This window comes from Streptomyces sp. NPDC004435 (assembly GCF_042873895.1).
Classification (GTDB): domain Bacteria; phylum Actinomycetota; class Actinomycetes; order Streptomycetales; family Streptomycetaceae; genus Streptomyces.
In genome coordinates this window covers 1-54935 of record NZ_JBIAMB010000032.1, presented here as the reverse complement: position 1 = coordinate 54935, position 54935 = coordinate 1, and the positions used below count along the sequence as shown (strand labels likewise).

Genomic DNA, 54935 nt, shown 5'->3' with positions numbered 1-54935 from the left:
GGCGACGTCCGGGGCGATGACCCGGGGCGCGGACGAGGCGGCGTCGATCAGTCCGAGGCCGGTCAACTCGGTGCGGGCGCGGTCCCGTTCGGCGTCGGTGAGCTGGAGCTCGCGGGCCGCGTCGGCGAGCGGGGTGCCCGGGGCGGCCCGGAGCGCCTGGTAGAGGGCGAGTGCCTGCTCGCCTCCTGTACGTACTCCGGCGGCGTTCTTCGACACGGCGGCAGCAGACTCCCCTCGGATCGCGCGGATCCCGTTGAAAACGCCCCGGCAGACCCTGCCACACATTCGAACGTTCCGCACGAGGTTCAGGGGCGGAGCGACGCGGGCGTGATCAGGCGGATTCTTCCGCTTCCCGCGCGCAGTCGGGGCACAGCCCCTTGAAGACCAGTTCGGTCTCCGTGGTCCGCCACCCGGGCAGGCTGCCGCGCGGCGGGGCGGGTGCGGGCGCCGTCACGTTCTCCACCCGGCCGCAGCGCACGCACAGGGCGTGCTGGTGGCGGGGGCCGGAGATCTCGAAGACGGCCGGCAGGCCGGGCCGGTCGAACTTGCCGACCAGGCCGGTCTCCTGGAAGTGCCGCAGCATCTCGTAGACGGCCTGGCTGGTGAGGGTGCCGAGCCGCTCGCGGGCGGTCGAGGTGATCGCCTCGACGTCGAGGTGGCCGCCGGCGGCGAGCACCGAGAGGACCTCCAGGCGCGGTCCGGTGACCCGCAGGCCCACGTCCCGCAGGCGCTGGATCACCGCCTCGCGGCCCGTCAGCTCTTCCACGACTGCCCTCTCGCCCATCTGGTCGGCCCAAACGTTTGCGGGCATCGTACCTCTTGCCCGTCCGCCCCGACAGGCGGCGGGCCGGTCGCCGGGGCCGGTGGCCGGGTACGGCCGCCGGGCCGACCGCCTCAGGTCAGTCGTCCGGGCGGCACACCAGCAGCACCGATTCCGTGCGGTCGTCGATCCGCTGCCGCCGCCGGCCCTCGATGTGCAGTCCCGCCGCGTGCAGTTCGGCCGCCAGCCGGTCCTGGTCCACGATCCACTTGTCGGTGGTCAGCACCGTCCGCTGCGCGGAGAGCTTGCCGGTCCTGGCCGTGTAGTACGTGACCCGCTCGCTCATCGAGGCCAGGTCGAAGTCCTGCCGCGCCACCACCCACTCGTCGATCCCGTCGAAGCGCGGCACCTGGAACGCCCAGGTCCTGCGCGGCTCCGCCACCAGACCCGGCCACAGGTGCGCGGTGTAGTCCAGGGCGAGCGCCCCGCCCGTCTCCAGATGGTCCGCGACCTCCCGCAGCAGGCCGGGGCGCCGGGCCGGCGGGAGCGCCGACACCATCGCGCCCGCGAGCAGCGCGAGCCGGTAACTCCCGCGCAGCCGCAGCTCGGTGAGGTCCGCGCGGTGCGTCACCACGAGGCCGGCCACCTGCGGGCCGATCCGGCGGGCCCAGGCGTCGAGGCGCTCCAGTGCGGAGGCGTCCCGGTCCACGGCCTCCACGGCGAAGCCGTGCCGGGCGAAGGGGACGGCGAGCCGCCCCGCGCCGGAGCCGAGGTCCAGGACGGGTCCGCCGGTGGAGCGGGCGAGGCCGAGGTACCGGACGATGTCCGCGCTGTGCGGGCCGAGCAGGGCGTCGTGCAGCCAGACCGACCCCTCGTCCATCGCGGCGACGGACTCCAGGCCGGGCAGGGCGTCGGAGGCGATCCGCACCCCCGCCCCGGCGGCGGGCGTCCGCTCCCGCTCGTATCGGGACGGCAGGACCGGCGCGAGCACCGCGGGCACGGCGGGCAGGGAAGTGCCGCTCGGGGTGTGCATCGCTCCTCCAGGGGCTCGCTCGGTCCATGCCGTCCTGGGCGAGGCGCCCGTGCCGCCGGGACCGCGCCGCGACCATCGTGACCTGCGGGGGAGCCCCGATCCACCGGATCGGGCTGCGTGAACACGCGATGGCGTGGATCTGCCACGGCCGGTCGGGGAGGAAGGTGCCGTAACGCCGTGGGTCCGGTCTTTACGGCCGGTCGGGGCGGAGGCCTCTCGCGGAGCCGGGGGTCTCGGTCGGGGCGGAGGCCCTCATGGAGCCGGGGGTCTCGGTCGAGGCGGAGGCCCCCCTCGCGGAGCCGGGCTCAGAGCGGGCGGCCCCAGCGCGTCGGCCCGAGCGACGCGAAGCCCCGCTCCCGGTAGAACGGCAGCGCCGGGTCCGCCTCCACCGGCAGCTGCACCCGCTGCTCCCGCGCCTCGTAGCCGCGGGTCCGGTCGGTGGCCGCCGCCAGCAGGGCCGTACCGATCCCGCGGCGGCGCGCGCCCTCCTCGACCGCCAGCGCGTACAGCTCGCCCTCGCCCGGCACCGGGACCCCGCACGCGGCGGCGCCGACGAGCCGGCCCTCGCCGTTCTCCGCGACCAGCCAGCCCAGCCAGCCCGGCGCGCCCCCCGGAATTTCTATTTCCGCGCGTATCCGCGGCAGTGCGCATTGTGTCGAGATCAGCCGGCGCAGCGGGATTTCCTCCAGCATTCCGGCGTAGCTGCTCCGGATCACGTCGGCGAGCAGCCGGGATATCGTCGTCGCGTCGCCGGCCGCTGCCGTACGGACGCCAGCGAGCTGCATCGGATCTGTACCCTTCGCCGTGCCGAGCACCGTGGTGAGCCGGAGCTCCAACGTACCCACAATAGCGAGCGATTCCGGGGTGCGTGACCGATGCGAAATCTACGAATTCGCTTAGTAAATAGCGGAGTTGGTCCGGACATTAGGTCGGGAAGGAACAGCAGGCGACGACGAGCGGAGCCATCGCGAGAGTGGCCGCGCCGATCGTCAGGAGCCCGCGCAGCACGGGGTGTCCCGCGCTGTACGGGGTGAGGATCCGGCGCATCCGGAGGGCGGCCGAGGGCCCGCCCGCGGCGAAGGCGGCCCGCGGTGCGCGGCCCGCCGCGAGGGCGTAGAGCGCGGTGGCGAGCGCGTCGCGGGTGCAGCGGCGCAGCGCCCGGTCGTCGGCGGTCATCTCCAGGAGCAGCGGGACCGCCGTGGAGCCGTGCCGGGCGAGCGGCAGCCTCCGGAAGACCGTGCCGAACGCCTCGGCGGCGGCGACCAGCAGGTGGTGCCGGCCCGCGATGTGCGCCCGTTCGTGGGCGAGGGCGGCGGCGAGCTGCGCGGGGGTGAGCGTGGCGACGGCCCCGGTGGAGACGACGACCCGCCGGCTGCGGCCGGGCAGGCAGTAGACGGCGGGTCGTTCGTGGTCGAGGACGGTGGCGCGCAGCTCGGGGTCGTACCGGCCGATCAGCCGCAGGACGTCCCCGTGCGCCCGGCGGGCCCTGCGGGCCCTCAGCAGTCCGCGGGCGAACGCGGCGGCGGGTACGGCGAGGACGGCGGCGGCCACGAGGAGTGCGGCGGCTTCCCGGCCGCGCAGGGCGAGCAGGGTGCCGGGGGCCGGGAGGCGGAGGGTCAGGACCATGTCGGTGAGGCGGTGGCTGGACGCGTTCGGCAGCAGTAACTGTGCCGGGAGCAGGGCGCTCGCCACCGCGAAGACGGCGCCGCAGGCGGCCCACACGGTGACCGCGAGCCGGGGCACCTGCTGGGCCCAGCGGGCCCGGACGAGCAGCCAGGGCACACCGGCGCCGGAGAGCAGCGCGAGCCCGAGGGGCACGAGGGCGTGGTGGTTCACGAGCGGCCTCCCGGTGCGGCGCCGGTCCCTGCGTCGAGGTCGCCGCGGGCGGCGCGGAGGGCCGCGTCGAGGGCTTCGACGTCCTCGTCGGAGATGGCCTCGACGAAGCGGAGGAGGGCGGCGGGGCGGTCCTGGCTGTCGCCGAGGGCGTCGCTCATGAGCCCGGCGGTGTACTCCTCGCGGCTGCGGACCGGCTCGTAGAGCCAGGCCCGGCCGGCCTTCTCGCGGCGGAGCCAGCCCTTGCGGTGCAGGATGTCGGCCACCGTCATGACGGTGGTGTAGGCGACCCGGCGGCCGCGGTTGATGTCGTCGACGATCTCGCGGACGGTGGCGGGCCGCTGCCAGGCCCACAGCCGGTCCATGATCTCGGCCTCCAGCTCTCCCAGCCGGCGCACGTGCATCCCCTCCCCTCGCGGGCGGCTGTCATGCTACGGGTCGCACACCCGCCCGAGGTATACCCCCCAGGGGTAAGATGGCGGGTTCGTGACGGCCCCGGACACGCCCACCGCCCCCGTGCGGCGGCCCGCGGTCGCGGGCCCCTCGCGCGGGGGCGGTGGTGGACTCCGTCAGGTCCGGATCAGCCGGGCGATCGCCTTGGACGCCTCGCCGACCTTGACCTTCGCCTGGTCCCCGCCGGCCGCGATGGCCTCGGTGACGCAGCAGCTCAGGTGCTCGTCGAGGAGGGCGACCGCGCAGGACTGGAGGGCCGCGTTGATCGCGGAGACCTGGGTCAGGACGTCGATGCAGTAGACGTCCTCGTCGACCATCCGCTGCACCCCCCGGACCTGCCCCTCGATCCGCCGGAGCCTTCTGATGATGTCTTCCTTGTGCTGCACGTAACCGGCCACGGCGGGCTCCCGTCAGGTCAGGGTTTCCGGGTCACTTGTCGGCGGCCTGGAAGCCGCGCAGCCGCAGGCTGTTGCCGACCACGAAGACCGAGGAGAAGGCCATCGCGGCGCCGGCGATCATCGGGTTGAGCAGTCCGGCGGCGGCGAGCGGCAGGGCGGCCACGTTGTAGGCGAAGGCCCAGAAGAGGTTGGACCGGATGGTGCCGAGCGTCTTGCGGGAGAGCCGGATGGCGTCCGCCGCGGCCCGCAGGTCCCCCCGTACGAGGGTCAGGTCGCCGGCCTCGATGGCGGCGTCCGTGCCGGTGCCCATCGCCAGACCGAGGTCGGCCTGGGCGAGCGCGGCGGCGTCGTTGACGCCGTCGCCGACCATGGCGACCGAACGGCCCTCGGCCTGGAGCTTCTTGACGACGTCGACCTTGTCCTGCGGCATGACCTCGGCGATGACCTCGCCGATGCCGACCTCGGCGGCGACGGCCTCCGCGACCGCCTTGTTGTCGCCGGTCAGCAGGATCGGGGTGAGGCCGAGGCCCCGGAGCCGGCGGATCGCCTCCGCGCTGGTCTCCTTGATCGCGTCGGCGACCTCCAGGACCGCGCGGGCCTCCCCGTCCCAGGCGACCGCGATGGCCGTCTTCCCGGCCTTCTCCGCCGCGTCCTTCGCGGCCTTGAGGCTCGCGGGGAGGGACATCGCCCACTCCTCCAGGAGCTTCTCGCGGCCGACCAGGACGGCGTGCCCGTCGACGACGCCCTGGACGCCGAGACCGGGGATGTTGGCGAAGTCCTCGGGGGTGGGCAGGGTGCCGACCTTCGCGGCGGCGCCGGTGGCGACGGCCTGGGCGATCGGGTGCTCGGAGGAGTGCTCCAGGGCGCCGGCCAGCCGCAGCACGTCGGTCTCGTCCGTACCGGCGGCGGTGTGCACCTTCAGGAGGGTCATCCGGCCGGTGGTGACGGTGCCGGTCTTGTCCAGGACGATGGTGTCGACCTTGCGGGTGGTCTCCAGCACCTCGGGGCCCTTGATCAGGATGCCGAGCTGCGCGCCGCGGCCGGTGCCGACCATGAGGGCGGTCGGGGTGGCCAGGCCCAGGGCGCACGGGCAGGCGATGATCAGGACGGCGACGGCCGCGGTGAAGGCGGCGGTCAGGCCCTGCCCGGTGCCGAGCCAGAAGCCGAGGGTGCCGAGCGCGAGCGCGATGACGATCGGCACGAAGACGGCCGAGATCCGGTCGGCGAGCCGCTGGGCGGCGGCCTTGCCGTTCTGCGCGTCCTCGACGAGCTTCGCCATCCGGGCGAGCTGGGTGTCGGCGCCGACGCGGGTGGCCTCGACGACGAGCCGGCCGCCGGCGTTCAGGGTGGCGCCGGTGACCGAGTCGCCGGCGGAGACCTCGACCGGCACGGACTCGCCGGTGAGCATGGAGGCGTCGACGGCGGAGGAGCCCTCGACGACGGTGCCGTCGGTGGCGATCTTCTCGCCGGGGCGGACCAGGAAGCGGTCCCCGACCTGGAGTTCGGCGGTGGGCACGGTGATCTCGCGCCCGTTCCTGATGACGGTGACTTCCTTGGCGCCCAGCTGCATCAGCGCCTTGAGCGCGGCTCCGGCCTTCCGCTTCGAGCGGGCCTCGAAGTAGCGGCCGGCCAGGATGAAGGCGGTGACGCCGGCGGCGGCCTCGAGGTAGATGTTCCCGGCGCCGTCGGTGCGGGCGATGGTGAACTCGAAGGGGTGCGTCATCCCCGGCGTACCGGCGGTGCCGAAGAACAGCGCCCACAGGGACCAGGCGAAGGCGGCGATCGTGCCGACCGAGATCAGCGTGTCCATGGTGGCCGCGCCGTGCCTGGCGTTGGTCCAGGCGGCCTTGTGGAAGGGCCAGGCGGCGTAGACGACGACCGGCGCGGCGAGCGTGAGGCTCAGCCACTGCCAGTACTCGATCTGGAGCGCGGGGATCATCGCCATCGCGATGACGGGGACGGCGAGCGAGACCGCGGTGATCAGCCGCTGCTTCAGCGGGCGCAGCTCCTCGTCGGCCTTCTCCTCGTCGGAGGGGCCGCCGTCGCCGGCACCGGCGTCGGACCGCGGCGGCGCGGGCTCCTCGGCGGTGTAGCCGGTCGCCTCGACGGTGGCGATCAGCTCGGCGACCGGGATGTCGGCGGCGAAGGTGACCTTCGCCTTCTCGGTCGCGTAGTTGACGGTGGCCTCGACCCCGTCCATGCGGTTGAGCTTCTTCTCGATCCGGGCCGCGCACGAGGCGCAGGTCATGCCGCCGATGGCGAGCTCGACCTGGGCGGTGCCGGGGGTCGTCGTGGTCATGAAACTGCTCCCTCTTTCTTCCTGTGCGCGGGGGCCGGGGCCCGGGCGGGGGTACGGGGCGGGCCCCGGCGGCCGGATCGGTCAGGTGCCGCCGGTCAGGCGCGGCCGGTCAGCTCGTAGCCCGCGTCGTCCACCGCCGCGGCGATGGCGGCGTCGTCGGGCGCGCCGTCCGTGGTGACGGTCACCCGGCCGCCGTCGACGTCGACGTCCACGGAGAGGACGCCCTCCAGCGCGCTCACGGAGGTGGTGATCGCGGTCCTGCAGTGGCCGCAGGTCATGCCGGAGACGGCGTAGACGGTGCTGGTGGCGTCGGCGACGGCGACCGCGGTGGTGGTGCCGGTCGAGCAGCTGTTGTCGGGGGTGCAGCAGGAACCCATGTCGTCCTCCATCGTGTGTCCGGTGGACCGGATACCCTCGGGGGGTATCGGTGGTGTGGGTCCATGTATACCCCCCGGTGGTATCCGGCGCAAGTGTCGGACCGGCTTGACTTGATACCCCCCAGGGGTATGGTGAAGTGCAGAGCAAGAGGAACGCCGAGCATGGGAGACAGCCATGAACACCGGAGTGAAGATCACCGCCTTCGCCGCCGCGCTCGCCGCGACCTTCGGCACCGCCTACGGCGTCGGCAAGGGCGTCGGACCGGTGGACGAGCCGAAGAAGGCCGGCCACGGAGAGCACGCCGCCGCGACCCCCGCGCCCAGCGCCTCCGCCTCGGCCGGCGGGCACGAGGGTCACGACGAGGCCCCCGCCCCGGCCGGCGCCGAACTCCCCGGCGGCCTCCAGGTCTCCGACGGCGGCTACACCCTCGCCCTGGAGACCCCCACCCCGCCCGCCGGCCGCAGCACCCTGAAGTTCTCCGTCAAGGACGCCGCCGGGAAGAAGGTCACCGCCTTCACCACCGAGCACGGCAAGGAGCTCCACTTCATCGTCGCCTCGCGCGACCTGACGGTCTTCCGTCACCTCCACCCCGAGAAGGCCGCCGACGGCACCTGGACCGTCGAGGCCGACCTCCCCGCCGCCGGCGGCTACAAGGCGTTCGCCGACTTCAGGCCCGCGGCGAAGGGGGCGAAGGCCCTCACCCTCGGCGTCGACCTCGGCGTCCCCGGCGCCTACGCCCCGAAGCCGCTCCCCGCCGTCGCGCCCACCGTCACCGTCGACGGCTACCAGGTCCGCCTCGGCGGCACGCTCGACCCCGGAAAGGCCGGTGAGCTGCGCCTCACCGTCACCAAGGGCGGCAAGCCGGTCATCGACCTGGAGCCCTACCTCGGCGCGTACGGCCACCTGGTCGCCCTCCGCCAGGGCGACCTCGCCTACCTCCACGTCCACCCCAACGAGGGCGGCCCCGGCCCCGACGTCTCCTTCACCGCGACCGCCCCGAGCACCGGCACGTACCGCCTCTTCCTCGACTTCCAGCACGAGGGCAAGGTCCGCACGGCCGCCTTCACGGTGAAGGCGGGGGCGCCGGGCAAGGTTCCCGCCCCCGCCTCGACGGCGTCGGAGAGCGCCGAGCACGATGCGGGAGGCCACTCGCACGGCTAGTCTGGTCATTGGACTAGACCTGTAGTCGTCATTCATGGAGGAATGGGCGCAATGAGCAACCGTGCTGTCCTGGAGGTGATCGCCCTCGACGAGCAGGACGCGGTCGCCGCCCAGACCGGGGGCGCCGACCGCCTCGAACTCGTCACCGACATGGCGGCGGACGGCCTCACCCCGTCGACGGCCACCTTCACCGCCATCCGCCGCGCCGTCGACATCCCGCTCCGCGTGATGCTCCGCCTCGCCGACGGCTTCGCGGCCGGAGACCCCGCGGAGATCGACGCCCTGGCGGGCCGGGCGGAGGAGCTGCGGGCGGCCGGCGCGGACGAGTTCGTCCTCGGCTTCCTCACCCCCGACGGCGAGCCCGACCTCGTCGCCGTCGAACGGCTCGTCGCGGTCCTCGACGGCGCCCGCTGGACCTTCCACCGCGCCATCGACCGCGCCGCCGACCGCGACGGCCTCCGCAAGCGCCTCGCCGACCTCCCCGGCCTCGACACCTACCTCACCGCGGGCTCCGCCGAGGGCGTGGACGCCGGCCTCCCGGTCCTGGAAGCCGAGGCCGCCCGCACCGGCGAGCCCGGCTACGAACCCCAGATCCTGGTCGGCGGCGGCCTCCGCCTCGACCACCTCCCGCGCCTGCGCGCCGCCGGCCTCACCGCCTTCCACATCGGCGGTGCGGCCCGCCCCCAGGGCTGGGCCGCCCCCGTCTCCCCGGACGCGGTCCGCACCTGGCGGGAGGCGGTCGACGCGTAGCGGGTAGCAGGCGGAGCCGGTACGGAGCCGCGGCAAACCCGGTGCGGAGCCGGTACGGAGCCGCGGTAAACCCGGTGCGGAGCCGCGCGGCCGCTCGTTAGCCTCCCCTCATGGCGGACGAGATCGACGCGGCACTCGTACGGCGGCTCATCGCCGCCCAGTTCCCCCGGTGGGCCGGGCTCGACGTGCGGGCGGTGGCGTCCGCCGGGACCGACAACGCGATGTTCCGGCTCGGGGACGACCTCGTCGTCCGGCTGCCGAAGGCGGAGTGGGCCGGCGGGCAGGCCGAGAAGGAGCGGCGCTGGCTGCCCCGGCTCGCGCCCGCGCTTCCGCTGCCCGTGCCGGTCCCCCTCGGCGCCGGAGTCCCCGGCGAGGGGTTCGGGCAGGCGTGGGGCGTGTACGCCTGGCTGGACGGCGCCGACGCCTGGACCGCGCCCGTCACCGATCTCGCCCACGCGGCAAGGGAGTTGGGGCGCTTCGGCGCCGCCCTGCGCGCGGCCGACGCGACCGGCGGACCCCGCTCCTTCCGCGGCGGCGCCGTCACGGAGTGGGAGGAGGGCGCCCTCCCGCCGGCCGTCGCCGCGCTGGCCGCCGCCGGACTGCTCGACGCGCGGACCGCGCTCGACGCCTGGGAACGGGTCCTGGCGCTCCCCGCCTGGGACCGCCCGCCGGTCTGGCTCCACGGGGACCTGCTGCCGGGGAACCTCCTCACCCGCGCCGGCCGCCTCAGCGCCGTCATCGACTTCGGCGGCCTGGGCACCGGAGACCCCGCCGCCGACCTCCTGCCGGCCTGGACCCTCCTCACCCCGGCCACCCGCCCCCTCTTCCGCGCCGCCTCCCGCCTCGACGACGCAACCTGGGACCGCGGCCGCGGCTGGGCCCTCTGCTGGGGCCTGGTCACCGACCACTACTACGGCGACACCGGCGGCCCCGGCACCGCCCCGACCCCCAACCCCACCCTCGCCGCCGTCGCCCGCAGGGCCTGGACGGAGGCGCTGCCCGAGTACGCCTGACGCGGACCCTCGGGCCGACACCCCGCGAGACCTGTCGTACCGCCGTGATACCCCTGTCCCCATGACCAGGTTCCACGACTTCAACCTCAAGCTCCTCGTCATCGAGGAGCTCATGTACACGGCGGGAACGCTGCTCCCGGTGTACGACGTGCACGCGCGGCTGGCCGAGAAGGGGATCGGCGACGCCGCCTCCCACGTCCTGGAGAACGGCCTCGACGAGCAGGTGCTGCCGGAGTCCCGGGAGTACTTCGAGGCGCTGGAGATCCCGGCCGAGCTGCTCGCCACCGTCGAGGAGCTGTGCTTCGACGCCGGGACGGACGTCTTCCACCACTGCGCCCCGGCCTGGGACGGCGAGGACGACCTCTTCGACGTCCGCTCGCTCGACGACCTCCACCTGCTGCCCAACCTCCGCGAGGTCACGTTCGTGGAGGACGGCGTGCTCGCGGTGGACGGCGCGGCGGAGATCTTCGCCGCGCGGGGCATCGCCACCGACTGAGCCCCGGACCGGACGGACCGGACGGGGGACCGGCTCCGTCCCGCGCCGCCGGCCGGACGAGGGATCGGTTCCGTCCCGCGCCGCCGGGCGGACAAGGGGCCGGTTCCGTCCCGCGCCGCCAGGCGGACCGGGGACCGGATCCGCTCCGTGCCGCCGCGCGTGACCGTGCCGCCGCTCAGTCCCGCGGTGCCAACTGCGCGGGCAGCGGGGCCGCGTGGACGAGGGTGAGACCGGAGACGGCTCGGGTGAGCGCCACGTACAGGCGGCGCAGGCCGGTGCGCTCGTCCGGTTCGCCGTCGACGACCGCGGCCGGCTCGTCGAGGACCACGTAGTCGTACTCCAGGCCCTTCGCCAGGGACGCCGGCACGAGCGTGAGGCGCGACTCCGTGGTCGTCTCCTCGCCGGGGGAGAGGTACGGCATCCCCGCCGCCTCCAGCGCCTCCGCCAGCGGCGCGATCCGCGCGTCGGCGGCGATCAGGCCGATCGAGCCCTCGTTCCGGAGCGCGTCCGCGCAGGCGGCCACCACCGCCGCTTCGGCGGACCCGGTCGTCGTCTCCCGGATCGCGAAGTCGCCCGGGTTCTCCCGTACCGACTCCACCGGCGCGAGCCCCGGCGCCATGTGCGGCAGCAGCCGGGACGCGTACGCGATGACCTCGCTCGGCACGCGGAAGCCGGCGGTCAGCTCCTCCACCCGCGCCTCCGGCTTGCCGAGGTGCGCGAGCGCGCTCTCCCAGCTCCGCGTGGCCCACGGCGTGGTGCCCTGCGCCAGGTCGCCGAGGACCGTCGCCGAACCCGTCGTGCACCGCCGGCCCACCGCCCGGTACTGCATGGGGGAGAGGTCCTGGGCCTCGTCGAGGACGACGTGCCCGAGCGAGTGGGTGCGCTCCACCAGGTCCGTCGCCTCGTCGATCAGCACCGCGTCCGCCGCCGACCACTTCGCCGTCTTCACGCTCCGCGCGGGCTTCGCCCACAGCAGCAGCTTCTGCTCCTCGTCGCTCAGCACCCCGTCGGCGTGCTCCGCCAGGAACTCCGGGTCGCTCAGCAGCCGCAGCACCAGCTTCGGCGGATCGATCTGCGGCCAGCACTCCTTCACGACCGCCTTCACCGCCGCGTTCCGGGCCACCGCGTTCTGCACCCGGTCGTCGGGGGCCTCACCGGCCTGCTCCATCCGCACCAGGACGGCGTGCGCGATCCGCTGCGGCAGCGCCTCGCGAGCCGCCCCGTACCGGATGTCACGCTCCGTCAGTTCGCGGACCATCTCCTCCAGTTCGTACGCGGGGACCCGCCAGCGCCGCGAGCCGCGGACCACCATCAGCGGCTCCGCCGGCAGCTTCACGTGCGAGCGGACGGCCCGCCGCAGCACCTCCGCCATCCGGGCGTCGCCCTTCACGACCGCCGTCGGCGCCTCGTCCGTACCGCGCACCTCCACGTGCGCCACGAGGTCGTCGACGGTCGCCTGCTTCACCTCCAGCTCGCCCAGCGCGGGCAGCACCTGCTCGATGTAGTGGAGGAAGGACCGGTTCGGGCCGATGACGAGCGTCCCGGTCCGGGCGAGCCGCTCCCGGTGGGCGTACAGCAGATAGGCGACACGGTGCAGACCGACCGCGGTTTTTCCGGTACCGGGGCCGCCCTGCACGCACACCGTGCCGGAGAGGCCGGCGCGCACGATCTCGTCCTGCTCGGGCTGGATCGTCGCCACGATGTCCCGCATGGGGCCCACGCGCGGCCGCTCGATCTCCGTCTGGAGCAGCTTGCTGGTCCGCTCCAGCTCGGACGGGTCGGACAGGTGCTCGTCCTCGTACGCGGTGAGCTCGCCGCCCGTGTAGCCGAAGCGGCGGCGCAGCCCCACGTCCCGCGGGTCCTTCTTCGACGCCTGGTAGTACGGCTGCGAGACCGGCGCGCGCCAGTCGATGACCATGGGGTCGCCGTGCGCGTCGTGGACGTGCCGGCGGCCGATGTAGAAGCGCTGCCCCTGCTGGGTGGGCGGCAGGTAGTCGAGCCGGCCGAAGAAGAGCGGGGTGTGGGCGAGGTCCGCGAGCGCCTTGACGCGGTCCTCGATCTGGCGTTCCAGGACGATCGAGTTGACCCAGTTCGCCGTGACGTCCTTGATGTCCAGCGCCTCCACCTCCTCGCGCATCGCGCGCAGGGCGGCACGGGAGGCGGAGAGGTGGGTCCGCTCGCGTACGAGCGGGTCGTCGGTGGGCACAGCTGCGGACACGGTGAAGCCTCCGGTCGGGCAAGCGGACGGACACACGGGCAGGGCGATGTGGCCGCCGGTTTCCGACCGGACGGCGGCGCGCTCCTCGTGCGCGTACGCGTCCGGGAGGCGGGGAAGCCGGTGATTCTAACTCCGCCCCGGGGGCGGGTGCGAATCGTTTTCCCGTAGGGGGAGGGGTCCGCCGTAAGGGGGACGCGGGTTCCATCCCCAGGCCGATGTGTTCGGAATGTCCGGATTCCAGAATGGAAGCATGACCGCGACGACCTTCACCCTCGTGACCACCGTCCCCCGCCCCCGCCCCCGCCACCTGATGGCGGCCCTGCGGGCCTTCGGCTCGGCCGCCGTCGAGGTCGCCCTCCTGGGCGACTACGGCGACGACCCGGGCCCCGGAGGCGCGGGCCGAAGCGACGCGGGCCTGAGCGGCGCGGGCGTCAGGAACCCCCGCCCGGTGTACGCCCCCGCCGCGCCCCCGGACTGAGTACCCGCCCGCCCCGGCTGAGTACGCGCGCCCCTGCCGGCGCCCCCGGCGCGCTGCTGGGATGGAGGCATGGCGACGCACCCGCACCCCACCACCGCCCCCACCACCATCGATCCCGCCCCCGACCCGTACGCCCCGAGCCCCCTCGCGCTCCGTGCCTTCGCGGGCTTCGGCCTGCTGCTCGTCGCGGTCTGCGTGGTCGCCACCATGGCGGTCACCCTCACCGACGCCATCTCCGGCGACGGCGTCGGCGGGGGCTTCGTCACGGCCGGCTTCTGGGCCTGCGGCCTCGCCGCCCTGGCGGGCGTGGCGGCCCTCGCCGCACCCCGCGGCGCCCTCGTCGTCGCCCAGTACTCCCTGGCCCTCGCGGGCCCGCTCCTGGCCCTGATGGACTGAGGCCGGAGCAGGCCCTCCTGCGGCAAGGCCGCAGCCCGCCCCGCCCTACGGCGCCAGCAGCTCGTCCGCGTCGACGATGCGGTACGCGTACCCCTGCTCGGCGAGGAAGCGCTGCCGGTGGGCGGCGAAGTCCTGGTCGATGGTGTCGCGGGCCACGACCGAGTAGAAGTGCGCCTGGTGGCCGTCGGCCTTCGGGCGCAGCACGCGGCCGAGGCGCTGGGCCTCCTCCTGGCGGGAGCCGAAGGTGCCGGACACCTGGATGGCGACGGTCGCCTCCGGCAGGTCGATGGAGAAGTTGGCGACCTTGGAGACGACGAGGACGTTGATCTCGCCGTTGCGGAACGCGTCGAAGAGCCGCTCCCGCTCCTTGTTCGACGTCTCGCCCTTGATGACCGGCGCGTCGAGGTGCGCGCCCAGTTCGTCGAGCTGGTCGATGTACTGGCCGATGACGAGGATCTGCTGCCCGGCGAACCGCCGCACCAGCGCCTCGGTCACCCGTCGCTTCGTGGCCGTCGTCGCGCAGAAGCGGTACTTCTCCTCCGCCTCCGCCGTCGCGTAGGCGAGCCGCTCGGAGTCGGTGAGGTTCACCCGCACCTCGACGCAGTCGGCGGGCGCGATGTACCCCTGCGCCTCGATCTCCTTCCACGGCGCGTCGAACCGCTTGGGCCCGATCAGCGAGAAGACGTCCGCCTCCTTGCCGTCCTCGCGCACCAGCGTCGCGGTCAGACCGAGCCGGCGGCGGGCCTGGAGGTCGGCGGTGAACTTGAAGACCGGCGCGGGCAGCAGGTGCACCTCGTCGTAGACGATCAGGCCCCAGTCGCGGGAGTCGAAGAGCTCCAGGTGCGGGTAGACGCCCTTCCGCTTGGTGGTGAGGACCTGGTAGGTGGCGATGGTGACGGGCCGGATCTCCTTCTTCGTCCCGCTGTACTCGCCGATCTCGTCCTCGGTCAGCGAGGTCCGCCGGACCAGCTCGTTCTTCCACTGCCGGGCGGAGACGGTGTTGGTGACGAGGATCAGCGTCGTCGCCTTCGCCTTGGCCATCGCCCCCGCGCCGACCAGTGTCTTCCCCGCGCCGCAGGGCAGCACGACGACCCCGGAGCCGCCGTGCCAGAACCCCTCCACGGCGTGCTGCTGGTACGGCCGCAGGCTCCAGCCGTCCTCCGCGAGCTCGATCGCGTGCGCCTCGCCGTCGACGTACCCGGCGAGGTCCTCGGCGGGCCAGCCCAGCTTCAGCAGCGTCTGCTTGATCTGCCCCCGCTCGGACGGGTGCACGGCCACCGTGTCGGGGTCGATCCGCGCCCCCACCAGCGGCTGCACCCGCTTCGACCGCAGGATCTCCTCCAGGACCGGCCGGTCCGTGGTCGTCAGCACGAGACCGTGGGCGGGGTGCTTGGAGAGCGTCAGCCGCCCGTACCGGCCCATCGTCTCGGCGATGTCGACGAGCAGCGCGTGCGGCACCGGGTACCGCGAGTACTCCACCAGCGCGTCCACGACCTGCTCGGCGTCGTGCCCGGCCGCCCGCGCGTTCCACAGCCCGAGCGGCGTCACCCGGTACGTGTGGATGTGCTCCGGCGCCCGCTCCAGCTCGGCGAAGGGCGCGATGGCCCGCCGGCACGCCTCGGCGAGCTCGTGGTCGACCTCCAGGAGCAGTGTCTTGTCGCTCTGGACGATGAGTGGACCGTTCACGTGTGTGGGTTCCCTTCCGCGCGGCCAAACATCCAGTCTGCACGACGTCCGACGGATGTCGGTGGGGGCTGCCATCCTGAAACCGACCGGTTCCGCACGAGGGAGGTGGCGAGATGAGCGTCGCGCACGATCCGCACTATGGGCCCTGGACCATGGAGGAGGTCCTGGCACTGGGGGAGGACCGCGGTCAGCGTCGTGAACTGATGGGGGAGGCGCTCATGCTGTCGCCGGCTCCGGGAACCAAGCACCAGCGGGCGTCGCTGCGCCTGGCGATGCTGCTGGACCAGGCCATCCAGAGCGAGGGCGTGGCGGCGGAGGTCCTCGAGGCGGTCAACCTCATCCTGCCCGACGGGCTCTTCATCCCGGACATCGTCGTCGTCGAGGCGGCCGCCGCGGCGGAGAATCCGGCGACGTGCGACGCCGACGACGTCCTGCTCGTCGTGGAGATCGTCTCCCCGTCGTCCTCCGGCCGCCGCACCGACCGCCTGCTGAAGCCGCCGTACTACGCCGAGGCCGGCATCGAGCACCTGTGGCGGCTCGAACTGGAGCCGGTGCCGACTCTCGTCGTGTGCGAGCTGCGGGACGGGCGGTACGTCGAGCGGACGGTTGCCGAGGCGGGGCGGGTCACGCCGGTCGGGAAGCCGTTCCCGCTGGAGGTCGACCCGGCCGCCCTGGTCGCGCCGAGGGCTTAGCCGGGAGGCCGGGTTGCCCGGCGGACCGGGGGCGGGCGGGATGCGGAGCTTCTAGACCTCCTCGTCCGCCAGTTCCGCCACGCCCGTGATGCGGTGCAGGGGGTAGGTGCGGACCTCGTCGGCGGTGTGGTCGTAGCCGGTGACGAAGCCGCCCTCGACGCGGACGGGAGCGATGACCCGCTGGCTGGCGGCGCCCTCGGCGGTGACGTAGCCGATCCAGACGGCCGTGCCCGTCATCGCCGCCGCCTGGACCGTCGCCAGGGTCTCGGCGGCCGAGGTGCGGGGCAGGCCGCCCGCCGTGACCGGGACCGCGGGCTCCTTGCGTACCGCCGTGGCCGCGCGGTCGCCCGCCCGGATGGCGCGGACCGCCGCCGTGAGCAGGGTGTCGTCGGGGGCCGGCGGGCCGTCCGGGACGGGGGCGGGGGCCGTGCGGGGCGGGGTGCGGTGGGCGTCGGCACGGGTGATCAGGACGTCGCCCTCCGCCGACTCGGCGGCCGGCGCGAACCCCATCGACCGCAGCCCCTCCAGGAGCGACGTCGGGTCCGTCTGCGCCGCGAGGACCGTCGGCGCGAGGCGGCGCAGCCGCAGCGCGGCGGAGCGGCGGTCGGCCAGGATCTCGCCGAGCAGCGCGTCGTCGTCGCAGCGGACGTACGCGGACGCCGCCCCGATCCGCAGATGCCCGTGCTTCCGCGCCACGTCGTCGATGAGGTACGCGAGGGGCTGCGGCACCGGCGTGCGGGCGTGCGCGGCGAGGAAGGAGTGCAGATCGGAGGCGGAGAGGCCGGTGTCGAGCGCGCGCCGCACCGAACCGGGCGTGAACCGGTACACCGTCGCGCCACCCTTCGACTCCACGTCCGCCAGGACCGCGAGCGCCTCGGCCAGCGGGCGCAGCAGCGGGCCGGGGGCGACGGCGGTCAGGTCGGCCTGGAGGAGGACGTGGTCGACGGCCTGCGGGAGGAGCGGTTCGAGCAGCTCTGCGGCGCGTTCGACGGCGACCTCGGGCTCCACCCCACCGCCCTCGGCGGCCGGTGCCGCGGCCTTCGCGAGCGGCAGGTTGAGCAGCGCGCGGGCGGCCGTGGAGAGTGCGCCGCGGCCGGTGATGCCGAGGAGTTCGGCGTCGTCGAGGACCCAGCGGGCGAGGCGTTCGCGCAGGTCGGCGGGGTGACGGCTGGGCGCGGGGTGCGCGGGTGCGGCGGGCCGGGCCTCCGAGGCCCACGTCCCGGCGGCACCGGGCTCCGCGGCGGGGCCGGGCGCGGGGGCCTGCGCCCCGGGCGCGCGGGACGCCGATCCGGCGGTGCCCCGTGTCGGGCGCTCCCAGCGCAGCCGGGCCAGCAGGCTCTCCGGCACGGCCGCCGTGCCGGGCTCCAGCGTCGCCAGCAGGCCGAGGACCCGGTGGCGCACCTCGGGCGCCGCCGCCCGGTCCAGGTCGGGGCCGAGCGCGGAGAGCGTCCGGCCCTTCGCGTCCTGCCCGCCGACGAGCCCGGGGGTGCGGGTCGCCGCGAGCCAGGCGGTGACCAGGCGGGCCCAGCGCTCGGCCGGCGGCTGGTCGAGCCAGTCGTCGTACGCGGGCGTCGGCGCGTACCGCTCGTCCGCCTCGCCGTCCGAGGCGAGCAGCCCCGCCCCGTACGCCAGCTCCAGCCAGAAGGCCGCCACCGGCTCCGGTACGTCCAGCGCCGCCGCCGTCCGCTTCAGGTCGCGCACCGACAGGCCGCCGGCCCGCAGCACCGCGGGCCCGCCGTGGTCCCAGGACTTCAGCAGCTCCTCGACGGTGGCGAGCGCCGCGTACGCCTGCCCGGCGGCGGCGCCGTCCACCGCCTGGGGACCGTACTCGCGTGCCACCGCGAGCTGCGGCGCGCGAGGTTCCGGCGCCCGGTGCGCCCGCCCGCCCCGCAGGTGCAGCGCCACCTCGCGCGGCAGCACCACCGTCCGCGGCGACACCGGCAGCAGCAGCCCGCGGTCGCGCAGCCATCCCACCGGCGGGGTCGGCTTCGCCGTCACCTCGCCGTAGGGCGGACCCCACACCAGCCGGTCGAGCACGGCGAGCGCCTCCGGCGGCGCGGTGTCCAGCAGGGCGCCCATCCGGTCCCGGTCGGTGAAGAGCGCCGTCAGCGCGGCGACCGCCGACACCGGGTCGTGCGTGGACGGCAGCCCCGCCGTCGCCACGATCTCCTGGAGCCGCCCCGGCGACATCCCCGCCGTCGCCTCGGCGACGGTCGGCCCGAGCCCGGTGGGGGAGGGGTGCTGCGGCGACGGCGACAGCAGTTCGCGCGCGGTCCGCACCAGCCGCAGCCGGTCGTCCTCACCCCACACCAGGGCCTGCTCGCGCAGGAGCGCCACCGCGCGGGGCAGCGCCGTCTCGATCTCCGGTACGTCCCCGCCGCCCAGCAGGTCGCGCACGACCGGGTAGGGAGCCGGGTCCGGCGCCACCGCCAGCGTCTCCGCCACCTGGAGCGAGAACCGGTCGAGCCGTTCGAGCGCCCGCACCACGGACGCGCGGGTCCCGGCCCGGGTCGCCAGCTGCGTCAGATCGTTCGGCACCGGCCCCAGCAGGTCGGGGCGGGCCCGCAGCAGCGCCGCGAGACCGTCGTCCCCGCGCGCCCGCAGCGCCTCGGCCAGCGTGCGCGGGCCAGCCGCGGTCCCACTCGGACGTCCCTCGGGCACGTGCGCCTCCCGGTCCAGCTCGCCGATCCCCATCCGCACCACGTTATCCGCTGGACAGGCGCTACCGTCAGGACCGGGACGGCGTTCGGCCGGACGGTGGAGGGGCGGCGTGGGCATCGAGAGCGACCGGATGGTCTTCGACTACCTGAGCGAGGTGGGCGACCTCGCCCAGCAGCGGCACCTCCCGCCCGGCGAGCGCAGCGCCCTCGTGGCGGGCCTGCGCGACGAGATCGACCGCCGCCGCACCACGCGCGGCGAGGAGTCGCCGGGGGCCGTCCGGGGCATCCTGGGCGACCTGGGCACGCCGGACGAGGTGGTGAAGCGGGCGGCGCCGTGGTGGTCGGCCGAGGCCCCGACGGCGGACGAGCCCTCCGCGGGACCCTCCGCCGAGGCCGCCGCCGTGCCGCGCCCGCGCGGCGTGTGGCACGGCGGCGCGGACGACGCGGAATCGCCGGCGCCCGGCTTCGTCGGCGGGATCGAGGCGCCGGAGCTCTTCCGCCCGCCGGACCCCGACCCCCCGGAGCCCGAGGCCCCGGAGCTCGACCAGCCCCCCGCGTCCCGCCGCCGCCTGACCCGCCTCCTGCGCCGCCGCCCCCCGCGGGAACCGGACGCGGACCCGGCCCCCGACGCGACGCCCGGGCCCCGGCCCCGCGGCCTCGCCCACCCCTTCCTCCTGCTCGCCGCCCTGTCGCTGATCGCCGGCGCGGCCTTCGGCTGGCTGCTCGCCCTGGCCCTCGGCTGGCTCGTCGCGTACGGCTCCCGCCGCCTGACCCCCGGCCAGATCAAGACGGCCGTCTTCGTCCTCCCCGGCCTCGCCGCGGCGGGCGGCACCGCGTGGCTCTGGGGCCGTACGCAGGGCCGCTGGGGCGCGCCGATCGCCCCCGACGCCCTGGGCGCGGCCCTCGCCGAGACCTGGCCGTGGACCCTCCGCGCGGCCGCCGTCCTCTCCGCCCTCTACCTCCTCCACCACGCCCGCCGACGCTGACACCACGCCCCAGGGGCTGCCGGCACCGCACCCGCCGCCCACCACCGACCCCACACCCGGCCCGCCGCCCCCACCCCAGGGCCACTTTCGAACACCCGGGCACAATGCCCCCATGACGACGTACGCGCAGTCCTCCCAGCCCGCAGGCCCGCTCACGGTCGGATTCGACCTCGACCTGACCCTGCTCGACACCCGCCCCGGCATCACGAAGACCTGGCAGGCGTTCGCGGAGCAGTACGGCGTCGAGGTCGACACCGACGTCGTCATCAGCCGCCTCGGCCCGCCGCTGGAGCAGGAGATGGCCCACTGGGTGCCCGCCGGACAGGTCACCGAGATGGTCGCCGCCTACCGCGCCCTGTACGGCGTCCACGCCTTCGCCCCGACCGTCCCCATGCCCGGCGCCCGCGACGCGCTCGACGCGGTACGTGAGGCGGGCGGGCGGGCGATCGTCGTCACCGCCAAGAACGGCCCGCACGCCGAGCAGCACTTCGCCCACCTGGGGATCGAGGTGGACGTGGTCGTCGGCCACCTGTTCGCCGAGGAGAAGGCGGATGCGCTGTACGCCCTCGGCGCCTCGGTGTACGTCGGCGACCACGTCGGCGACGTGCGGGGAGCGGCCGCGGCCGGGGCGCTCTCGGTCGGCGTCGCCACCGGCCCCTGCGCCCCCGAGGAACTGCGCGCCGCCGGCGCCGACGTGGTCCTGGAGGACCTGACGGACTTCCGCGCCTGGTGGGATTCGTACCTCGCCTGACCTCCTAGGAGGTGCCGCTCCGGGCCTGCCGCCGCTGCGCCGCGACCGACCGCAGCACACCGGCGCCGGCGAGCGCGAAACCGACGCCCATCAGCATCGACACCAGGTAGGCGACGGTCGGGAAGGGGTCGGTCCCGAGGAAGAGCGGAGCCACCGTGACCAGCGTCGCGAGCGCGCCGATCGCGAAGACGACGACGCCTGCCTTGACGAGTCCGTCGCCCGGGGCGGAGTCGTCCACGGAATCGCTCACCGCTCCTGCGGGGGTTTCACTGCGCATGCGGCCAGGGTAGTTCCCAGGCCGGAGGAACACTTCGGCGGCGTCTTGTCACCCGCCCCCAGCCCATTAGCCTTGGTGACGGCGGGTCGTCACGACCCGCTCTTTCTGCTACCCCGACGAGTCGACGAGGACGAGGACAGACGTGCCTACCGGCAAGGTCAAATGGTTCAACAGCGAGAAGGGCTTCGGCTTTCTCTCCCGCGACGACGGCGGCGACGTCTTCGTGCACTCGTCGGTGCTCCCCGCCGGAGTCGACGCACTGAAGCCGGGCCAGCGGGTGGAGTTCGGTGTCGTCGCGGGTCAGCGGGGTGACCAGGCGCTCTCGGTGACGATTCTCGACCCGACGCCGTCGGTGGCGGCGGCGCAGCGCCGCAAGCCCGACGAGCTGGCGTCGATCGTGCAGGACCTGACGACGCTCCTGGAGAACATCACGCCCATGCTGGAGCGCGGCCGGTACCCCGACAAGGCGGCCGGCAAGAAGATCGCGGGCCTGCTGCGGGCGGTCGCGGACCAGCTCGACGTGTAGGCCGGGCCGGGTCCCTCAGGGGAACGACAGCGCTTCCGGGCCGAGGGGCGGCACCAGTCCCTCGGCCGCGGCGCGGGTGAGCAGTCCCCGCACCGCCGCGTAGCCGGCCTCGCCGAGGTCGGCGGTGAACTCGTTGACGTAGAGCCCGATGTGCTGGTCGGCGACCTTCGGGTCCATCTCCTGCGCGTGCTCCATGACGTACGGCCGTGAGGCGGCCGGGTCGTCCCACGCCATCCGCACCGAGCGCCGGGCGGAGTCGGCGAGCAGCCGCAGGGTCTCCGCGCCGAGCGAGCGGCGGGCGACGATCGCGCCGAGCGGGATCGGCAGCCCGGTGGTGGACTCCCAGTGCTCGCCCATGTCGGCGAGGCGGTGGAGCCCGTACGAGGCGTAGGTGAAGCGGGCCTCGTGGATGACGAGTCCCGCGTCGACCTTCCCGTCGCGGACGGCGGGCATGATCTCGTGGAACGGCATCACGACGACCTCGCCGACGCCTCCGGGCACGGTCTCGGCCGCCCACAGCCGGAAGAGGAGATAGGCGGTCGAGCGCTCGCTCGGCACCGCGACGGTCCTGCCCCGCAGGTCGAGGCCGGGCTCGCGGGTGAGGACGAGGGGGCCGCAGCCCCGGCCGAGCGCCCCGCCGCAGGGCAACAGCGCGTACTCGTCGAGGATCCACGGCAGGACGGCGTACGACACCTTCAGGACGTCGTGGGTGTCGGTGCCGCTCTCGGCCCAGCCGTTGGTGACGTCGATGTCGGCGAAGGTGACGTCGAGGCGCGGGGCGCCCGGGACGCGGCCGTGGGCCCAGGCGTCGAAGACGAAGGTGTCGTTCGGGCAGGGCGAGTAGGCGATCTTCAGCTGCACGGCCGTGCCTCCGGGAAGGTGGTGTCGAGTGCGGTGACGGCCCGCCGGAGCGCGGCCAGGGCGTCGCCGATGCGCCAGGCGGCGCGGTCGCGGGGCCCGACGGCGTTCGACACGGCCCGCAGCTCCAGGACGGCCGCGCCGTGCGCGGCGGCGGCCTCGGCGACCCCGAAGCCCTCCATCGCCTCGGCGGCGGCCTCCGGGTGGCGGTCGGCGAGCTCGCCGGCGCGGGCGGCGGTGCCGGTCACCGTGGAGACGGTCAGCACGGACCCGGTGGTGTGCGGGAGCCCGGCCGCGGCGAGGGCGGCGGCGACGGGCCCGGTGAGGGCGGCGGGCACGCGGTGGACGGAGCGGCCGAAGCCCAGCTCCTCGACGGGCAGGTATCCGTCGGGGGTGTCGGCGCCCAGGTCGGCGGCGACGATCGTGTCGGAGACGACGAGCGAGCCGAGCGGGGCGCGGCCCGGGAAGCCGCCGGCGATCCCGGCGGAGACGACGAGGCCGTACGGCTCGCCGGCGAGCGCGGCGCGGGTCAGCGCGGTACCGGTCGCGGCGGCGGCGGCCGCGGGCCCGACCCCGCCGGCGAGGACGTCGACGGTGCGGTGCTCCGTCGCGTACCGGCGCAGCACGAGACCGCCCGGCACGGGGAGCTCCCCGCCGGGGCGGGCGGGTGTCGTGAGACCGCCGGCGACGGAGTCGGCCTCCGCCGCCACGGCCGTCACGATCAGGATCCGGCGGCGCACCGGAGGATCAGGATTCCTTCTTCAGCTTGAAGTGCCAGATGCCGGTGAGCGTCTTGCCGGTGTTCTCGACGATCGTCACCTGCGTCTCGTCGGGGGTCTCGCCGGTCTGGCCGGCGGTGAAGAACGCGCTGGCCGGAATGGTCCGGTACGTCTTCTTGTACGGCTCCGGCTCGGCCTGCTGACCGCCGAGGAAGATGGTCCAGCCGTTGTCGGCGATCGACGGGTCGACACCGAAGCGGACCTTGTCGTCCATGGCGACGGTGATCGACTTCTCGGCCTTCTTGTTGAGGCACTTCTGGACGTCGGACTCCTTGATGGGGTCGCCGTCGTTGTAGCAGGCGGCCTCGGAGTTGATCGACTCGCTCCCGACCGTGACGGTCGCGATCGGGGTCGGCTTTTCGCAGGCGGTCAGGACGAGGAGCCCGGCGGAGACGGCCCCGAGGGCGACGGCGGCCCGGCGGCGCGAGCCGGAGAAGAACGCAACGGTCATGAGCCGAAGGCTATCGGGCCGCCGCGCCGCTGCCACGCCGGGGTACGGCGTGCCGCGCGGCACGGCCCGTACGGCACGGGCTCACGCGACCTTCGCCCGCTGGGGGCGGTCGGAGGTGCCCGGGCCGCGGGACGACAGGAGGCCGCGTACGGCGAGGAACGCGCCGATCGCCAGGAAGCCGGCCGCCGCCGCCATCCCCACCGTCCCGTTCAGCGGCATCGCGATGCCGAGCGCCCCGCCCGCCACCCACGCCATCTGGAGCGCCGTCTCGGAGCGGGCGAACGCCGACGTCCGTACGACCTCCGGCACGTCCCGCTGGATCAGCGCGTCCAGCGACAGCTTCGACAGCGCCTGCGTCAGTCCCGCGACCGCGCCCAGCACCGCGACCATCACCCCGCCGAAGAAGACGGCGGCGCAGACCGCCGCCGCGAGGACCGTCGTGATCATCGTGGCGATGATCACCTCCGGCCGGTGCCCCCGGTCCCGCAGCAGCGAGCCGGCCGCCGTCCCGCAGGCGTTCCCGACCCCCGCCGCCACGCCCACGATCCCCAGCGACACCGCCGCCGACTGCCCCGACAGCGGATGCTCGCGCAGCAGGAACGCCAGGAAGAAGATCAGGAAGCCGGAGAGCATCCGGTGCGCCGCGTTCGCCTGGAGTCCGTGCAGCACGGCGGGGCCCACCGTCCGCAGGCTCGGCTTCTTCTCGCCGTGCGTCAGCAGGTGCGCCCGCCGCTCGCCCTTCGCCGAGTCCACCTTGTGCGGCATGCGCAGCGCCCAGTACGTCCCCAGCACGAACAGCGCGCACGCCCCGTACAGCGGCCATCGGGGCCCGAGCAGCTGGAGCCCCGCCCCGATCGGCGCGGCGACGCCGGTGGCGAGCAGCCCGGCGAGCGTCACCCGCGAGTTCGCCTTCACCAGCGAGAAGGCCGGTGGCAGCAGCCGCGGCACCACGGCGCTGCGCACCACCCCGTACGCCTTCGACGCGACCAGCACCCCGAGCGCCGCCGGATACAGCTCGATGCCGCCCGTCACGACCAGCCCCGACATCACCACGGCCAGCACCGCCCGGGCGCCCATCGCCGCCGCCATCGCCGCCCGGCGGCCGTGCGGCAGCCGGTCGAGCAGCGGCCCGATGACGGGCGCGAGGAGGGTGAAGGGGGCCATGGTGATGGCGAGGTAGAGCGCGACGCGCCCGCGGGCCTCGTCGGTCGGCACGGAGAAGAAGACGGTCGACGCGAGCGCCACCGTGATCATCACGTCCCCGGCGCCGTTCACCGCGTGCAGCTCGATCAGTTTCCCGAGCCCCGACTCGCCCGCGCCGTGCGCGTGCGTCGCCCGTCTGATCCCCCGCGCCGTCCCCGTGAACGGCAGGTGCAGAGCACGCCCCGCCGCCCGGCCCGCTCGGCGGAGCGGCCCGGGGCGATCGTGGGATCGACCAGAGGACCGTGCGGCTGCCACCACCTCATAGTGCCCCACCGGCACCCCGCCCGAACCGAGCCGACGGGCCCCGGGGTGTCGGAACCCCGCCGGGGGCGGCCTCGGACGGGGGTGGGACACGCCGGGACGGACCGGGCGCGGGCGGGCGCTCCGGGGCCCGATCCGGGTCACTTGGGGCGCGCAGGTGGGCCCAGGCCCGCGAACGGGGTAGCGTGCGTAGCGCGCCACCGGCGGTTCCTCTCGGCCGCGCGCCCCTTCGGCATCCCGCAGAATGGATGACGATAGGTGTGCCCGAGACGTGTGAGACCGGTCGGGTGCGGACGTCGATGCGGCCCCCAGGTCCGCTCCGCCCGCCCCGCTCCCGGAGCCTCGCTCCCGAACCTCGGCCGGCGCACCCGTGAGACGGCGTAGGAGAGAAGCGAGACCTGTGAGTGCTGCGACGACGCGAGACCGTACCCCGCGTACCCCGCGAGCCACGCGTACCCCGGCCCCCGACCGCCTCTGCGCCGAGGCCGTAGACCTCGCGCGGGAGGCCGCCGAGGAGGCGGCCGCCCCTGGCGTCGTCGGCGAGCACTCCGGTGTCGTCGCGGAGGGCGACCGGGTCGTCACGCACTTCTTCGAGTGCAAGGAGCCCGGCTACCGCGGCTGGCGCTGGGCGGTCACCGTCACCCGCGCCTCCCGGGCCAAGAACGTCACGCTTGACGAAACCGTCCTGCTGCCCGGCTCCGACGCCCTCCTCGCGCCCGAATGGGTGCCGTGGAGCGAGCGGCTGCGCCCCGGCGACCTCGGCCCCGGCGACCTCCTGCCCACCGAGCAGGACGACCCGCGTCTGGAGCCCGGCTACACCGGCGAGGACGCGCCGCCGCCGAACTCCGCGCTCTCCGCCGAGCTCGCGGACCACCTCGACGCGGAGGACGCCGAGATCATCGACCGCGTGCCGACGCGCGGCGCGATCGCGGCGGTCGCGGACGAGCTCGGCATGGGCCGGGCCAGGGTCCTGTCCCGGTACGGCCTGCGGATCGCCGCCGACCGCTGGGACGAGTCCTTCGGCCCCCGCACCCCCATGGCCCTCGCGGCCCCCGCCACCTGTCAGTCCTGCGCCTTCCTGGTGCCCCTGGCCGGCTCCCTCGGCCAGTCCTTCGGCCTCTGCGCCAACGAACTGTCCCCGGCGGACGGGCGCGTGGTCTCCCTCGCGTACGGCTGCGGCGGTCACTCGGAGGCGGCCGTCATGCCGACCCCGCCGCGCCCTGCGGAGCCGGTCCTCGACTCGACCGCCGTCGACCCCTTCCCCCTCCGCCCGCCGGCCGACTCCGGCTCCGTGACGGAACCCGACGCGGCCTCGGAGGACCTGGGCCACTCGTGACCCCGGGCGCCCGGACGCCCGGGGGCCTCCGGGTCCCACACCGTCGTTCCGTCGTGGGCCGGCGCCCGCCCCTGTGCGGGTCGCGGGCGCGGCCCGCACGGGCGCGGGGCCCGCGTCGGGGTGCGGGTCGGGGCGCAGCCCCGGCGGCGCGGTAACTTCGGCGCGGTACCGAAGGAACGGCCCAGCAGAGTGGAGTCTCACGTGAGCGTCACCGTCCGGACGACGACCGACGGCAGCGACCCCTTCGGCACCGCCCGGCTCCGCAGAGGCGTGCTGGACTCCTGGGCCGCCTCCCCCGCCCGCTTCCGCGAGGACGCGAACGCCGAGGAGGACCTGGCGCTCGGCGGCTACCGCGACCGCCTCGTCGTCGAGCTGGCGCAGAACGCCGCCGACGCCGCCGCCCGCGCCCGCACCACCGGCCGGCTGCGCCTCACCCTGCACCCCGCGGACGCGGACAGCCCCGCCGTGCTGGCCGCCGCCAACACCGGTGCGCCGCTGGACGCGACGGGCGTCGAGTCGCTGTCCACGCTGCGCGCCTCCGCCAAGCGGACCGAGCAGGACACCACGACGTCCGTGGGCCGGTTCGGCGTCGGTTTCGCCGCGGTCCTCGCCGTCTCCGACGATCCCGCCGTCCTGGGCCGGCACGGCGGCGTCCGCTGGTCCCTCGCGGAGGCCCGCGAACTCGCCGCGGACGTGGCCCGCCACAGCCCCGGCCTCGGCGACGAACTGCGCCGCAGGGACGGCCACGTACCCCTCCTGAGGCTGCCGCTGCCCGCCGAGGGCACCGCGCCCGACGGCTACGACACGGTCGTCGTCCTCCCGCTCCGCGACGCCGCCGCGCACGGCCTCGCCGAGCGGCTCCTCGCCACCGTCGACGACGCGCTGCTGCTCACTCTTCCGGGTCTCGCCGAGATCGTCGTGGAGACGCCGGACGGCGTCCGCACCCTGACCCGTTCCGAGGCGGACGGCTACGTCCACGTCGTGGACTCCGCCGCGGAGGCGCCGAACCGCTGGCGGACCGTCACCCGTACGGGTCCTCTCGAAGCGGACCTGCTCGCGGACCGCCCGGTCGAGGAACGGCTGCGCCCGCACTGGTCGGTCACCTGGGCCGTGCCCGTGGACGGCACCGGCGCCCCCCGCTACCCGCGCACCGCGCCGGTCGTGCACGCGCCGACGCCCACCGACGAACCGCTCGGCATCCCCGCCCTGCTGATCGCCTCCCTGCCGCTGGACCCGACCCGCCGGCACCCGGCGCCGGGGCCGCTCACGGACTTCCTGGTGCGGCGGGCGGCCGAGGCGTACGCCGAACTCCTCGCCGACTGGCGGCCGGTGACGAGCGGCGCGCTCGACCTCGTCCCGGGCCCCCTCGGCAAGGGGCCGCTCGACGGGGCGCTGCGCGAGGCGATCCTCGACCTGTTGCCGCGGGTCGCGTTCCTCGCCCCCGCGGTCGCCTCCGAGGACGTGCCGGCGCTCCGCCCGATCGAGGCGGAGGTCGTCGAGGGCGCGGGCGCGGAGACGGTCACGGTCCTCGCCGAGGTGTTCCCCGGCCTGCTCCCGGCGGGTCTGGAGCGCCGCCCCGAGCTGCGGACGCTGGGCGTGGGCCGGGTGCCGCTGACGGAGGCGGTCGACCGGCTCGCGGGCGTGGAGCGGGCGCCGGGCTGGTGGCGGCGGCTGTACGACTCCCTCGCCGGGGTGGACCCGGACCGGCTCACCGGTCTGCCGGTGCCGCTGGACTCGGGGCGGACGGCGATCGGCCCCCGGCAGGTCCTCCTGCCGCAGGAGGACACCCCCGCGGAGCTGTCCCGGCTGGGGCTGAAGGTGGCGCATCCGGAGGCGGCGCACCCGCTCCTGGAGAAGCTGGGCGCGCTCCCGGCCACGCCCCGGGCCGTCCTGACGACCCCGCAGATCCGGGGGGCGGTCGCGGCCTCCCTCGACGCGGACGAGATCTGGAGCCTGGACGAGGAGGCGCCGGCGCCGGACGAGCTCGTGGAGACGGTGCTCGGTCTCGTGCGGGACGCGGGCCTGGAGCCCGGTGACGAGCCGTGGCTCGCCGCGCTGGCCCTTCCCGACGAGGAGGGCGAGCTCGCCCCCGCGGGGGAGCTCGTGCTGCCGGGCTCGGCGTTCGACGCGGTGATGCGGGAGGGCGAACTGGCCCACGTGGACGCCGAACTGGCCGCCCGCTGGGGCGAGGCCCCGCTCGCCGCCTGCGGAGTCCTGGCGAACTTCGCGCTGGTCCGCGCCGCCGACCTGGTCCTCGATCCGGACGACCTGGAGCCCCGCGAGAGCGACTACCCGGAGCCGGACGACGCGGGGCTCCTGGACGCGGTCGACGTCTGGTGCGAGGACGTCCTGGACCGGCTGCCGGAGGCCGTGGTGCCGCCGGTGGCGACGGAGATCGTGGCGGTGCGGGACCTGGACCTGGTCGACGACGACGCCTGGCCGCGGGCGCTGGCGCTGCTGGCGCGGCCGCCGCTCAGGGACGCCCTGACCCAGCCCGTACGGGTCCTCCTCCCGGACGGCACGACGGAGACGGTCCGCTCCTACACGGCGTGGTGGCTGCGCGACCACCCGGTCATCGGCGGCCGCCGTCCCGCCGGGCTCCGCGCGGCCGGCGGGGACCCGCTCCTCGTGGGCCTGTACGACCCCGCCGACGCCACCGGCTTCGAGGACGAGCAGGTCCTGCGCGCCCTCGGCGTCCGTACGTCGGTCGCGGCGCTCCTCGACGAGCCGGGCGGCGCGGCGGAGCTCCTGACCCGCCTCGCGGACCCGGACCGGCCGGTGACGGGCACCCAGCTGCACGCCCTCTACACGGCCCTGGCGGACCTCGACCCGGATCAGGTGACGCTCCCGGACGAGCTGCGCGCGGTGGTCGACGGCGAGCTGGTGGTGGTCGACGCGGCGGAGGCGCTGGTGGCCGACGCCCCGGACCTCCTCCCGCTCACGGCGGGCCTCCCGCTCCTTCCGGTCTCCCCGTCCCGGGCGGCCGACCTGGCCGACCTCTTCCAGGTCCGCCGCCTCAGCGAGACCGTCGAGGCCGAGGTCACCTCGGAGGGCGAGGAGCACGAGGTCCCCGCCGCGGTCCACGCCCTCCTCGGACCGTCCACCCCGGCCACCTACCTCGAACACGAGGAGCTCCGCGCCGGCGGCACGGAACTGGACTGGCGCCGCACCCCCGACGGCACCCTCCACGCCGCCACCCTGGAGGGCGTGGCCGCCGCCCTCGCCTGGGCCACCGCCCAGTGGCCCCGCCGCTTCGAGGTGGCCGCCCTCCTGGAGGACCCGACCCGCACCGCCGAACTGGCCCGCGACCGCTGGTTCGACTGACCCGGCCGGCGGGCGTCACGCCGGGAAGCGGCGGTCCACCCAGCGCCAGCTGACCTCCAGGACCGCCGCGCCCGCCGCCGCGACGGCGACGGCCGCCCACGGCATCGTGGTGCCGACGAGCTTGAGGGCGAAGAAGTCCTGGAGCCAGGGGACGACGAGGACCAGGAGGAAGGCGCCGCCCATGGTGGCGACCAGGGCGAGGCGCCACAGGGTGTAGGGGCGGGCGATGATCGCGAGGACCCACATGGAGACGAGGAAGAGGGTGAGGGTCGCGGCGCTGGTCTCGGCGCCGAGGGCGTCCGCGCCGGTGTAGTGGTGGCGGGCGAGGAGGTACGTGGTGAAGGTGGCCGCCGCGGCGACGACGCCGCCGGGGATCGCGTACCGCATGACCCGCCGGACGAAGTGCGGCTTGGCGCGTTCCTTGTTGGGGGCGAGCGCGAGGAAGAAGGCCGGGACGCCGATCGTCAGGGTGGAGAGCAGGGTCAGGTGCCTCGGGAGGAAGGGGTACTCGATCTGGGAGACCACCACGAGGATCGCCAGCAGGACCGAGTAGACCGTCTTCGTGAGGAAGAGGGTCGCCACCCGGGTGATGTTGCCGATGACCCGGCGGCCCTCGGCGACCACCGACGGCAGGGTCGCGAAGGAGTTGTTGAGGAGGACGATCTGGGCGACGGCCCGGGTCGCCTCCGATCCCGAGCCCATGGAGACGCCGATGTCGGCGTCCTTGAGGGCGAGGACGTCGTTGACGCCGTCGCCGGTCATGGCGACGGTGTGCCCGCGGGACTGGAGCGCGGCGACCATGTCCCGCTTCTGCTGCGGGGTGACCCGGCCGAACACCGAGTTCTCGTCGAGGACCTTCGCCATCTCCTCCTTGTCGGAGGGCAGCGTCCGGGCGTCGACGGTGTTCGCGGCGCCGGGCAGGCCGAGCTTGCCGGCGACCGCGCCGACGGAGACGGCGTTGTCGCCGGAGATGACCTTGGCGGCGACGTTCTGGTCGGCGAAGTAGGCGAGGGTGTCGGCGGCGTCGGGCCGCAGCCGCTGTTCGAGGACGACCAGCGCGGTGGGCCGGGCGTCCTTCGCCACGTCGGGGGAGTCGAGTTCGCGGACGGTGCGGGCGAGCAGCAGCACCCGCAGGCCCTGCTCGTTGAGGTGGTCGATCTCGGCGAGGGTCGGGTCGCCCGCGGGGAGGAGGACGTCGGGGGCGCCGAGCAGCCAGCTGGAGTCCTCGCCGTCGCCCTCGCTGAACGCGGCGCCGCTGTACTTGCGGGCGGAGGAGAAGGGCAGGGACTCGGTGCAGCGCCACTCCTCGGCGTCGGGGTAGGCGGCGATGATGGCCTGGAGGGACGCGTTGGGGCGCGGGTCGGACTCGCCCAGGGCGCCGAGCACCTTGCGTACGTACCCCTCGTCCGAGCCGTTCAGGAGGCGGACCTCGGTGACGTCCATGCCGCCCTCGGTGAGGGTGCCGGTCTTGTCGAGGCAGACGACGTCGACCCGGGCCAGGCCCTCGATCGCGGGCAGCTCCTGCACGAGGCACTGTTTCCGGCCGAGGCGGATGACGCCGATCGCGAAGGCGACCGAGGTGAGCAGGACAAGACCCTCGGGGATCATCGGGACGATGCCGCCGACGGTCCGGGCGATGGAGTTCTTGAGGTCGTTGTCCTTGACGACGAGCTGGCTGATGATCAGGCCGATCGCGGTCGGGACCATCATCCACGTCACGTACTTGAGGATCGTGGAGATGCCGGAGCGCAGCTCGGAGTGGACGAGCGTGAAGCGGGACGCCTCCTCGGCGAGCTGCGCCGCGTACGCCTCCCGGCCGACCTTGGTGGCGGTGAAGGCGCCGCCGCCGGCGACGACGAAGGAGCCGGACATCACGGGGTCGCCGGGGCGCTTCACGACGGGGTCGGCCTCGCCGGTGAGCAGCGACTCGTCGATCTCCATGCTGTCGGCCTCGGCGACGACGCCGTCGACGACGACCTTGTCGCCGGGGCCGAGCTCGATGAGGTCGCCGAGGACGATCTCGGAGGTGGAGATCCCTGCGGCGCGCCCGTCGCGGCGGACCGTGGGTTTCGCCTCGCCGATGACGGCGAGTCCGTCGAGGGTCTTCTTGGCGCGGAGTTCCTGGATGATGCCGATGCCGGTGTTGGCGACGATCACGAAGCCGAAGAGGCTGTCCTGGATCGGGGCGACGATCAGCATGATGATCCAGAGGACGCCGATGATCGCGTTGAAGCGGGTGAAGACGTTGGCCCGGACGATGTCGGTGGTGGAGCGGGAGCTGCGGACGGGGACGTCGTTGACCTCGCCGCGGGCGACGCGTTCGGCGACCTCGGCGGCGGTGAGTCCGGCGGGCCGGTGGACGACGGGGGGTTCGGCGGCCTCCGCCGGGGTGTCCCGGTTGCCGCCGCCGCCCGTGTCGATCTTCGCCCGCTGAGTCATGGTTCCGACGGTACGACCGGAATCGACCGTTCACCTGCCGAGAAGCGGCAAGATCCGACCGCGGGAGGAGCGGAATCGTCCTGTGGTGCTACGCGGCGGGTGCCCGGGTCAGGGTGACGCGGCGGGTGCGGCGGCGCGTGGCCGGGTCAGGGTGACGTGGCGGGTGCGGCGGGCGGGGTCACGCCGCGGGTGCGCCGTCCGTCTCCCGTGCCGCGAGGTGCCGCTTGATCGCCGCGTCGCGCTTGCGCACGTACCAGATGCCGATCAGGCCGAGGCCGCCGCCGGCCAGGCAGGTCCACACCCACCAGGTGAGGTCCCGGTCGTCGAACCAGCCGTAGAAGGGGAGCTGGACGAGGAAGAGGGCGAACCAGAGGATCGTTCCGCCGGTGATCGTGCCGACGACGGGCCCCTCCAGGGGCTCCGGTGCCTCGTGCTTCGGTGTCCACTTCGCCATGGGCCCAGTCTAGGCGGCCGGTTTTCGTATCTACGCGCGGAGATGGACTCGCCCTCGTTCATGTGTTCATACTGAAACGGTTTGCCTATGGCGGGTTTCCTTCGTATGAACCGCCAAAAAGGACTTCAGGACTTTCCCGAAGAGGAACCCACTCCATGAGCACCACGGCCACCGCCAAGGCCCCTGCCCCCGAGCCGAAGGAGCCTCAGGCAACCGGTTCGGCCCTCGACCGCTACTTCCGGATCTCCGAGCGCGGCTCCACCGTCGCCCGCGAGGTCCGCGGCGGTTTCGCCACCTTCTTCGCGATGGCCTACATCATCGTGCTGAACCCGATCATCCTCGGCAGCGCCAAGGACATGTACGGGCACCAGCTCGACGGCGGCCAACTCGTCACCGCCACCGTCCTGACGGCGGCCTTCTCGACCCTCCTCATGGGCGTCATCGGCAACGTGCCGATCGCGCTCGCCGCCGGCCTCGGCGTGAACACGGTCGTCGCCCTCCAGCTCGCGCCGAGGATGTCCTGGCCCGACGCCATGGGCATGGTCGTCCTCGTCGGCATCGTCGTCATGCTGCTGGTCGCGACCGGCCTGCGCGAGCGGGTCATGAACGCCGTCCCGGTCGGCCTGCGCAAGGGCATCGCGATCGGCATCGGCCTCTTCATCATGCTGATCGGCCTCGTCGACTCGGGCTTCGTCTCCCGCATCCCCGACGCCGCCCACACCACCGTCCCGCTCCAGCTCGGCTCCGACGGGCACCTCAACGGCTGGCCGGTCCTCGTCTTCGTCCTGGGCACCCTGCTCACCCTCGCCCTGATCATCCGCAAGGTGCCGGGCGCGATCCTCATCTCGATCGTCGTCATGACCATCGTCGCCATGGTGATCAACGCGATCGCGACCGTCCCGTCCTGGGGCCTGACGACCCCGGAGTGGCCGGGCAACCCGGTCGCCACCCCCGACTTCGGCCTCGTCGGCGAGGTCAGCCTCTTCGGCGGCTTCGCGAAGGTCGGATACCTGACCGGCGTCCTGTTCGTCTTCACCGTCCTGCTGTCCTGCTTCTTCGACGCCATGGGCACGATCCTCGGCGTCGGCGACGAGGCCAAGCTGATCGACAAGGACGGCAACTTCCCGGGCATCAACAAGGTCCTGCTCGTCGACGGCCTCGCCGTCGCCTCCGGCGGCGCGACCTCCTCGTCGGCCACCACCTGCTTCGTGGAGTCCACGGCGGGCGTCGGCGAGGGCGCCCGGACCGGCCTCGCCTCGGTCGTCACCGGCGGTCTGTTCTCGGTGGCGCTCTTCCTCACGCCGCTCGCGACCATGGTGCCGTCGCAGGCGGCGACCCCCGCGCTGCTCGCGGTGGGCTTCCTGATCCTGGCCGGGTCGATCAAGGACATCGACTGGAGCGACTACACCATCGCGGTGCCGGCCTTCCTGGCCATGCTGATGATGCCGTTCACGTACTCGATCACGAACGGCATCGGCATCGGCTTCATCAGCTTCAGCGTGCTGCGTCTGGCGGCCGGCCGCGGCCGCGAGGTCCCGGTGGCCATGTACGCCGTGTCGGCGATCTTCGTCTTCTACTACGCGATGCCGGCGCTGGGCCTGACCTGATCGAGCGGGGCGGCGCCGGTGCCGGGAGGCTCCGGCTCCGCCCCGTAGAACTTCTCCGTCTCCTCGACGGCGGTGGTGAACCGCTCGTCGAAGTCCTCCCGAACGAGCGTCCGGACGACATAGTCCTGGACGCTCATTCCTCTTTTGGCGGCGTGACCCTTGAGCCGGTCGAGCAGCTCACTGTCGATGCGCAGGCTGAGCACTGTCGATCCCATGCCGTTCAGGGTCGGGGTCGGCCGGGCCTCTTTGCGTCACTTTCCGGATCCGACTCACTCATTTGGGTGATACATGGATGCCGACCCGTGACCTGGCGGTGCCGTTCCGTGACCTGAGGGGCGTGGGTCCACGTCCCGGAGTGGCGTGATCCGTGCGACACACGGGAAACCAGTTGGTCTTTAGAGAGAGTAATGAGTTAGGCTAACTACATGCCTGACCTGTCCCACGGCACCGCCGACGACGCCGCGGCCGTGAACGCGATCCGCTCGTCCGTCATGCGGCTGAGCCGGCGCCTCAAGCACCAGCGCGTCGACGAATCGCTGAGCCCGACCGAGATGTCGGTGCTCGGCACCCTGGCCCTCTGCGGCTCCGCCACCCCCGGTGAGCTGGCCCGCAAGGAGCACGTCCAGCCGCCGTCGATGACCCGCATCGTCGCCCTGCTCGAAGCCAAGGGACTGGTCCGGCTGGAGCCGCATCCCGACGACCGCCGGCAGAAGGTGGTCAGCCAGACCGAGCGGGCCGAGGCCATGCTCGAGGACGCCCGCCGCAAGCGGAACGCCTGGCTGGCCTCCCTCGCCGAGGGTCTGGACGAGGACGAGTGGGCCGTACTGCGCGCGGCCGCTCCCGTCCTGGAGAAGCTCGCCCATCTGTGAACCGAGCGCCAAGGAGGCGACGCACCTGTGAGCACGGGACCCGGAGCAGACTCCGCACCCGTCCATAAACCCACCCTCAAGACCCGTGGACGGGGGGAAACCTTCTCCTCGCTCTCGATCCGGAACTACCGGCTGTTCTTCACCGGAGCCATCGTCTCCAACACCGGTACGTGGATGGCCCGGATCACCCAGGACTGGCTGGTCCTGAGCCTCACCGGCTCGGCCGCGGCCGTCGGCATCACGACGGCCCTCCAGTTCCTGCCGATGCTCCTCTTCGGCCTGTACGGCGGAGTGATCGCCGACCGCTACCCGAAACGGAACCTGCTCCTCGTCAGCCAGGCCGCGCTCGGCCTGTGCGGACTCGCGCTCGCCGCGCTCACCCTCTCCGGGCACGTACAGGTCTGGCACGTCTACCTGATCGCCTTCCTCCTCGGCATGGTGACGGTCGTCGACAACCCGGCCCGGCAGTCCTTCGTCTCCGAGCTGGTCGGCCCCGACCGGCTCCGCAACGCCGTCTCGCTGAACTCGGCCAACTTCCAGTCCGCCCGGCTCGTCGGCCCCGCCGTCGCCGGCGTGCTGATCGCCGGGGTCGGCAGCGGCTGGGCCTTCCTCATCAACGGCCTCTCCTTCCTCGCCCCGCTGACCGCGCTCTGGCTGATGCGCACGAGCGAGCTCCACAAGGTGGAGCGCGCCCCGCGCGGCAAGGGCCAGCTCCGGGAGGGCCTGCGGTACGTGGCGGGGCGGCCGGACCTGATCTGGCCGATCGCCCTGGTCGGCTTCATCGGCACCTTCGGGTTCAACTTCCCGATCTGGCTGACCGCCTTCTCCGAGGAGGTCTTCCACGTCGGCGCCGGCACCTACGGCTTCCTCAACACGCTGATGGCGGCCGGCTCCCTCGCGGGGGCCCTGCTCGCGGCCCGCCGGGGCTCGACCCGGCTGCGGATGCTGGTGATCGCCGCGGGCGTCTTCGGCGTCCTGGAGATCGCGGCGGCCCTCTCGCCGTCGTTCTGGCTGTTCGCGCTGCTGCTCGTGCCGATCGGCATGATCGGCCTCACGGTGAACATCACCGCCAACTCGGCCGTCCAGATGGCGACCGACCCGGTCATGCGGGGGCGCGTGATGAGCCTCTACATGATGGTCTTCGCCGGCGGCACGCCGATCGGCGCACCGCTGCTCGGCTGGGTCACCGACACGTACGGGGCCCGCGTCGGCTTCGCGACCGGCGGGCTCGTCTCGCTCGCCGCGGCGGCCGTCATCGGCCTCGTCCTGGCCAGGATCGGCAACCTGAAGCTCGCGATGGGCTGGCGCCACGGGCACCCGAGCCTCCGGTTCGTCCCCCGCGTCGTACCGGAGCGGCTGGCCACGGCGGCCTGACGGGGAAGCGTTCCGCCTTCGAGGGCGGGCGGGAGCCGACGACTCCCGCCCGCCCTCCGGCATGTCCGGGCCCGCCCGTCCTCCGGCGCGGTCGCGGGACCGTCGCGCGTCCGAAAACGAACGTCGTGTCACGGAGTTGTGGTGATCCTGTGTATGTTGAGCCGTCAATCACAGGCACCACCAGGGGGGTTCCCTTTGCGCACCCGCTCCATCCGTCCCGTCATAGCCGCGGCCCTCGCCGCCGGCGCGCTGACCGGCGCCCTCGTCGCCACCCCGGCCCAGGCCGCCGAGTACTCCTCGGCCCTGAAGATCGCCGGCGTCCAGTACGACGCCCCGGGCCGCGACAGCAACAGCTGCACCAGCGGCAACACCAAGGCCGAGTACGTGACGATCAAGAACTTCGCCCGCTCCGGCCGGGTGAACCTCAAGGGGTACGTCGTCAAGGACGCGGTCGGCAACAGCTACACCTTCCGCGCCAACCACTACCTGGAGCCCGGCGACCACGTGAAGCTGCGCGGCGGCAGGGGCACGGAGTCCGACGGCGGCAACGTCGCCTACCGCAACAACTGCAACTTCATCTGGAACAACGACAAGGACACCATCAAGCTGATCAAGCCGGGTGGTGCCGCCGCGGACACGCACAGCTACACCAAGCGCGCGAACGACCGCGACGGCAACGGCTACATCACCTTCCACTGAGCCGCCCGCGAGCCGCAGGGGCCGTCACACCCGCATCTCCAGGACCTGTCCCGGCCACGCCTCGACCGTGAACGGATCGGTGCGGGTGAACCCCTGCCGCTCGTAGTACGCCACGAGCCGCCCCTCGCTGCCCGCGAAGCAGTCCACGCGGAGCAGCGAGACGCCCTCGCGGCGGGTCTCCTCCGCCGCGTGGGCGAGCAGCGCGGCTCCGACCCCGAGCCCGTGGAACCGCCCGTCGGTGGCGAGGTAGCGCACGTACCGCTCCGGCTCGCCGGCCGGCGGGACGTTCGCCCCGGGGTGGGGGGTCAGGGTGAGGGTCCCGGCGGGGACGCCGTCCACCTCGGCGATCCACGGGGTGCCCTCGCCCATGACCCGGCCGACGTGCTCCACCGTCTTCGGGCGGCTGGTGAAGGGCTCGCTGCCCCACTGGGCGGTGATCCCCTTGCCGTTGAGCCAGACGACGGCGCTGTCGAGTATCGCGAGGACGGCCGGCAGGTCCGCCGGGCCTCCGCGCCTGATCGTGATCGATTCGGAGTTCATCCGGCCGAGGCTATCCGGTGCCAGACTGGCGCCCATGAGGGTTTTCGCCGCCGTTCTGCCGCCCGCCGGGGCGCTCGCCGAGCTGGGCGCCGTCGTCGACGGGCTGCACGCCCTGCCGGGGGCCGGGGAGCTGCGCTGGACCTCCCGCCCTGGGTGGCACTTCACCCTCGCCTTCATGGGCGAGGTCGACGACGCGCTGCTGCCCGAGCTCCGGACCCGGCTGGCCCGGGCCGCCCACCGCACCCCGCCGTTCGGGCTCAGGCTGCACGGCGGTGGTCACTTCGGCCGCAGGTCCCTGTGGACGGGAGCCGCCGGGGACCTGGACGTGATGCGGCTGCTCGCCGAGCGAGCCGACGCGGCGGCCCGCAGGACCGGGATCCCGATGGAGAAGCACCGCCGCTACCAGGCCCACCTCACCCTCGCCCGGAGCCGTGACGGGGGCGTCCCGCTGACCCCCTTCCTCGACGCCCTCGGCGGCTTCGAGGGCGCGCGCTGGCGGGTCGGCGAGCTGGCCCTGGTCCGCTCGAACCTGCCGGTGGCCGGGGTGCCGGGCGAGCGGCCCCGGTACGAGACGGTGGACGCCTGGCCCCTGGAGGGGGGAGGCGGCGGGGCGGAGGGCACGGGTTAACCTCGTGGGGTGGACCCGAAGACTCGCAACCGGATCATGGCCGGTGTACTCGTGCTGATGTTCGCGATCATCGCGCTGGCCTCCGTGGCGGGACTGTGAGCACGCGGTAACTCCTTGCTTCGAGCGCACTCCAAGGAGTTGGCTGGTGGCCCATGGAGTACACGCAGCTCGGACGCACCGGACTCAAGGTCAGCCGCCTCGTCCTCGGCACGATGAACTTCGGCCCGCAGACCGACGAGGCCACCAGTCACGCGATCATGGACTCGGCGCTCGACGCCGGTCTGAACTTCTTCGACACAGCCAATGTGTATGGGTGGGGTGAGAACAAGGGCCGCACCGAGGAGATCATCGGCTCCTGGTTCGCGAAGGGCGACGGTCGCCGCGACCGGACCGTCCTGGCCACCAAGGTCTACGGCAACATGGGCGCCGACGGGGAGGCGTGGCCGAACCACGACAAGATCTCCGCGCTCAACATCCGCCGCGCCGTGGACGCCAGCCTCAAGCGGCTCGGCACCGACTACATCGACGTCTACCAGTTCCACCACGTCGACCGCGCCACCCCCTTCGACGAGGTGTGGCAGGCCGTCGACGTACTGATCCGGCAGGGCAAGATCCTCTACGCCGGCTCGTCCAACTTCCCCGGCTACAAGATCGCCCAGGCCAACGAGACCGCGGCCCGCCGCGGCATGGTCGGCCTGGTCAGCGAGCAGTGCCTCTACAACCTCTTCGAGCGCCGTGCCGAGATGGAGGTCATCCCGGCCGCGCAGGAGTACGGCCTGGGGGTCATCCCCTGGTCGCCGCTGCACGGCGGCCTGCTCGGCGGCGTCCTGAAGAAGGAGACCGAGGGCGGGCGGCGCACCGGCGGGCGGGCGGCGGAGACGATCGCCGACCCGGCGAACCGGGCACGGTTCCAGGCGTACGAGGACCTGCTCGACAAGCACGGTCTCGCGCCGGGCGAGGTGGGTCTCGCCTGGCTCCTCACCCGTCCCGGCGTGACCGGCCCGATCGTCGGCCCCCGTACGCCGGAGCAGCTGGAGGGCGCCCTGCGCGCGCTGGAGCTGGAGCTGTCGGAGGAGCTCCTGGCGGAGCTGGACGAGATCTTCCCCGGCCCCGGGCCGTCGCCGGAAGCCTTCGCCTGGTGATCGAGTAGGGCCTCGTGGGCAAGGCCGTCGCCCGTTTCGGTGCGGTCGCTACAACCATCCGGTGAGGCGAGTGGTCATTCCTCGTGAACTCGTCAGTGCAAGAGGGGGAATTTCCGTGCGTTTCGCTTTGTCGCGTCGCCAGTCGGTCGCAGTGGCGGTCGTCGCGGCGCTGTCTGCCGCACCGCTGGGCGTTTCGGGTGCCTACGCGGCCCCGGGCGCCGAGAGGCCGGCGGCCGTGGTGGCCGAGTCGACCGTGGCCGCCTCGCCGATCAGCGTGCCGTTCCTGGCGTCCGGCGGTCAGTTGCTGGGCGCGGGGAAGACGGGCTTCCTTACGCGGGACCCGGATGGCGTCTCGCGGTGGACGCGTTACGCGGACGGTGTCTCACGGCAGATCGGCGCCCAGGGGGCCGACATCCGGGGCTCGTCCTCCGACATCGTGATGGAGCTCCTGGAGTGGACCGGGAGCGGCCATGATTGGTACAGCCACGACGGGGCCACGGTGTACGACATGGAGGACGAGGGCGCGGCGCCCTCCACGATCGGCCGCTTCATCGCCTACGAGGTGCCCGCTGTGGCGAACCGTTCCGCGTTCATGACAGGAATAGGCGGCGGTGACCTCTCCATCATCGCCGAGGCCGCGGGTGTCCGTGAGGTGGCGGGAGTGCCGGAACCGACGAAGGGAACGGGCAACTCGTACTCCTTCGCCGACAGCGCGCCGGGCGCGGCCCTCGTGATCCGTCGCGAAAGCGGCGCGAGCGATCGGGACGTGATGGTCGTCGATCTCGAGGGCGCGCGCGTCAGCCAGGTCCTCACCGTGCCCGAGGGCGCCTCCGTGTCGGGTGCCTCGATCTCCGAGGACCGTGTCGTCTGGGTGGAGCGGACGGGGACGGGCGCGGACGCGAAGAGCGTGTTCGCGTCGGTTCCGCGCGGTTCGGCCGAGGTGACGCGTGTGCCGCTGGCGGAAGCGTTCACGGCGCCCCATGCCGGCCTGATGGGCGATTGGATCCTGTCGTACGGCGCCGCCGGTCCCCGCGGCGGGATCGGAGCCGTCCGGCCGGCGGGTGGGGAGCCGGTCGAGCTGCTCGCCTACGCCGAGAGCATCCAGGCGTCGGCGGACGGGACGGTGCTGGCGGTCGGGACCACGGCTGACCGGGGGCCGGGGGTCTACCGGATCGCGGTCGGGGCGGACGGGAGGCCGGCCGCCGAGCTGATCGCCGCGTCCGGTCGGCCGGCGCCCACGCCCACCACGCCGTTGCGCTACGTGAGCACGTCGGTGCCGGCCACGATTCGTCTCGACGGTGTCACGAAGACCCGTCTGAGCTGGCGGTTCGACACGACCGAGGCCGACCTCTTCATCTCGGCCACCAGGCAGGGAGGGGGCTGGGACCCCCTCAGGACGACCGGCTTCCGGCAGATCGTCCGTCCGCGGACGACGGGCACGGGGGTGTACGCCGACGGCTCGCTCGGTTTCGACTGGGCGGGGGACATCTGGGGTGACGACCGGGTTCGGGCTGCCGCGCCCAACGGCACGTACGAGCTGAAGATGACGGCCAGGCCCTGGAACGGGATGCCGGCCGTCACCGTCACGCAGGTCGTCGAGGTGAAGCGCGCCCCGAGGACACACGACTTCAGCGACCACGGCAACGGCTCGCCGGAGATCCTCGCGCGCCGCGCCGACGGGACCGTCGACTCGTTCGACACGCGCTGGGACGCCGCCACCGGACGGCTCGTCCGCGCCGAATGGCGCAAGAAGGCGCTCTGGTGGGGCGACTGGAACCGGTACGACCGCGTCGAGGTGGCGGGCGATGTCGCGGGCGACGTCCCAGGCGCGGCGTACCCCGACATCGTCGCTCGCGACACGTCCGGAGTCCTGTGGCTGCACAAGGACATCCACGGTGGGATCAGCACCGCGCGGGTGCGGATCAGCAGTGGTTGGGGTGGCTACACCCTGCTGGCGGCGGGCAGTGAGCTGACGGGCGACGGCCGGGCGGATCTGCTCGCGGTGGACAAGGCGGGTGACCTGTACCTGTTCAAGGGCACGGGTTCCTCGACGGCTCCGTTCGCGGCGCGGAAGAAGATCGGTCACGGCTGGGGGATCTACCAGGACGTGGCGGCGGTCGGGAACCTCGGGGGCGCTGCGACCGGTGACCTTGTGGCACGGGACAAGGACGGCGTGCTGTGGCTGTACCTCGGCAAGGGTGACGGCACGTTCGCTCCGAGGACGCGGATCGGCGGGGGTTGGAACGCGTACGTGGATCTCGTCGGAATCGATGACGCCAACCAGGACGGCCGTGCTGACCTGTACGCGCGGACGAAGACGGGCGAGGCCTACTTCTACGCGGGCACGGGCGACTGGAAGATCCCGTTCAAGGGGCGTGTGGCGACGTCGATCGGTGCCGGCAAGGACCCCTCGGGGATCGTCTACAACAAGACGTTCTAAGGCGGTTCGAGGAGAGTTCGCCCGACAGGCGGGCCCTAAGGGGTGCCGAGCCAGCTGGTGGCGTCGAGGCGGAACGCCGTCTCCGCGGGGACGACGTTCCGCAGGTCCGTCTCCAGGGCGCGGACGCGGTCGGCGCCGAGGGCGGCGCTCCACTCGGCCCGCAGCTCGTCGAAGACGGCCGCGGAGCGGGCGAGGACGGCGTGGCCCTGCGGGGTGAGGCGGACGAGTTTGCGGCGCGCGTCGGCGGGATCGTCGGCGCGTTCCGCGTATCCGAGGGCGAGGAGCCGGTCGACGGTCTTGCCGGCCGCCTGCTTGGAGACGCCGAGCCGGCGGCCGATCTCGCTGGCGGTGGTGCCCCGGGGGCCCCCTGCGCCGATGGCCTGCATGGCGAAGCCGTGGGCGGGGCGGACGTCGGGGTGGCCCTCGTCGGCGAGCCGGGCGTGGAGCCGGTCGATGAGGGTGCGGAAGCCGCCGAGGAGCAGCAGGGGCAGCTCGAAGGCGGGGGAGTCGGGGGAGGCGGGGGAGTTGAGGGGTACTTCCTTGCTCAGATCGACAACCTGGTTTACGTTTTCTCCGACGACGTGGTCAACCATGTTGTCCATTCTAGAAGGGGGAACCGTCTTGCCGCACGCCGCGCTCGCCGCCCGCATCGCCGACGCCGCCGCACTCCTCAAGGACCAGGCGCCGCAGGTCCTCGACAGCTTCCTCGCGCTCTCCGCCGCCTTCGAGTCCTCGGACCTCGACCCGCACGCCCGCGAGACCGTGATCCTCGCCGTCGCCCGCCGCAGCCAGTGCCACCTCTGCGTCGACATGCACGAGGCGAAGCTCGCCGCGCTCGGTCCCGCTCCCGATCCCGAACGACTCGACGCCGTAGGGAAGTTCACCCTTCAGGTGCTCGCCTCCTCGGGTGCGGTGTCGGACGCGGAGCTGGCCGCCTTCGAGGCCGCCGGACACACCCGGAAGAACGCGCTGGAGGTCGTCCTCGGGATCGGCGCGTACACCCTCTCCACCTTCGCCAACCGGATGACCCGGGCGGCCTGACCCACCTAGGGCCTAGGGGGTGTACGGCCCGCCGAGACCCCACGCCTGGTGCATCGCGTCGGCGAAGGCGGCGGCCAGTTTGTGCTCGCCGGTCGGGCCGGGGTGGGTGCCGTCGTACGTGTCCTCCTTGAGGTCGTACGACTCCGGGACGGTCGCGAGGAGCAGCGGCGAGTCCGGTGCGTCGAGGTCGGCGACCGCCTTCGCCAGGAGTTCGTTGAAGCGGGCGCACTCGGCGGCGAAGGCGGCGTCGTAGCCGGCCCGGATGTTGGGGATCACCGGCAGCAGCACCGCCCGGACGCCCGGCCGGGCGGCCCGGGCGGCGGTCAGGAACGCCCGGACGTTCGTCTCGGTCTGGTCGCTGTTGGTGTAGAAGCCGAGGTCGATCAGGCCGAGCGAGACCAGCAGCACGTCGGCGCGGGTGGCGGCGACGGTCTCCCCGATCGCCGGCGCCATGTGCAGCCACCCCTCGCCCCACCCCGCGAGGTGCCGCCGGGCGGCGGCGGGGAAACCGGGATCGGCGTACGCCTGCGGATCGGCGCGCGCCGCCGGGTCGTCCGGATCGCCCTCGGGGACGTACAGCCCGTCCCGGGGTCCGACGATCTCGTACCCGCCGGGCAGCACCCGCTCCAGGTGCCGCCACATGCGGTACCGCCAGGTCCAGTCGCCGGCGCGTCCGATGGTCATGCTGTCGCCGACGAACAGAAAACGCATGCTCGCATCATTCCGGAAGCCCGCGCGCCCCGGCGACGTGACCCCGGCCACCCCGGCCCGGCCACCCCGCCGCGGGCCCCCGGCCGCCCCGGCCCCTCAGCGCAGGAAGCCCGCGACCGTCGCCGCGAACCACTCCGCGTCGTCGTGCCACGGGAAGTGCCCGCCCTCCGCGAGGACCGCGAAGCCGGCGGACGGGAAGAGCTTCGCGTACGCCTCCGCGGTGGGCGGCGGCGTGTTCGCGTCGCCCTCGCCGGCGACGACCAGCACCGGCCGCCCGAACTCCGCGAAGGCCGCGCGCGTCGCCGCCGGGTCGTAGGCGCCCTCGCCGCCGTACACCGCGGCCCCCGCCCCGTTCCGCTCCCGGTCCGAGGCCGCGTGCCGCTCGCGTGCCGCCGCGTCCCACGTGCCGTGGAAGAACGGCGCGACCTTCCCGAAGGACTCGGCCGTGCCGCGCCCCGCCGTCACGTCCTCCAGCGCCGCGTACGCCTCCGCGAACCACGGCAGCCCGGCCCGCAGCCGCGCCGCCGCCAGCCGCTCCTCCGGCGCCGTGTCGATCCCGGCGGCCGCCGCGCCCGGTGTCACGAGCACCAGCCGGGCCACCCGCTCGGGGTGCCGCGTCAGGTACAGCGCCGCCAGGTTCGCGCCCGCCGAGTGCCCGAGGAGGTCGACGGTGTCGAGCCCGAGGTGCGCGCGCAGCGCCTCCACGTCCCCGACCAGCCGGTCGCAGCGGTACGAGGCCGGGTCCTCCGGCACCGCCGACGCGCCCGTGCCCCGCAGGTCGAGCCGGATCAGCGTCCGGTGGGCGGCGAGACCGCCCAGGTCGCCGAGGTAGGCGGAGTCCTGGAGGGGGCCGCCGGGCAGGCAGAGCAGCGGAGCGCCGGAACCGGACGCGTGGTACGCGAGCGGGGTGCCGTCGGGAGCGCGGAAGGAAGGCATGGGCGCGACCATGGCAGCGGCCTCCGCGCAGGTCAAGCGGGTTCCCCCGGCGCCGTGGCACGCTTGGTCCCATGCGATCTGCTCTGTGCGCCCTCGGCGCGGCCGCCGCCCTGGCGCTGCTCCCGGCCGGCCCTGCCTTCGCCGAAGGGCAGGAACCGGACCGGGACTTCACGATCGAGGACGCCCGGATCACCGAGTCCAGCGGCCTCGCCGCCAGCCGCGCCCACCCCGGGATCTACTGGACGCACAACGACCAGGACGAGCCCCGCGTCTTCGCCGTCGACTCCCGCACCGGGAAGACGGTGGCGACCCTCACCCTGACCGGCGTCGGCACCCCCCGCGACATGGAGGCGATCTCCGTCGGCCCGGACGGCGACCTCTACGTCGGCGACATCGGCGACAACCTCGACGGCTCCTGGGACCACGTCTGGATCTACCGCTTCCCCGAGCCGAAGACCCTGAAGGACCAGACCGTCCGGGCGAAGCAGTACGTCGTGAAGTACGCCGACGGTCCGCGCAACGCCGAGGCGCTGATGGTCCATCCGAAGACCGGCCGCGTCTACATCGCCAGCAAGAACGAGGAGGGCGGCGGCCTCTACGCCGGTCCCGAACGCCTCTCGGCCTCCGGCACCAACACCTTCCGCCGCGTCGGCGAGGTCCCCTGGGTGACCGACGGCGCCTTCTCGCCCGACGGCGGGAAGCTGCTGCTGCGCGGCTACTTCAGCGCCCGCGAGTACGACTGGAGGGACGGCCGGATCGAGGGCGACGGCACCTCGCCGGGCGCCCCCTTCCAGGGGCAGGCGGAATCGGTCACGTACACCCTCGACGGCTCGGGCCTCATGTTCGGATCCGAGGGCGAGCGGAGCCGCGTGGTCCGGGTGGACCGCCCGGACGCCCCCCGCCCCGAAGCACCGGACGGGGCCACCCCCGGTCCCGGTTCCGGCACCACCGCCCCGAGCCCCGCGCCCGCCGACGGCGAGCCCCGGGGCAGTGCGACCACGGGGTTCCTGGTGCTGGCCGGCGGCACCGTCCTCGTCCTCGGGGTCAAGCGCCTGCTGCGGCGCGGCTGACCAGCACCTCGAAGCCGTCCAGGATCCGCTCCAGGCCGAAGGCGAACTGGTCGATCTCGCGGGTGAAGGTGTCGTCGGCGAGGGCGGCGACGGTCGGGTAGTCGCCGGTGGCCATGGCCCGTTCCAGGTACGGCGTCTGGGCGCGCCAGAACTCCTCGTCGCTGACGCCGGTCTCCTTCGCCGCCTCCGCGGTCTGGAACTCCATCCGCGCGATGCCGGCGACGAAGCTCTGCACGGTGACGATGGCGGACACCGTCTCGGGGTCGCTCAGGCCCATGCCGTGCGGGCCGGTGAGCCCGGCCAGGCAGAGGTCGAAGCCGCGCAGGGTGTTCGGGCCGAGCAGGGAGCGGGCCTCGTTGACCTTGAGCAGCCAGGGGTGCGCCCGGTAGAGGGCGAGGTGGCCGCGGGCCAGTGCCTCGACGGCCTCGCGCCAGTGCGCGGGCGGTTCCACGGGCCCGTCCGGCAGGGCCTCGCCCTGCACCCGGTCGAGCATCAGGTCGAGCAGTTCGTTCTTGCCGGGGACGTACCGGTACAGCGACATCGTGCCCACGCCGAGCTCGGCGGAGACCCGCCGCATCGACACGGCGTCCAGCCCTTCCGCGTCCGCGAGCGCGACCGCCGCCCCGACGATCCGGTCGAGGGTGAGGCCCGGCTTGGGGCCCCGGCTGGGGCGTTCGCCCGTGCCCCACAGGAGTTCGAGGCTGCTGCTCGTCTGGTCCGTCATGCCCTCACTTTAAAACTGAGTACACCGTACCCGTAATGGGGTACGGTGTACTCAGTTCGCTTTCCGGTGCCGGGACAGGTGCCGGTGCGGGGCCTGTCCGGCGCCGCCGGGCGAGCCGTCCAGCGCGTGCGAGTGGAGGCAGTCATGTACGAACACCCGGTCCTCGCCGAGGGCCTGCGCAAGCGGTACAAGGCCAAGGGAGCCGGCTCCCGCAAGGGATCCGCCGCCCCGGAGCCGTACGCGCTCGACGGCTTCGACCTCACCGTCCGCCGGGGCACCGTCCACGGCCTCCTCGGACCCAACGGCGCCGGCAAGACCACCGCCGTCCGCATCCTCGCCACCCTCCTCAAGGCCGACGGCGGCCGCGCCGAGGTCGCCGGGCTCGACGTGGCCCGCGACGCCCGCGCCGTCCGCGCCCGGATCGGCCTGGCGGGCCAGTACGCCGCCGTCGACGAGAACCTCAGCGGCCGCCAGAACCTCGAACTCTTCGGCCGGCTCTTCCACCTCGACCCCCGCCGCGCCCGCAGCCGCGCCGGCGAACTCCTCGACCGCTTCGGCCTCGCCGACGCCGCCGAGAAGGGCGCCGGCCAGTACAGCGGAGGCATGCGCCGCCGCCTCGACCTGGCGGCCTCCCTGATCCTCGCCCCCGAGGTGCTCTTCCTCGACGAGCCCACCACCGGGCTCGACCCGCGCAGCCGGGGCGAGGTCTGGGACGCCGTGCGGGACCTCGTCGCGGAGGGCACCACCGTCCTCCTCACCACCCAGTACCTGGAGGAGGCGGACCGGCTCGCCGCCCGCATCACCGTCATGGACCGGGGCCGCGCCATCGCCGACGACACCCCCGACGGCCTCAAGAACCGCGTCGGCGGCGACCGCGTCGAGGTCGTCGTCGCCGACCCCGCCGACCTCCCCGCCGCCCACAAGATCCTCGCCCGGGTGTCCGCCGCCGAACCGACCGCCGACGAGGCCGGACGGCGCGTCCACGCCCCCGTCAGCGACCGCGTCGCCGCCCTCACCGAGGTCGCCCGCACCCTCCAGGACGAGCGGATCCCCGTCGAGGACATCGGCCTGCGCCGCCCCAGCCTCGACGACGTCTTCCTGACCCTGACCGGTCACGACAGCCAGGACGCCGGCCGGAGCGGAGCGGGCGAACAGGACGAACAGACCGCGCAGAGCGACCACAGCACCGAAGGAGCCGTCGCCGCATGACCACCGCGACCCCCGGCCTCACGTCCCCCCGCGGCCGCGCCTACTGGGCCGTCACCGACTGCCTCACCCTCGTCCGCCGCACCCTGCTCAACTACCGCAGCCAGCCCGTCGCGATCCTCTGGCAGCTCGGCTTCCCCATCATCTCCGTCCTGCTCTACGGCTTCGTCTTCGGCAGCGCCATGCGCGTCCCCGGCGGCGGGGACTACAAGGACTTCCTCATGCCCGGCATGTTCGCCATGACGATGACCTTCGGCCTCATGAACACCGCCACCGCCGTCGTCAACGACTCCGCCAAGGGCGTCATGGACCGGTTCCGCTCCATGCCGATGGCCCCCTCGGCCGTCACCACCGGCCGCGGTCTCTCCGACCTGATCGTCGCCTCCGCCGAACTCGCCATCCTCACCGCCACCGCCCTCGCCATCGGCTGGAGCTCCGACGGCGGCGTCCCCGGCACCCTCTTCGGCTTCGGCCTCCTCCTGCTCCTGCGCTTCAGCCTCATCTGGGTGGGCGTGTGGTGCGGACTCGTCGTCCCCAACGCCGAGTCGGCCGGCGCGCTCTACGCCGTGATCTTCCCCGTCACCATGATCTCCAGCGTGTACGTGGCGCCCTCGCTCATGCCGGACTGGCTGGCGCCCGTGGCGGCCTGGAACCCCATCTCCTCCACGGTCGCCGCCACCCGCGAACTCTTCGGCAACCCGGGCGCCGACGGCGCCACCTGGGTCGAGCAGAACGCCGTGCTCATGGCCGTCGTCTGGCCGCTGGTGCTCACCGCGATCTTCCTGCCGCTCGCGGTCCGCCGCTTCCAGCGCCTCAGCCGCTGACACGAAGAGCCGCCGACGCGGAAGGGCGCACACACGGAAGGGCCCGCACCGGTCACGACCGGTGCGGGCCCTTCCGTACACCCGAAGGCGAGCCCTGAGGTCAGAGCTTCTCGATCACGTGGTCGATGCAGGCCGTCAGCGCCCGCACGTCCGCCGGGTCGATCGCCGGGAACATCGCGATCCGCAGCTGGTTGCGGCCCAGCTTGCGGTACGGCTCCGTGTCCACGATCCCGTTCGCGCGCAGCACCTTCGCCACCGCCGCCGCGTCGATCTCGTCCGCGAAGTCGATCGTGCCGATGACCTGCGAGCGCTTCGCCGGGTCCGTCACGAACGGCGTCGCGTACTTGGACTCCTCGGCCCACGTGTACAGCGCGTCCGAGGACTCCTTCGTCCGGGCCACGGCCCAGTCCAGACCGCCCTGGCCGTTGATCCACTTCAGCTGCTCGTTCAGCAGGAAGAGGGTCGACAGCGCCGGGGTGTTGTACGTCTGGTTCTTCAGCGAGTTGTCGATCGCCGTCGGCAGCGAGAAGAACTCCGGGACGTGGCGCCCGGACGCGTGCACACGCGCCGCCCGCTCCAGCGCCGCCGGCGAGAACGCCGCCAGCCACAGGCCGCCGTCGGCGGCGAAGGACTTCTGCGGAGCGAAGTAGTAGACGTCCGTCTCGGTGATGTCCACCGGCAGACCGCCCGCGCCCGAGGTCGCGTCGACCAGCACGAGCGCACCCTCGTCGGCGCCCGCGACCCGCTTCAGCGGGGCGGCGACACCGGTCGAGGTCTCGTTGTGCGTGTAGGCGTAGACGTCCACGCCCGCCTCGGCCACCGGCTCCGGGTGGCTGCCCGGGTCGGAGGAGATCACGGTCGGCTCGGCCAGCCACGGGGCCAGCTTCGCGGCCTTCGCGAACTTGGAGGAGAACTCGCCGAAGGAGAGGTGCTGGGACTTGTTCTCGATCAGACCGTGGGTCGCGACGTCCCAGAAGGCGGTCGATCCGCCGTTGCCCAGGATCACCTCGTAGCCCTCGGGCAGCGAGAAGAGGTCGGAGATGCCGGCACGGACCTCGCCGACCAGGTTCTTGACCGGAGCCTGGCGGTGGGAGGTGCCCAGGAGAGAGGTGCCGGTGGCGGCCAGGGCGTCCAGCGCCTCCGTCCGCACCTTGGAGGGGCCCGCGCCGAAACGGCCGTCTGCGGGCTTGATGTCAGCGGGAATCTGGATATCGGCCACGAGCCGGAGAGTATCGGTTCGGGAAGGCGCCGGTCGCCGGATGTCCGCCCGATGAGACGAAAGGCGAGACATCCTTGCGTGGTGGGAACAGACGAAGGACTCGCCGCCGACCTGCGTGCCGCCGTCGCCGGGGAGGTCGACTTCACCGCCGCCGCCCGGGCGCTCGTCACCATGGACGCCTCCAACTACCGCCGCGTACCTGCCGGAACGGTCGCCCCCCGGGACGCCGACGACATCGCCGCCGCCCTGGCGGTCTGCCGCGCCCGCGGCGTCCCCGTCGTCCCGCGCGGCGCGGGCACCTCCATCGGCGGCCAGGCCACCGGCACCGGCGTCGTGCTCGACCTCACACGCCACCTCGACGGCATCGTCTCCGTCGACCCCGAGGCCCGCACCGCCGTCGTCCGGCCCGGCCTCGTCCTCGGCCGGCTGCGGGAGGCCGTCCGCCCGTACGGCCTCACCTTCGGCCCCGACCCCTCCACCCACAGCCGCTGCACCCTCGGCGGCATGATCGGCAACAACGCCTGCGGCGCCCACTCGGTCGCCTGGGGCACGACCGCCGACAACGTGCTCTCCCTGGATGTGGTGACCTACCGGGGCGAGCGGTTGACGCTCGGGAGCGACGGGCGGGGAGCCCCCGCCGGACTCCTCGACCTCGTCGGCCGCCACCTCGCCCTCCTCCGCACCGGCTACCCCGCCGGCCTGCCCCGCCGCATCTCCGGCTACGCCCTCGACGCCCTGCTCCCCGAGCGGGGCACGGACGTCGTCCGCTCCTTCGTCGGCAGCGAGGGCACGCTGGGCGTCGTCACGGAGGCGACCGTACGGCTCGTCCCGCTGCCCGCCGCGCCGGTGCTCGTCGTCCTCGGGTACGCCGACGAGACCGCGGCCGCCGACGCCGCGGCCGGACTCCTCCCGCTCGGACCGCTCACCGTCGAAGGCATGGCCGCGGACCTCGTCGGCGGGGCGACCGGACTGCCCCGGGGCGGGGCGTGGCTCTTCTGCGAGGTCGACGGGGAGACGGCGGCCCGCGCCCTGGTGCGGGCGGCCGACGCGGTCGACGCGGCCGTCGTCCGCGACCCGGCCGGGCAGCGGGCGCTGTGGCGGATCCGGGAGGACGCCGCCGGCACGGCCACCCGGATGCCCGGCGGCGGGGACGCCTGGCCGGGGTGGGAGGACTGCGCGGTGCCGCCGGCCCGGCTCGGCGCCTACCTGCGGGACTTCCGGGCGCTGCTCGCCGGGCACGGGCTGCGGGGGACCCCGTACGGCCACTTCGGCGACGGCTGCGTCCACGTCCGCATCGACTTCGACCTGTGGACGGGCAGGGGCGTCCGCGACTTCCGCCGCTTCTCCGAGGCCGTGGCCGACCTCGTCGTCGCCCACGGCGGCTCCCTCTCCGGCGAACACGGCGACGGACAGGCGCGGGCGGAACTCCTGCCGAGGATGTACGGGGACGAACTCGTCGCCCTCTTCGGCGCGGTGAAGGACCTCTGGGACCCGGACGGCGGCCTCAACCCGGGGATGCTCGTCCGGCCGAAGCCCCTCGACTCCGGCCTCCGCTTCGAGGGCCTGCCGCTGGTGGGGGTCGGCAGGGAGGCCGCGCGGTGCGTGGGCGTCGCCAAGTGCCGGGTCGCGGGCCCGAGCACGGGCGACGCGGTGATGTGCCCGTCGTTCCGCGCGACGGGCGAGGAGAAGCACTCCACCCGCGGCCGGGCCCGCCTCCTCCACGAGATGGCGCTCGGCGAGATCGTCACCGACGGCTGGCGCTCCGAGGAGGTCCGCGAGGCGCTCGACCTCTGCCTCTCCTGCAAGGGCTGCCGCAGCGACTGCCCGGTGGGCGTCGACATGGCCGCGCACAAGGCCCAGTTCCTGGACCGCCACTACGCCGGCCTCACCGGCCTCCTGCGCCGCCCGCGCGCGCACTGGACGATGGGCGGACTCCCGCGCTGGCTCGACCTCTTCGGCGGCCGCCTCAACACGATGACCCGGCTCCCCCTCGCGGCCCGCCTCGCCGGCGTCACGGACACCCGCCCGCTGCCGCGGGTGGCCCCCCGCACCTTCACCGACTGGTTCGCCGACCGAGGCTCGGTCCGCGCCCCGGCCCTCACGCTGTGGCCCGACACCTTCACGGACCACCTGGCCCCGGAAGCGGGCCGCGCGGCGGTCCGGGTCCTGGAGGCGGCCGGCCTGGGCGTGACCCTGCCACCGGGCAGGGTGTGCTGCGGCCTCACGTACGTGTCGACGGGCCGCCTGGGAGCGGCCCGGCGGGTCATGGCGCGGACGCTGGACGTGATGGAGCGGGAGGCGGGGGAGGGACCCGGCCCGGTGGTCGTCCTCGAACCCTCCTGCGCGGCGGCGCTCCGCACCGACCTCCCCGAACTGCTCCCCGACGACCCGAGGGCGGCCCGTCTCGCGGCCCGGGTCCTCACCTTCGCCGAGGCGCTGGAGCGCCTGGCCCCCGACTGGACCCCGCCCCGCGTCGACCGCGAGGTGACGGGCCAGACCCACTGCCACCAGCACGCCGTCCTGGGCGACGCGGCGGACCGCCGGCTCCGCGCCCGGGCGGGCCTGACGGGCGACCTGGCGGGCGGCTGCTGCGGCCTGGCGGGCAACTTCGGCTTCGAGCCGGGCCACGAGGAGGTCTCCCTGGCCTGCGCGGAGGACCAGCTCCTCCCGGCCCTCCGCGAGGCCCCGCCGACCACGGAGCTCCTGGCCGACGGCTTCTCCTGCCGCACCCAGATCGCCCACCTGACGGCCCGGAAGGGCCGCCACCTCGCGGAGGTCCTGGCGGAGGCGCTGGACGGGAGCGAAGGCGCTCCGCGCGCGGGCTGAGGCGCCCGGGTGCCGGGTAGGTTCGGGGGATGGACTCGGAGTTCTCCGCGCGCGGTACTGGATCCCGTTTGTCCCTGCGGGAGTTGGGCGTCGGTGACATGGTGGCCGTGCACGGGGTCTACGGGTCGCCGGCCGTGACCGAGCACCTCGGTTTCGAGCCCCGGTCCGTCGAGGAGGGCCGCATCCGGGGGCACGTGTTCGTCCGCGGTGCGTGGCGGGACTCGGTGACGTACGGGATTCTGCGGGAGGAGTGGGACGGCACCGCTAGCCGGCCCCGCTGACGATCTCGCGGGCCATCGCGACCAGGGCCCCGGTGGCCGGGTGCGGGAACGCGTCGCGCCAGGCGAGGAGGACGGGGAGGGGCGGGGCGTCCGGCAGCGGGCGGTAGGTGACGCCGGGGTGGGGGTGGAGCGCGGCCGTCGACGCGGAGGAGACGCCGACGCCCCGCGCGGCGGCGATGGCGGCGAGCCAGTCGTCGGTGTTGGCGACGGTGAGCGTGCTGGTGGGGCGGGCGGGCAGCGGCCACAGCGTGAGGGCGGTCGCGCCGGAGACGGTGTTGAGGACGACCGTCTGGTCCGCGAGGTCGAGGAGGGTGAGGTCGCCCGGGCGGTCCGCGAGCGGGCTGTCGGCGGGGAGGGCCGCGACCCTGGGTTCCGTGGTCAGCTCGGCGGTGACCAGGCCGGGCGCGTCGACGGCGCCGCGCAGCAGCGCCGCGTCGACCTGGCCCCGGGCGAGGCCGGCGGTGCGGTCGTCGACGCGGAGGAGTTCGAGCGGGGTCTCCGGGTGCTCGCGCTGCCAGCGCCGCAGCAGCGGGGTCGTGTACGGGCCGAAGGCGGACCAGGCGTGGCCGAGGCGGAGCGGGCGGTGGCGCAGCCGGGCGGGGTCGACGGCCGCGTCGAAGGCGGCGAGGGCGGCGGCGGCCCGTTCGCGGAAGGCACGGCCCTCGGCGGTGAGGGCGAGGTGGTGGGTGGAGCGGTCCACCAGCCGTGCGCCGAGGTGCCGTTCGAGGGCGGCGAGGGTGCGGGACACGGCGGGCTGCGTCAGGTGGAGGCGGGCGGCGGCCCGGGTGAGGTTCTCCTCCTCGGCGATGGCGAGGAAGCAGCGGAGGTGGCGCAACTCGATGCTCACGGTCATGTCTCTGGAGCATAACCGCAGGCCGATCGGCATTTCCGCTGCCGCGCCCGACTCCGTAGCGTGGAAACGGAATTCGGTCTTCGAAATGCGGGAAAGTGCATTACTCTGGACTGAGGGTTTAGTGGATTGAACTTGCGCGGCCGGTTCCGGTGCGGGCCGGGGAGGAGTGGTGGTGGGCGTGGACAGCCAGGCGGCGGGCGCGGCGACGGCGGTGACCGCGGCGGCGGTGACGGCTCCGGAGGTGACGGGAGTGGTCACGGCCCCGGCCGGTGCCGCTTCCGGGGGCCCGGCCTCGGTGGGCCCCGCCTCGGCCGTTCCCCCCGCGGCGGGCCGCTCCGCTCGCTTCGGGCCCGTCGCGCTCGTCGTCGCCGGTGGGCTCTCCGTGCAGTTCGGCTCGGCCATCGCCGTGCTGCTGATGCCCCGGGCCGGTGCGCTCGGCGTCGTCACGCTGCGGCTCGTGCTCGCCGCGCTCGTGCTGCTGCTGGTCTGCCGGCCCAAGGTGCGCGGATACAGCCGCGCCGACTGGGGGACGGTCGTCGCCTTCGGCGTCGCCATGGCGGGGATGAACATCCTCTTCTACCAGTCCGTCGACCGGATCCCGCTCGGTGCCGCCGTCACCCTGGAGGTGCTCGGCCCGCTGATCCTCTCCGTCGTCGCCTCCCGCAGGCTCGTCAACCTCCTCTGGGCCGGCCTCGCGCTCGGCGGCGTCGCCCTGCTCGGTGGCGGCGGCTTCGACCGCCTCGACCCGCTCGGCGCGGGCTTCGCGCTCGCGGCGGGCGTCATGTGGGCGGCGTACATCGTCTTCAGCGCCCGCACCGGTCGCCGCTTCCCGCAGGCGGACGGCCTGGCCCTCGCGATGGCGTTCGGCGCGGTCCTCAGCCTGCCGTTCGGCATCGCGGAGGCGGGCGACGCCCTGCTCGTACCGACGACGATCGCGCTGGGCCTCGGCATCGCCCTGCTCTCCTCGGTGCTGCCGTACACCCTCGAACTGCTCGCCCTGCGCCGGCTGCCCGCCCCGACCTTCGCCGTCCTGATGAGCCTGGAGCCCGCCATCGCGGCGGCCGCGGGCTTCTTCGTCCTGCACCAGGCGCTCTCCCTGACGGACGGTCTCGCCATCGCCCTCGTCATCGCGGCGAGCATGGGGGCGGTGCGGACGCAGACGGCGGCGGTCGCCGCGTAGCCCCGCCTCGCGTACGCGCTCCCGCTCGCGCCCTTCGGCCGGCATCCGGATCTTTCCGGGTGCCGGCCGACGCGTTTCGGGCCGGGGTCCCGCGCCGAGGGCCGCAGGGTCCCGTGCCGAGGGCCGCAGGGGTCGCACGCAGGGGCCGCGGCGGCCCCGCGGAGCGTTCACTCTCTCATCATTGCAATGCTCTGGCATATGCCGTTGCGTCAATCTTGAATTCATTGCAATGAATTATCTGCTCTGACCTGCACTGATGCTGCTCCAGTGCAACGAGTGGGTTGTCGAGACTTGGAAAGCAACGTAGCTTTTCTCTTGTCAGAAACACCGACGGAGCAAGAAACGACAACGACCTCGCAGGAGCAGTCATCATGCAGACCTTCGCCACCGCCGCCCCGATCACCGCCGTCGTCTCC

Annotated in this window: 54 protein-coding genes (1 of these 54 running past the window's edge); 26 read left to right on the top strand and 28 right to left on the bottom strand. The window is 73.9% G+C overall.

Annotated features, from left to right (window positions below; genetic code table 11):
• The 9 genes from ACFYT9_RS37445 to ACFYT9_RS37405 all read right to left on the bottom strand — a co-directional run.
• Nucleotides 1-216, bottom strand: the beginning of a protein-coding gene (locus tag ACFYT9_RS37445; RefSeq protein WP_376602846.1) for a LuxR C-terminal-related transcriptional regulator. The gene continues 825 nt to the left of window position 1, outside the view; the window shows 216 of its 1041 coding nt (coding positions 1-216); the start codon lies at nucleotides 214-216; its stop codon lies off the left edge, out of view.
• Between the two features lie 115 nt (nucleotides 217-331).
• The gene (locus tag ACFYT9_RS37440; RefSeq protein WP_376602847.1) at nucleotides 332-811 is read right to left on the bottom strand and encodes a Fur family transcriptional regulator; all 480 of its coding nucleotides are present in this window, start codon (nucleotides 809-811) and stop codon (nucleotides 332-334) included.
• A gap of 88 nt (nucleotides 812-899) precedes the next feature.
• On the bottom strand, nucleotides 900-1793 hold the full coding sequence (locus tag ACFYT9_RS37435) for an SAM-dependent methyltransferase (protein WP_387277368.1): 894 nt from the start codon (nucleotides 1791-1793) through the stop codon (nucleotides 900-902).
• Between the two features lie 305 nt (nucleotides 1794-2098).
• Nucleotides 2099-2578, bottom strand: coding sequence for a GNAT family N-acetyltransferase (locus ACFYT9_RS37430; RefSeq protein WP_376602849.1), 480 nt, complete (start codon nucleotides 2576-2578; stop codon nucleotides 2099-2101).
• A 139-nt stretch (nucleotides 2579-2717) separates the two neighbouring features.
• Nucleotides 2718-3629, bottom strand: a complete 912-nt coding sequence (locus ACFYT9_RS37425; RefSeq protein WP_387277370.1) for a M56 family metallopeptidase — start codon at nucleotides 3627-3629, stop codon at nucleotides 2718-2720.
• Complete coding sequence (locus ACFYT9_RS37420) at nucleotides 3626-4024, bottom strand: BlaI/MecI/CopY family transcriptional regulator (RefSeq protein WP_387277372.1); 399 nt, start codon at nucleotides 4022-4024, stop codon at nucleotides 3626-3628. The genes ACFYT9_RS37425 and ACFYT9_RS37420 overlap by 4 nt, the downstream gene beginning before the upstream one ends.
• Before the next feature lie 171 nt (nucleotides 4025-4195).
• On the bottom strand, nucleotides 4196-4477 hold the full coding sequence (locus tag ACFYT9_RS37415) for a metal-sensitive transcriptional regulator (RefSeq protein WP_031010474.1): 282 nt from the start codon (nucleotides 4475-4477) through the stop codon (nucleotides 4196-4198).
• 31 nt (nucleotides 4478-4508) lie between these two features.
• Complete coding sequence (locus ACFYT9_RS37410; protein WP_389171223.1) at nucleotides 4509-6776, bottom strand: heavy metal translocating P-type ATPase; 2268 nt, start codon at nucleotides 6774-6776, stop codon at nucleotides 4509-4511.
• Nucleotides 6777-6871: 95 nt separating this feature from the next.
• On the bottom strand, nucleotides 6872-7153 hold the full coding sequence (locus ACFYT9_RS37405) for a heavy-metal-associated domain-containing protein (RefSeq protein ID WP_376595756.1): 282 nt from the start codon (nucleotides 7151-7153) through the stop codon (nucleotides 6872-6874).
• A 175-nt stretch (nucleotides 7154-7328) separates the two neighbouring features.
• Between ACFYT9_RS37405 and ACFYT9_RS37400 the strand changes: the two genes are divergently transcribed.
• The 4 genes from ACFYT9_RS37400 (at nucleotide 7329) to ACFYT9_RS37385 (ending at nucleotide 10574) form a co-directional block, all read left to right on the top strand.
• Complete coding sequence (locus ACFYT9_RS37400) at nucleotides 7329-8315, top strand: hypothetical protein (protein ID WP_389171220.1); 987 nt, start codon at nucleotides 7329-7331, stop codon at nucleotides 8313-8315.
• A 51-nt stretch (nucleotides 8316-8366) separates the two neighbouring features.
• Nucleotides 8367-9065 carry a copper homeostasis protein CutC gene (locus tag ACFYT9_RS37395; protein WP_376595758.1) on the top strand — a complete coding sequence of 233 codons (699 nt, stop codon included), beginning with the start codon at nucleotides 8367-8369 and terminating at the stop codon, nucleotides 9063-9065.
• A gap of 110 nt (nucleotides 9066-9175) precedes the next feature.
• The gene (locus ACFYT9_RS37390) at nucleotides 9176-10078 is read left to right on the top strand and encodes an aminoglycoside phosphotransferase family protein (protein ID WP_389171216.1); all 903 of its coding nucleotides are present in this window, start codon (nucleotides 9176-9178) and stop codon (nucleotides 10076-10078) included.
• Between the two features lie 61 nt (nucleotides 10079-10139).
• On the top strand, nucleotides 10140-10574 hold the full coding sequence (locus ACFYT9_RS37385) for a DUF6892 domain-containing protein (RefSeq protein ID WP_376595765.1): 435 nt from the start codon (nucleotides 10140-10142) through the stop codon (nucleotides 10572-10574).
• A gap of 175 nt (nucleotides 10575-10749) precedes the next feature.
• On the opposite strand, the gene ACFYT9_RS37380 is transcribed toward ACFYT9_RS37385, so the two are convergent.
• On the bottom strand, nucleotides 10750-12792 hold the full coding sequence (locus ACFYT9_RS37380) for a HelD family protein (protein ID WP_389171213.1): 2043 nt from the start codon (nucleotides 12790-12792) through the stop codon (nucleotides 10750-10752).
• Between the two features lie 250 nt (nucleotides 12793-13042).
• Between ACFYT9_RS37380 and ACFYT9_RS37375 the strand changes: the two genes are divergently transcribed.
• Both ACFYT9_RS37375 and ACFYT9_RS37370 read left to right on the top strand, forming a co-directional pair.
• Nucleotides 13043-13270 (top strand): hypothetical protein, encoded by a 228-nt coding sequence (locus tag ACFYT9_RS37375; protein WP_376595767.1) that lies wholly within the window; start codon nucleotides 13043-13045, stop codon nucleotides 13268-13270.
• Nucleotides 13271-13339: 69 nt separating this feature from the next.
• Nucleotides 13340-13666 (top strand): hypothetical protein, encoded by a 327-nt coding sequence (locus ACFYT9_RS37370; protein WP_389171210.1) that lies wholly within the window; start codon nucleotides 13340-13342, stop codon nucleotides 13664-13666.
• Nucleotides 13667-13711: 45 nt separating this feature from the next.
• Here the strand turns inward: ACFYT9_RS37370 and ACFYT9_RS37365 are convergent, their stop codons facing one another.
• Entirely contained in the window at nucleotides 13712-15352 is a 1641-nt protein-coding gene (locus tag ACFYT9_RS37365) for a DNA repair helicase XPB (RefSeq protein ID WP_387277396.1), read from the bottom strand.
• 113 nt (nucleotides 15353-15465) lie between these two features.
• Here ACFYT9_RS37365 and ACFYT9_RS37360 point away from each other — a divergent pair, with 113 nt between their 5' ends.
• Nucleotides 15466-16044: a Uma2 family endonuclease gene (locus ACFYT9_RS37360; protein ID WP_389171206.1), complete on the top strand. Its 579-nt coding sequence runs from the start codon at nucleotides 15466-15468 to the stop codon at nucleotides 16042-16044.
• 51 nt (nucleotides 16045-16095) lie between these two features.
• Here ACFYT9_RS37360 and ACFYT9_RS37355 read toward each other — a convergent pair whose 3' ends face one another.
• Nucleotides 16096-18738, bottom strand: coding sequence for a helicase-associated domain-containing protein (locus tag ACFYT9_RS37355; RefSeq protein ID WP_389171203.1), 2643 nt, complete (start codon nucleotides 18736-18738; stop codon nucleotides 16096-16098).
• 76 nt (nucleotides 18739-18814) lie between these two features.
• Here ACFYT9_RS37355 and ACFYT9_RS37350 point away from each other — a divergent pair, with 76 nt between their 5' ends.
• Together ACFYT9_RS37350 and ACFYT9_RS37345 are read left to right on the top strand one after the other, a co-directional pair.
• Nucleotides 18815-19690 (top strand): hypothetical protein, encoded by an 876-nt coding sequence (locus tag ACFYT9_RS37350; RefSeq protein WP_389171200.1) that lies wholly within the window; start codon nucleotides 18815-18817, stop codon nucleotides 19688-19690.
• Between the two features lie 112 nt (nucleotides 19691-19802).
• On the top strand, nucleotides 19803-20441 hold the full coding sequence (locus tag ACFYT9_RS37345; protein ID WP_389171198.1) for an HAD family hydrolase: 639 nt from the start codon (nucleotides 19803-19805) through the stop codon (nucleotides 20439-20441).
• A 4-nt stretch (nucleotides 20442-20445) separates the two neighbouring features.
• On the opposite strand, the gene ACFYT9_RS37340 is transcribed toward ACFYT9_RS37345, so the two are convergent.
• Nucleotides 20446-20718 carry a hypothetical protein gene (locus ACFYT9_RS37340; RefSeq protein WP_389171195.1) on the bottom strand — a complete coding sequence of 91 codons (273 nt, stop codon included), beginning with the start codon at nucleotides 20716-20718 and terminating at the stop codon, nucleotides 20446-20448.
• Nucleotides 20719-20860: 142 nt separating this feature from the next.
• Here ACFYT9_RS37340 and ACFYT9_RS37335 point away from each other — a divergent pair, with 142 nt between their 5' ends.
• Nucleotides 20861-21244, top strand: coding sequence for a cold-shock protein (locus ACFYT9_RS37335; RefSeq protein WP_189846836.1), 384 nt, complete (start codon nucleotides 20861-20863; stop codon nucleotides 21242-21244).
• 15 nt (nucleotides 21245-21259) lie between these two features.
• Here ACFYT9_RS37335 and ACFYT9_RS37330 read toward each other — a convergent pair whose 3' ends face one another.
• The 4 genes from ACFYT9_RS37330 to ACFYT9_RS37315 form a co-directional block, all read right to left on the bottom strand.
• Complete coding sequence (locus ACFYT9_RS37330; RefSeq protein WP_376595779.1) at nucleotides 21260-22105, bottom strand: 1,4-dihydroxy-6-naphthoate synthase; 846 nt, start codon at nucleotides 22103-22105, stop codon at nucleotides 21260-21262.
• Complete coding sequence (locus ACFYT9_RS37325; RefSeq protein WP_389171191.1) at nucleotides 22096-22842, bottom strand: futalosine hydrolase; 747 nt, start codon at nucleotides 22840-22842, stop codon at nucleotides 22096-22098. Before ACFYT9_RS37325 ends, ACFYT9_RS37330 begins: the two co-directional genes overlap by 10 nt.
• Nucleotides 22843-22849: 7 nt before the next feature.
• On the bottom strand, nucleotides 22850-23332 hold the full coding sequence (locus ACFYT9_RS37320; protein WP_376595781.1) for a DUF2771 domain-containing protein: 483 nt from the start codon (nucleotides 23330-23332) through the stop codon (nucleotides 22850-22852).
• A gap of 81 nt (nucleotides 23333-23413) precedes the next feature.
• The gene (locus tag ACFYT9_RS37315) at nucleotides 23414-24790 is read right to left on the bottom strand and encodes an MFS transporter (RefSeq protein ID WP_389171188.1); all 1377 of its coding nucleotides are present in this window, start codon (nucleotides 24788-24790) and stop codon (nucleotides 23414-23416) included.
• A gap of 406 nt (nucleotides 24791-25196) precedes the next feature.
• Between ACFYT9_RS37315 and ACFYT9_RS37310 the strand changes: the two genes are divergently transcribed.
• Nucleotides 25197-26132, top strand: coding sequence for a DUF3027 domain-containing protein (locus ACFYT9_RS37310; protein WP_387277412.1), 936 nt, complete (start codon nucleotides 25197-25199; stop codon nucleotides 26130-26132).
• Between the two features lie 189 nt (nucleotides 26133-26321).
• Complete coding sequence (locus ACFYT9_RS37305; RefSeq protein ID WP_389171185.1) at nucleotides 26322-29456, top strand: sacsin N-terminal ATP-binding-like domain-containing protein; 3135 nt, start codon at nucleotides 26322-26324, stop codon at nucleotides 29454-29456.
• Between the two features lie 15 nt (nucleotides 29457-29471).
• Here the strand turns inward: ACFYT9_RS37305 and ACFYT9_RS37300 are convergent, their stop codons facing one another.
• Nucleotides 29472-31895: an HAD-IC family P-type ATPase gene (locus tag ACFYT9_RS37300; protein ID WP_389171182.1), complete on the bottom strand. Its 2424-nt coding sequence runs from the start codon at nucleotides 31893-31895 to the stop codon at nucleotides 29472-29474.
• A 178-nt stretch (nucleotides 31896-32073) separates the two neighbouring features.
• Nucleotides 32074-32349, bottom strand: a complete 276-nt coding sequence (locus tag ACFYT9_RS37295) for a DUF2530 domain-containing protein (protein ID WP_376595786.1) — start codon at nucleotides 32347-32349, stop codon at nucleotides 32074-32076.
• Nucleotides 32350-32504: 155 nt separating this feature from the next.
• On the opposite strand from ACFYT9_RS37295, the gene ACFYT9_RS37290 reads away from it, so the two are divergent.
• On the top strand, nucleotides 32505-33956 hold the full coding sequence (locus ACFYT9_RS37290; protein WP_389171179.1) for an NCS2 family permease: 1452 nt from the start codon (nucleotides 32505-32507) through the stop codon (nucleotides 33954-33956).
• Here ACFYT9_RS37290 and ACFYT9_RS37285 read toward each other — a convergent pair.
• Nucleotides 33926-34171, bottom strand: coding sequence for a hypothetical protein (locus ACFYT9_RS37285; protein WP_376595788.1), 246 nt, complete (start codon nucleotides 34169-34171; stop codon nucleotides 33926-33928). The two genes, ACFYT9_RS37290 and ACFYT9_RS37285, sit on opposite strands and share 31 nt — an antisense overlap.
• A gap of 210 nt (nucleotides 34172-34381) precedes the next feature.
• On the opposite strand from ACFYT9_RS37285, the gene ACFYT9_RS37280 reads away from it, so the two are divergent.
• The 3 genes from ACFYT9_RS37280 to ACFYT9_RS37270 all read left to right on the top strand — a co-directional run bounded on the left by ACFYT9_RS37280 (nucleotide 34382) and on the right by ACFYT9_RS37270 (nucleotide 36898).
• A complete protein-coding gene (locus ACFYT9_RS37280; protein WP_043226797.1) occupies nucleotides 34382-34825 on the top strand; it encodes a MarR family winged helix-turn-helix transcriptional regulator in 444 nt (147 codons plus the stop codon).
• A gap of 27 nt (nucleotides 34826-34852) precedes the next feature.
• Nucleotides 34853-36199: an MFS transporter gene (locus ACFYT9_RS37275; RefSeq protein ID WP_389171175.1), complete on the top strand. Its 1347-nt coding sequence runs from the start codon at nucleotides 34853-34855 to the stop codon at nucleotides 36197-36199.
• A 195-nt stretch (nucleotides 36200-36394) separates the two neighbouring features.
• On the top strand, nucleotides 36395-36898 hold the full coding sequence (locus ACFYT9_RS37270; RefSeq protein ID WP_387278756.1) for a lamin tail domain-containing protein: 504 nt from the start codon (nucleotides 36395-36397) through the stop codon (nucleotides 36896-36898).
• 24 nt (nucleotides 36899-36922) lie between these two features.
• Here ACFYT9_RS37270 and ACFYT9_RS37265 read toward each other — a convergent pair whose 3' ends face one another.
• Nucleotides 36923-37438: a GNAT family N-acetyltransferase gene (locus ACFYT9_RS37265; protein WP_389171172.1), complete on the bottom strand. Its 516-nt coding sequence runs from the start codon at nucleotides 37436-37438 to the stop codon at nucleotides 36923-36925.
• Nucleotides 37439-37472: 34 nt separating this feature from the next.
• On the opposite strand from ACFYT9_RS37265, the gene thpR reads away from it, so the two are divergent.
• The 3 genes from thpR to ACFYT9_RS37250 all read left to right on the top strand — a co-directional run bounded on the left by thpR (nucleotide 37473) and on the right by ACFYT9_RS37250 (nucleotide 41648).
• On the top strand, nucleotides 37473-38066 hold the full coding sequence (gene thpR, locus ACFYT9_RS37260; RefSeq protein WP_389171169.1) for an RNA 2',3'-cyclic phosphodiesterase: 594 nt from the start codon (nucleotides 37473-37475) through the stop codon (nucleotides 38064-38066).
• 152 nt (nucleotides 38067-38218) lie between these two features.
• Nucleotides 38219-39208 (top strand): aldo/keto reductase, encoded by a 990-nt coding sequence (locus ACFYT9_RS37255; protein ID WP_389171166.1) that lies wholly within the window; start codon nucleotides 38219-38221, stop codon nucleotides 39206-39208.
• Nucleotides 39209-39323: 115 nt separating this feature from the next.
• On the top strand, nucleotides 39324-41648 hold the full coding sequence (locus ACFYT9_RS37250; RefSeq protein ID WP_389171163.1) for an FG-GAP repeat domain-containing protein: 2325 nt from the start codon (nucleotides 39324-39326) through the stop codon (nucleotides 41646-41648).
• Between the two features lie 35 nt (nucleotides 41649-41683).
• Here ACFYT9_RS37250 and ACFYT9_RS37245 read toward each other — a convergent pair whose 3' ends face one another.
• Complete coding sequence (locus ACFYT9_RS37245) at nucleotides 41684-42241, bottom strand: MarR family winged helix-turn-helix transcriptional regulator (RefSeq protein WP_389171160.1); 558 nt, start codon at nucleotides 42239-42241, stop codon at nucleotides 41684-41686.
• 28 nt (nucleotides 42242-42269) lie between these two features.
• Here ACFYT9_RS37245 and ACFYT9_RS37240 point away from each other — a divergent pair, with 28 nt between their 5' ends.
• Complete coding sequence (locus tag ACFYT9_RS37240; RefSeq protein ID WP_387278744.1) at nucleotides 42270-42689, top strand: carboxymuconolactone decarboxylase family protein; 420 nt, start codon at nucleotides 42270-42272, stop codon at nucleotides 42687-42689.
• Nucleotides 42690-42701: 12 nt separating this feature from the next.
• Here the strand turns inward: ACFYT9_RS37240 and ACFYT9_RS37235 are convergent, their stop codons facing one another.
• The gene (locus tag ACFYT9_RS37235) at nucleotides 42702-43400 is read right to left on the bottom strand and encodes a GDSL-type esterase/lipase family protein (RefSeq protein WP_389171157.1); all 699 of its coding nucleotides are present in this window, start codon (nucleotides 43398-43400) and stop codon (nucleotides 42702-42704) included.
• A gap of 96 nt (nucleotides 43401-43496) precedes the next feature.
• Nucleotides 43497-44336 (bottom strand): alpha/beta fold hydrolase, encoded by an 840-nt coding sequence (locus ACFYT9_RS37230; RefSeq protein WP_389171154.1) that lies wholly within the window; start codon nucleotides 44334-44336, stop codon nucleotides 43497-43499.
• A gap of 71 nt (nucleotides 44337-44407) precedes the next feature.
• Between ACFYT9_RS37230 and ACFYT9_RS37225 the strand changes: the two genes are divergently transcribed.
• Nucleotides 44408-45406 (top strand): WD40 repeat domain-containing protein, encoded by a 999-nt coding sequence (locus tag ACFYT9_RS37225; RefSeq protein ID WP_387278738.1) that lies wholly within the window; start codon nucleotides 44408-44410, stop codon nucleotides 45404-45406.
• Here the strand turns inward: ACFYT9_RS37225 and ACFYT9_RS37220 are convergent.
• Entirely contained in the window at nucleotides 45381-46130 is a 750-nt protein-coding gene (locus ACFYT9_RS37220) for a TetR/AcrR family transcriptional regulator (protein WP_387278736.1), read from the bottom strand. The genes ACFYT9_RS37225 and ACFYT9_RS37220 overlap by 26 nt on opposite strands.
• 144 nt (nucleotides 46131-46274) lie before the next feature.
• On the opposite strand from ACFYT9_RS37220, the gene ACFYT9_RS37215 reads away from it, so the two are divergent.
• Together ACFYT9_RS37215 and ACFYT9_RS37210 are read left to right on the top strand one after the other, a co-directional pair.
• A complete protein-coding gene (locus ACFYT9_RS37215) occupies nucleotides 46275-47339 on the top strand; it encodes an ATP-binding cassette domain-containing protein (RefSeq protein ID WP_389171150.1) in 1065 nt (354 codons plus the stop codon).
• Complete coding sequence (locus tag ACFYT9_RS37210; RefSeq protein WP_389171147.1) at nucleotides 47336-48160, top strand: ABC transporter permease; 825 nt, start codon at nucleotides 47336-47338, stop codon at nucleotides 48158-48160. The genes ACFYT9_RS37215 and ACFYT9_RS37210 overlap by 4 nt, the downstream gene beginning before the upstream one ends.
• Nucleotides 48161-48260: 100 nt before the next feature.
• Here the strand turns inward: ACFYT9_RS37210 and serC are convergent, their stop codons facing one another.
• The gene (gene serC / locus ACFYT9_RS37205; RefSeq protein ID WP_389171144.1) at nucleotides 48261-49379 is read right to left on the bottom strand and encodes a phosphoserine transaminase; all 1119 of its coding nucleotides are present in this window, start codon (nucleotides 49377-49379) and stop codon (nucleotides 48261-48263) included.
• Between the two features lie 51 nt (nucleotides 49380-49430).
• Here serC and ACFYT9_RS37200 point away from each other — a divergent pair, with 51 nt between their 5' ends.
• Together ACFYT9_RS37200 and ACFYT9_RS37195 are read left to right on the top strand one after the other, a co-directional pair.
• A complete protein-coding gene (locus ACFYT9_RS37200; RefSeq protein WP_389171142.1) occupies nucleotides 49431-52205 on the top strand; it encodes an FAD-binding and (Fe-S)-binding domain-containing protein in 2775 nt (924 codons plus the stop codon).
• A 29-nt stretch (nucleotides 52206-52234) separates the two neighbouring features.
• Nucleotides 52235-52486, top strand: coding sequence for a hypothetical protein (locus tag ACFYT9_RS37195; RefSeq protein WP_389171140.1), 252 nt, complete (start codon nucleotides 52235-52237; stop codon nucleotides 52484-52486).
• Here the strand turns inward: ACFYT9_RS37195 and ACFYT9_RS37190 are convergent.
• Complete coding sequence (locus ACFYT9_RS37190; RefSeq protein ID WP_376602591.1) at nucleotides 52470-53372, bottom strand: LysR family transcriptional regulator; 903 nt, start codon at nucleotides 53370-53372, stop codon at nucleotides 52470-52472. The genes ACFYT9_RS37195 and ACFYT9_RS37190 overlap by 17 nt on opposite strands.
• Before the next feature lie 145 nt (nucleotides 53373-53517).
• Here ACFYT9_RS37190 and ACFYT9_RS37185 point away from each other — a divergent pair, with 145 nt between their 5' ends.
• Nucleotides 53518-54519: a DMT family transporter gene (locus ACFYT9_RS37185; RefSeq protein ID WP_389171138.1), complete on the top strand. Its 1002-nt coding sequence runs from the start codon at nucleotides 53518-53520 to the stop codon at nucleotides 54517-54519.
• A 178-nt stretch (nucleotides 54520-54697) separates the two neighbouring features.
• Here ACFYT9_RS37185 and ACFYT9_RS37180 read toward each other — a convergent pair.
• On the bottom strand, nucleotides 54698-54935 hold a 238-nt coding region (locus tag ACFYT9_RS37180), incomplete at its 5' end, for a hypothetical protein (RefSeq protein ID WP_389171136.1).

Excerpts from the sequence above, each read along its gene's own strand:
- ACFYT9_RS37440 (WP_376602847.1), bottom strand. The coding sequence starts at position 811 with ATGCCCGCAAACGTTTGGGCCGACCAGATGGGCGAGAGGGCAGTCGTG.
- ACFYT9_RS37435 (WP_387277368.1), bottom strand. The coding sequence starts at position 1,793 with ATGCACACCCCGAGCGGCACTTCCCTGCCCGCCGTGCCCGCGGTGCTC.
- ACFYT9_RS37430 (WP_376602849.1), bottom strand. The coding sequence starts at position 2,578 with ATGCAGCTCGCTGGCGTCCGTACGGCAGCGGCCGGCGACGCGACGACG.
- ACFYT9_RS37410 (WP_389171223.1), bottom strand. The coding sequence starts at position 6,776 with ATGACCACGACGACCCCCGGCACCGCCCAGGTCGAGCTCGCCATCGGC.
- ACFYT9_RS37405 (WP_376595756.1), bottom strand. The coding sequence starts at position 7,153 with ATGGGTTCCTGCTGCACCCCCGACAACAGCTGCTCGACCGGCACCACC.
- ACFYT9_RS37400 (WP_389171220.1), top strand. The coding sequence starts at position 7,329 with ATGAACACCGGAGTGAAGATCACCGCCTTCGCCGCCGCGCTCGCCGCG.
- ACFYT9_RS37395 (WP_376595758.1), top strand. The coding sequence starts at position 8,367 with ATGAGCAACCGTGCTGTCCTGGAGGTGATCGCCCTCGACGAGCAGGAC.
- ACFYT9_RS37390 (WP_389171216.1), top strand. The coding sequence starts at position 9,176 with ATGGCGGACGAGATCGACGCGGCACTCGTACGGCGGCTCATCGCCGCC.
- ACFYT9_RS37385 (WP_376595765.1), top strand. The coding sequence starts at position 10,140 with ATGACCAGGTTCCACGACTTCAACCTCAAGCTCCTCGTCATCGAGGAG.
- ACFYT9_RS37375 (WP_376595767.1), top strand. The coding sequence starts at position 13,043 with ATGACCGCGACGACCTTCACCCTCGTGACCACCGTCCCCCGCCCCCGC.
- ACFYT9_RS37370 (WP_389171210.1), top strand. The coding sequence starts at position 13,340 with ATGGCGACGCACCCGCACCCCACCACCGCCCCCACCACCATCGATCCC.
- ACFYT9_RS37360 (WP_389171206.1), top strand. The coding sequence starts at position 15,466 with ATGAGCGTCGCGCACGATCCGCACTATGGGCCCTGGACCATGGAGGAG.
- ACFYT9_RS37355 (WP_389171203.1), bottom strand. The coding sequence starts at position 18,738 with ATGGGGATCGGCGAGCTGGACCGGGAGGCGCACGTGCCCGAGGGACGT.
- ACFYT9_RS37345 (WP_389171198.1), top strand. The coding sequence starts at position 19,803 with ATGACGACGTACGCGCAGTCCTCCCAGCCCGCAGGCCCGCTCACGGTC.
- ACFYT9_RS37340 (WP_389171195.1), bottom strand. The coding sequence starts at position 20,718 with ATGCGCAGTGAAACCCCCGCAGGAGCGGTGAGCGATTCCGTGGACGAC.
- ACFYT9_RS37320 (WP_376595781.1), bottom strand. The coding sequence starts at position 23,332 with ATGACCGTTGCGTTCTTCTCCGGCTCGCGCCGCCGGGCCGCCGTCGCC.
- ACFYT9_RS37300 (WP_389171182.1), bottom strand. The coding sequence starts at position 31,895 with ATGACTCAGCGGGCGAAGATCGACACGGGCGGCGGCGGCAACCGGGAC.
- ACFYT9_RS37295 (WP_376595786.1), bottom strand. The coding sequence starts at position 32,349 with ATGGCGAAGTGGACACCGAAGCACGAGGCACCGGAGCCCCTGGAGGGG.
- ACFYT9_RS37290 (WP_389171179.1), top strand. The coding sequence starts at position 32,505 with ATGAGCACCACGGCCACCGCCAAGGCCCCTGCCCCCGAGCCGAAGGAG.
- ACFYT9_RS37285 (WP_376595788.1), bottom strand. The coding sequence starts at position 34,171 with ATGGGATCGACAGTGCTCAGCCTGCGCATCGACAGTGAGCTGCTCGAC.
- ACFYT9_RS37280 (WP_043226797.1), top strand. The coding sequence starts at position 34,382 with ATGCCTGACCTGTCCCACGGCACCGCCGACGACGCCGCGGCCGTGAAC.
- ACFYT9_RS37265 (WP_389171172.1), bottom strand. The coding sequence starts at position 37,438 with ATGAACTCCGAATCGATCACGATCAGGCGCGGAGGCCCGGCGGACCTG.
- thpR (WP_389171169.1), top strand. The coding sequence starts at position 37,473 with ATGAGGGTTTTCGCCGCCGTTCTGCCGCCCGCCGGGGCGCTCGCCGAG.
- ACFYT9_RS37255 (WP_389171166.1), top strand. The coding sequence starts at position 38,219 with ATGGAGTACACGCAGCTCGGACGCACCGGACTCAAGGTCAGCCGCCTC.
- ACFYT9_RS37245 (WP_389171160.1), bottom strand. The coding sequence starts at position 42,241 with ATGGTTGACCACGTCGTCGGAGAAAACGTAAACCAGGTTGTCGATCTG.
- ACFYT9_RS37235 (WP_389171157.1), bottom strand. The coding sequence starts at position 43,400 with ATGCGTTTTCTGTTCGTCGGCGACAGCATGACCATCGGACGCGCCGGC.
- ACFYT9_RS37230 (WP_389171154.1), bottom strand. The coding sequence starts at position 44,336 with ATGCCTTCCTTCCGCGCTCCCGACGGCACCCCGCTCGCGTACCACGCG.
- ACFYT9_RS37225 (WP_387278738.1), top strand. The coding sequence starts at position 44,408 with ATGCGATCTGCTCTGTGCGCCCTCGGCGCGGCCGCCGCCCTGGCGCTG.
- ACFYT9_RS37220 (WP_387278736.1), bottom strand. The coding sequence starts at position 46,130 with ATGACGGACCAGACGAGCAGCAGCCTCGAACTCCTGTGGGGCACGGGC.
- ACFYT9_RS37215 (WP_389171150.1), top strand. The coding sequence starts at position 46,275 with ATGTACGAACACCCGGTCCTCGCCGAGGGCCTGCGCAAGCGGTACAAG.
- ACFYT9_RS37210 (WP_389171147.1), top strand. The coding sequence starts at position 47,336 with ATGACCACCGCGACCCCCGGCCTCACGTCCCCCCGCGGCCGCGCCTAC.
- ACFYT9_RS37200 (WP_389171142.1), top strand. The coding sequence starts at position 49,431 with ATGAGACGAAAGGCGAGACATCCTTGCGTGGTGGGAACAGACGAAGGA.
- ACFYT9_RS37195 (WP_389171140.1), top strand. The coding sequence starts at position 52,235 with ATGGACTCGGAGTTCTCCGCGCGCGGTACTGGATCCCGTTTGTCCCTG.
- ACFYT9_RS37190 (WP_376602591.1), bottom strand. The coding sequence starts at position 53,372 with ATGCCGATCGGCCTGCGGTTATGCTCCAGAGACATGACCGTGAGCATC.